Genomic DNA, 57,671 nt, shown 5'->3' with positions numbered 1-57,671 from the left:
CTGCTGGGGGCGGTATGACTCGCGTGCTGTTCGTTTGCCTGGGCAACATCTGTCGTTCGCCGACGGCGCAGGGTGTTTTTGCCAGCCAGTTGCAGGCTAGCGCCTTGCAGCATGAAGTCAGTATCGACTCTGCCGGCACCGGTGGTTATCACACCGGCGAGCCGCCAGACCAGCGCGCCACTGCCGCAGCCTTGAAGCGCGGCTACGATTTGCGCATGCAGCGTGCGCGGGCAGTGGCCGACGAGGACTTCGAAAATTTTGATCTGATTCTCGCCATGGATCAAAGCAACCTGGATAACCTGCTTGCGCGAGCTCCTGCCAACACGCGCGCGCACGTCGGTTTACTGATGGACTATGCCCCGGATTGGCCCCGGGAAGTGCCGGATCCGTATTTTGGTGGCGAAGCCGGTTTTGAGCAGGTGCTCGATATGCTCGAAGCGGCGAGCCGCGGATTGCTGGAAAATCTGGCTCGAAGCTCATGCTGACGATTGCCGAACATGCCGATCTGCGTGCGTTCAATAGCTTCGGCATCAGCGAAAAGGCGCGTCGACTGATCTGCGTGGAAACTGAAACCGACCTGCGCGCGGCGCTGGCATTGGCCAGTACGCACAACTGGCCGGTGACCCTGCTCGGCGGTGGCAGTAACGTAGTGCTGTCTGGCCCCGTGGATGGTCTGGTGATCGCCATGCGCACCCGCGGCCGCCGTGTCATCGCGCGCAACAGCTCTGAGGTCGTTGTCGAAGGTGAGGCAGGGGAGAACTGGCATGCGCTGGTCAACTGGACCCTGGATCAGGGTCTGTCCGGTCTGGAGAATCTGTCGCTGATTCCCGGCACGATGGGCGCCGCGCCGGTGCAGAATATTGGTGCCTATGGCGTCGAGCTCAAGGATAGCTTTGAAAGCCTGGATGCGCTGGATCGTGAAAGTGGTCAGGTGACCCGTTTCACCTTGGCTGACTGCCGCTTCGCCTACCGCGATTCGTTATTCAAACAAGCGGCAGGGCGCTATGTCATTCTGCGGGTACGTTTGCGCCTGTCGCTGCGGCCGCAGTTAAAGATCGAATATGCACCATTGGCAGCTGCCTGGCAGTCCACCGGACTGCAACGCCCTGATGCTCGGGTCGTCAGCGAGCTGGTCTGTCAGATCCGTAGCAGCAAGCTGCCGGATCCCGCGCGCCTGGGTAACGCGGGGAGTTTTTTCAAGAACCCGCTGGTATCGGCTGCCAAGTTGCAGCAATTGCTGGTGGAGCATCCGCAATTGCCGCACTACCCACAGCCTGATGGCCAGTTCAAGGTGGCTGCGGGCTGGCTGATCGAGAAGGCTGGATGGAAAGGCTATCAGCAAGGCAGTGTTGGTGTGCATAGCGAGCAGGCGCTGGTGCTGGTGAATCTGGCCGCAGCCAGGGGCGCTGAAATACTGGCCCTGGCGGACCGGGTACGGCAGGACATACTTGCCCGGTTCGGCCTGGAACTGGAGATGGAACCGCAGCGGATTGGTTGATCTGAGAATAACGCAACGCCATAAAAAAGGGGATGCCGAAGCATCCCCTTTTTTTGTCTTGAACCCCGTTAGCGAGGGTTCTTGTCGTCTTCGTCAGCGTTGTCAGCTTTGCTTTCGCTTTCGCTTTCGTCCTGCGCTGCTTCGGCCGATTTCTCGTCTTCAGTAGACGTGTCCTCAGGCTCGATGGCCAACGCAGCCTGTTCGGACATGGAGTTGGCGCGCGGCGCTGGCTCCTGCACGTCGGCAACGTCAGTCTCGACGGTCGACTGCTGTGGCTCTGCTGCCGCTTCCTGCTCGACAGCCGGTTGCGCAACGGGCTCCGGCGCTGTGACAGCTTCTTGCGCTGGCGCAGATGCTTCTGCCTGTTCGGCAAGTCGCTTGGCTTCCAGCTGGCGGCGGCGAATTTCCCGAGGATCGTTATAGGCACGACCGCTTTCTGTTACCGCAGGAACTGGCTCCGGAGCAGGCTCGGCGACCGGTTCAGGCGTCGCTTCTACCACCGGTTCCGGCGCAGATTCGACGGGTGCTTCCACGGTCGCTTCAGGCTCGGCCTGCACTGACTCAGCGACAGGTGTTTCGACCTTGGTAGGCTCGGTAGTGGTTTCGTTTACGGACTGAATGACCGGCGTCAGAGTCTCAGTCGTCTCTGGCGTATCGGTGGTGTCCGCTGACGCTGTGCTGGGCTCGGATGCAGATTCCGCTATGCTCGCTTCGTCTTGCTGCTCGCTGGGCTGCGAGTGGCTGAAGGCTTCAACGGCATGCTCGATAGACGCTTCCAGCTCAACGGCAGCCTGTGTCAGCCCGGCTTCAACCGGAGCACTGATGTCACTGACGTCAGCGCGGGCCGAGGCTTCAATTGGCTGTTGCTCGGTATCGTGTTCAGGCAATGCTGCGGTCGCAGACACTGCAGCTGCAGCAATCTTGCTCGGCTCAGAGCCTGATTGCGCCGCACCTTCCTGGATACTCGGCTGGGCATCTTGCTCGGCAGCCACGGTGGACTGCTGGTCAGCATTTTGCTGGCTGCTCTGCTCGCCATCGACGCTTTGGGTTTCATCCTGATTCACACGGCTGCGACGATTGTTACGGCGGCGCTGGCTATTACGTGAACGACGCTTCGGACGATCGCCCTCAGTGCCTTCCTCGGCAACGGGCTGATCTACCTGATCCAGATCGACCTCTTCGTTCTCCAGCTTCTCCTCGTTTCGACGAGGGCGGCGTTCAGCAGGTGCGGCGCTGTTGCTTTCCTGATTGACCGGACGCGTGTCAGTGCTGGCGTCGCTAGGAGCGCGGCGACGGCGACGGGTGGTTGGCGCCTCGCTAGATGCGCTGCTATCGATTGCTGCGGCGGCGGCAGCAGGCTGCTGATCACGCTTCTCGGCCTGCGGCTCGTTACGCGGCGCCTGCGGCTTGCGCTCGGGGCGCTCGGCACGTTCAGGCTTTTCAGCCCGCTCGCTGCGCTCGGGCTTTTCAGCGCGTTCTGGGCGATCACTGCGCTCGTTGCGCGGGCGACGGTTGCGGCCATTGCGACGCTCATCGTTGCGTTTGTTGTCACGTGCAGCCGGGCGAGCTTCCGACTTCGCCGGCTTGGTTTCTTCCGCGGGCTGCTCATCGGTGGCAAACAGGCTGACCAGGGACTTGATCAGACCTTTGAAGATGCCCGGCTGGGCTTCCTGGATTGCCTGGGTTGCTGCGGCTACCGGGGAGGGTGCAGGGCGTGAAGGGGCAATGGTCTTGACCGCTGCTTCCTGACGGACAATGGCTTTGGTCTGGCTGACTGGCGTTGGTTCTTCAGCAACGATGTCACTGCTCATGGTGTAGCTGGTTTCGCCGTTCAGGACCGACTCGTGATCATCACGCAGGCGCTGTACGTCAAAGTGAGGCGTTTCCATGTGTTCGCTGGGCAGGATCAGCAGGCGGACCTTGGTACGCTCTTCGGTCTTGGCCAGCGCATCACGCTTCTCGTTGAGCAGGAAGGTAGCCACGGCGATCGGCACGTGTGCGCGCACTTCAGCGGTACGCTCCTTGAGCGCTTCCTCTTCAATCAGGCGCAACACGGAGAGCGACAGGGATTCAACGTCGCGGATGGTGCCGCGACCGTTACAGCGTGGGCAGACGATACCGCTGGTTTCACCCAGGGACGGACGCAGACGCTGACGCGACATTTCCAGCAGGCCAAAACGCGAGATGCGGCCAACCTGAACACGGGCACGGTCGGCTTCGAGGCTTTCCTTGACGCGTTCTTCAACGGCGCGCTGATTCTTCGCCGGGGTCATGTCGATAAAGTCGATGACGATCAGGCCACCGATATCACGCAGGCGCAGCTGGCGGGCGATTTCTTCAGCCGCTTCCAGGTTGGTCTGCAACGCAGTTTCCTCGATATCGCTACCCTTGGTGGCGCGCGAGGAGTTGATGTCGACTGATACCAGAGCTTCCGTGTGATCGATGACGATGGAGCCGCCGGAGGGCAATTTCACTTCGCGCTCGAAGGCGGTTTCGATCTGGCTTTCGATCTGGAAACGGTTGAACAAAGGGACAGTGTCTTCATACAGTTTGACCTTGCTCGCGTACTGCGGCATGACCTGGCTGATGAAGTTCAGTGCTTCTTCCTTGACCGTTTCACTGTCGATCAGCACTTCGCCGATGTCCTGGCGCAGGTAGTCGCGGATCGCACGGATGATCACGTTGCTTTCCTGATAGATCAGGAACGGGGAGGGGCGCTCGGTGGAGGCGCCTTTGATCGCGCCCCAGAGTTGCAGCAGGTAATCCAGATCCCATTGCAGTTCTTCGGCGCTGCGGCCCAGGCCGGCAGTACGCACGATCATGCCCATATCGGCGGGCACGTTCAGGCTGTTGATGGCTTCGCGCAGATCGTTGCGCTCATCGCCTTCGATGCGGCGGGAGATACCACCGGCACGGGGGTTGTTTGGCATCAGCACCAGGTAGCGGCCAGCCAGACTGATGAAGGTGGTCAGGGCGGCGCCCTTGTTGCCACGTTCTTCCTTGTCTACCTGGACAATGACTTCCTGGCCTTCGCGCAGTACTTCCTTGATGTTGACGCGGCCTTCGGGCTGCTTGGAGAAGTATTCGCGGGAGATTTCCTTGAGGGGGAGAAAGCCGTGACGATCAGAACCGAAGTCGACGAAAGCGGCTTCGAGGCTAGGCTCGACCCGGGTGATCCGGCCTTTATAGATGTTGGCTTTCTTCTGTTCACGGGCTCCGGATTCAATATCCAGATCGTACAGGCGCTGGCCATCTACCAGGGCGACGCGCAACTCTTCGGGTTGAGTTGCGTTGATCAGCATTCTTTTCATGAAGTACCGTTGTGTTTCCAGTGCTCCCGGATTACACAATGACGGCACCTGCGACTCTTATGTCAGGTGTCAGGCGTGTTTCTGCTTGGGCCAACCTTGCCCTTGTTCAGAGTGATTATCACAGCCAGGGCGGTGATAACGGCATCTGTCTACGGCGAGTACAGAGAAACTATTTCAGAGAACCTTCAAAGACGGGCTGGCGTGATCCTGTCACAGCGCGACCTGGTGAATAACTCGAACCAGAAATGCCGGCGTCGAATTGTGCTTTACCACCGGCAGAGGATCAGATCACCTGCTGGCGTGTTCAAAGGTTCCTTCGGGAGGAATCAGCCGGACTGGGAACGGGGACACATAAAGCACGTATCGACGCTCGTCACATGATCCTGAAGCTGTGCATCTCCACCTAACACATACCCATCTTAATCGGGTGCCGCTCATCGTCTTGCGGGGAGCGGGTTTATATTCTGGCTGCCACATGGCAACCAGTGTGTCGATCAATAAGGCCGCCTGGCAAAATCTATAATAGCCTGGCGAGGCCTCTATATCGGTGTTTCTGGGGGCTGCGGCATCATCTTGCGCTAGCGGTATCCCCGGCTGCCTGTTACGCAGCTCGTCCGAATATAACAGCATTTTTTAAGTGCTTCAATTGCAAGAAAAAATGTATCATGCGCGGATGAATACAAGCACCTCCGATATGCCTCCCAAAGTCCAGATTGATCTGATTACCGAAGACCAGGCCGGTCAACGTATCGACAACTATCTGCTGACCCGTCTCAAGGGTGCTCCGCGCACCTTCGTCTACCGCATTTTGCGCAAGGGCGAGGTGCGCGTTAATAAAGGCCGGATCAAGCCTGAATACCGGCTTCAGGCCGGCGATAACGTGCGTATCCCGCCGGTCAGACTGCCAGAGCCAAATGAGCCGGTGTTGGTCGGGCAGGGCATTTTGCAGGCGCTGGAAAGCAATATTGTCTATGAAGATAAAGGCCTGATTGTGGTCAACAAGCCAGCCGGCCTGGCTGTGCACGGTGGCAGTGGGCTGAATTTTGGCGTCATCGAAGCCATGCGTCAGCTGCGTCCGGATTGTCCGCAACTTGAGCTGGTACACCGCCTGGATCGGGATACCTCCGGCTGCCTGATGATTGCGAAAAAGCGCAGCATGCTGCGGCATCTGCACGCAGCGTTGCGCGGTGATGGGGTACGCAAGCGGTATCTGGCACTGGTGCGTGGGCACTGGCCCGCTACCACCAAACGCGTGCACGCGCCGCTACAGAAGAACAACCTGCGCTCCGGCGAGCGGATGGTCGAAGTCAATCCGGAGGGTAAGGAGTCCCTGACCGAGTTCAGTGTGGTCAAGCGCTTCGGCGATTTCGCCACGCTGGTCGAAGCTCGGCCTATTACCGGGCGTACGCATCAGATACGGGTGCATGCGCGGCACGCGGGGCATCCGATAGCGGGTGACCCCAAATACGGCGATGATGACTTCTCCCAGCAGATTCGTGAAATGGGCGGCAAGCGCCTGTTCTTGCATGCAGCATCGCTGACGACCGAGTTGCCTGATGGTACGCGTCTGGAAATAGCCGCGGAGCCGGGCCGGATGTGGGACGAAACCTTGAGAAAGCTAGATCATGCGTGAAATCCGAACGGTTATTTTTGATTGGGATGGCACGCTGTCCGATTCCATCTCGCGCATTGTCGAGTGCATGCGTGGCGCCGCCGAACTGATTGGTGTGCCTTTGCCCGCCGAGCAGCAGGTGCGGGACATTATTGGCCTGGGTTTGCCCGAAGCGGTGGCGGTGTTGTTTCCCGATATAGACGACCCGTCTTTAACCCGGCGTCTGACCGAAGCCTATAGCCAGTATTTCGTTGCTCAGGAACAAACACCCTCGCCGCTGTTCGACGGTGTGCTGGATACCCTGGCTGAGCTGCGTCAATCCGGTTACAAGTTGGCAGTGGCTACCGGCAAGAGTCGCCGGGGGCTGGATCGAGTGCTCAAGTCACATGATCTGACGAATTTTTTCGATGCTACTCGTTGCGCCGATGAAAGCCTGAGCAAGCCGCATCCAAGGATGCTGGAAGAAATCCTCAATCGCCTGGAAACCCCGGCCACCAATGCCGTAATGCTGGGTGACAGCGAGTACGACATCCGCATGGCTCACAATGCGCGGGTGCGCGCTATCGCCGTGAGCTATGGCGCGCAGTCGCGGGAGCACCTGTTGCAAAGCCAGCCGGAGCATTGTATTGATGCTTTTAGCGAGTTCCGTAGCTGGATTCTGTCGCCGGTGAACTCGGCACCCGTCAGTAAGACAATCAGTATTCCCGTAAGCAGAGGTTAGAGCATGTCATCGGATAAGTGGACCGAAGGTCCTCAGCTGGATCCTGAGCAAACTCGGGCGGCGGCGTTGAAAAGTCGTGAAGACAGAAAAGCCTGGGAGTTGCTGGAGAAAGGTTTGCTGGCTTCGGTGCAGGAGCAGCGTCGTTCGCGCCGCTGGGGTATTTTCTTCAAAACGCTGACCTTTGTTTATCTGTTTGGCGCGATCATGCTGTTTTCGGATTTTTCTTCGATGGAAGGGGCTGGTTCAGTCGGTGAGCCACACACCGCGGTAATCGAATTGCGCGGGCTGATTGCTGATCAGCAGGAAGCCAGTGCAGACAATCTGGTTACCAGCCTGCGCAGCGCGTTCGAAGACGAAAATACTCGCGGTGTGATTCTGCGCATCAACAGCCCGGGTGGCAGTCCGGTACAGTCAGGTTACGTATATGACGAGATCAAGCGCCTGCGTGGGCTGTATCCAGACAAGAAGCTTTATGCGGTGATTACCGATCTGGGCGCGTCAGGTGCTTACTATATTGCCGCGGCCGCAGATGAAATTTACGCGGACAAAGCCAGTCTGGTGGGTTCGATCGGTGTCACCGCCGCCGGTTTCGGTTTCGTCGAGACCTTGGATAAGCTGGGTATCGAACGCCGTACTTACACTGCCGGCGAGCATAAGGCGTTTCTCGATCCCTTCCAGCCAGAGAAGCCGGAAGAGCGGGCGTTCTGGCAGGACGTTCTGCAGACCACCCACCAGCAATTTATCGAGCAGGTAAAAGCTGGCCGGGGTGATCGTCTCAAGGAGCATCCGGATATGTTCAGTGGCCTGGTATGGTCAGGCGAGCAGGCGGTAGAACTGGGTCTGGTTGATGGTTTGTCCAGCACGTCGGCGGTAGCACGGGACGTCATCGGTGCTGAAGAGGTGGTTGATTTCACCCATCGCGAATCTCCCTTCCAGCGCTTCTCGCGTCAGTTGGGTACCAGCATCGGTAATACCCTGGCAACGCACCTGGGTTTGAGTGCCCCGGTGCTGCGCTGAGGCGCTAGCGCTCAGGGTAAATCGATTCCTTCTTTTATAAGCATGTCACACAGCCTGATCAGCGGAAGCCCGATCAGGCTGTTGGGGTCATCCCCGCGCAGGGCGTGAAACAGCGTGATCCCCAGTCCCTCCATTTTGAAACTGCCAGCACAGTCGTAAGGCTGTTCCTTGCATAGATAACGCTCGATGCGCTCGGCATTCAACGTCCTGAAGACTACCTCGAAGGGCTCGACCACGGATTGGCTCTCACCGCTCAGGCTGTTCAGCAGGCACAGTGAGGTGTGAAATGTCAGGGTCTTGCCGCTACAAGCTGATAGTTGTTCGCGGGCAGCCTCATGAGTGCCGGGTTTGCTCACCGCAACGCCATTGAGCAACAGCACCTGATCCGAGCCGATTATCAGGTGCTGTGGATAGCGCTCGACCAATGCCAGTGCTTTCGCTTGCGCTAAGCGCAGGGTCAGCGCTGCAGCGCTTTCACCGGGCTGCGCTGTTTCGTCCACCTCCGGCGCCGCCCATTTGAAAGGCAGCCCTAGTCGCTCGAGCAGGGCGCGCCTGTAGGGTGAACTTGAGGCAAGTACAATGGGCAGCATGCTATAGGCCTGAAGAGTGTGAAGGGGCATTCTAACCCCGGCGCGCGCTGTTGGGATTAAACTGCAAATAGTTTTGACAGCGGGGCGCATGATGCCTAGAATTGCGCGCTTATGTCTGGACCCATACCTGCACACATAGAGCCACGCAAGCTGGTTGACCGCGAAATCGTTCTGAAAGGAACCGTTGCTGCCGTCAAGATGCCACGCCTGAGTGCCCTGTTGGACGCTCCTGCCGGGGACGTTCAGGTTGAACTCGCTTTTGCGCGGGACGAGCAGGGTATTGCTACCCTGCACGGACATTACGCGGTTGAGGTGGCACTGATTTGTCAGCGTTGCCTTGAGCAAGTAGTGGTACCGCTCGATAGTCAGTGTGACGTGGGTTTTGTAACAAGTGACGAAGCAGCCAAACAACTGCCGCGGCACTACGAACCGGTTATTATGGATGATGAACCCCTGGATCTGCATGCGCTGATCGAGGATGAACTGCTCCTGGCTCTGCCTGCAGTTCCAATGCATCCAATGGAAACATGTCAGCATCCTCCGGGCTACCAACCCGATCCGGAGGAACCTGAAGTGGAAAAGACTGAGAAGCCTAATCCCTTTAGTGTGTTGGCATCGTTAAAACGTGATACCTGAAAAGCTTAGGAGCTTATCGCCATGGCTGTACAGCAGAACAAAAAGTCTCGTTCCGCGCGCGGAATGCGTCGTTCACATGATTCACTGACCTCAGCGGCTCTGTCAGTGGACAGCACCACCGGTGAGACTCACCTTCGTCACCACATGACTCCCGATGGCTTCTACCGTGGCCGTCAGATAGTTAACAAGGACAACGACGAGTAAGTCTTGTCCACGTCAGTCCGTCTTGCGATTGATGTGATGGGCGGGGACTTCGGTCCCCGTTGCATTATCCCTGCGGTTGCCCGCAGTTTGCAGATGTCCCCTGATCTGCATGTCATTCTGGTTGGTGCTACCGACCCCGTTGCTCGGCTTTGCCAGCAGCACCGTTTGCCCCCCGAGCGTTTTCAGCTTATCCCCACTACTGAAGTCATTCTCGCCGATGATCCGCCTGCCAGCGTCTTGCGCGGCAAAAAGGATGCATCCATGCGCGTGGCTATTCAGCAAGTGCGCGACGGGCATGCTGACGGCTGTTTGAGCGCCGGTAATACCGGTGCGCTGATGGTGCTGTCGCGGTCGCTGCTGGGTACCCTGGTGGGGATAGAGCGACCGGCCATCATGGCGGCGCTGCCGGTGGCGGGGAAATCCTGTTTTTTGCTCGACCTGGGCGCCAATGTGGATTGTTCCGCGCGGCAGTTGTTCGAGTTTGCGGTGATGGGCTCTGAAGCGGCCAGCGAGGTTTCGGGCATAGCCAGACCACGGGTGGCGCTGTTGAATATCGGCAGCGAGGTCAACAAGGGCTCACACAATGTTCGCGAAGCGGCAAAGCTGCTGCGTGAGAGCGATCTGGTTAACTACATCGGGCATATCGAGGGCGACGCGCTGTTTCGCGGCGATGCCGACGTAGTGGTGTGCGATGGCTTTGTCGGTAATGTCGTGCTCAAAGCCAGTGAAGGGCTCGCAGGCTATCTGCAGGGTGAGATTCGCAATGCTTTGCGCGCTAGCCTGTTGTTACGTTGCCTGGCGCCGCTGCTGCGGGGTGCGCTGAAGCCGACCATCAGCAGGCATGATCCGGGCTGCTACAATGGAGCCAGTTTATTGGGTCTCAATGGCGTGGTGGTCAAGAGCCATGGCAATGCCAATGAGAAAGCTTTTAGCGCGGCTATTCAACAGGCGGTGCGGGTCAGTCGAGCGGGGTTGCCGCAGCGTATCGCTTCGAGGCTTGATGGCTTGAGCTGGCCGGCAGCTTGAACGCGATTGTGACCTGTCAGTGATCGCGACCATCCAAGCTGCAATTCGTGCAGCGCTTGCGCGCATCACCGCACACCGATTTTGATAATAAAATGAGGAAGATGGTATGAATCAAACCCTCGCGTTCGTGTTTCCGGGACAGGGCTCCCAAGCTTTGGGCATGCTCGCCGGCCAGGCCGAACAGCACGACCTGATTGCCCAGACCTTCGCTGAAGCGTCCGACGCTCTCGGTTATGACCTGTGGAAGATTTGCCAGCAGGGGCCTGAGACCGACCTCAACCGTACTGATATTACCCAACCGGCGATTCTCGCCGCTTCAGTGGCGCTGTGGCGGCTCTGGTGCGCGCAGACCGATGTGCGTCCGGGTTATGTGGCCGGCCACAGTCTGGGAGAATACTCCGCACTGGTGGCTGCGAACGTGATCGGTTTTGCTGATGCCCTGCGTCTGGTCGAGCGCCGTGGGCAGTTGATGCAGCAAGCTGTGCCGCAAGGGCAGGGCGGTATGGCTGCGATACTTGGGTTGGAAGATCAGCAGATCATCGATATATGCGCTGAAGCGGCCCAGGGTGAAGTGGTCAGCGCCGTGAATTTCAATGCGCCGGGGCAGGTGGTGATCGCCGGCCAGGCCGCAGCGGTTGAGCGTGCGATAGTCGGCTGCAAGGCAGCTGGAGCCAAACGTGCAATTGCTTTGCCGGTCAGCGTGCCTTCACATTGTGCGTTGATGCAGTCCGCAGCCGAGCAATTGGGCAAGGATTTTGCCGGTTTGCAGTGGCAGGCGCCGCAGATGATCCTGGTGCAGAATGTATCAGCGCGTCCGGCTGCCGATCTGGATGGCATGCGCCATCTGTTGGTAGAGCAGTTATATAATCCGGTGCGCTGGGTGGAAAGTATCATCTGGATGGCCGACCAGGGTGTGACCGATCTGGTTGAATGTGGTCCGGGTAAAGTGCTTTCGGGTCTTAACAAGCGCTGCGCGAAGGGTGTAAATACCCATAATCTGGAATCAGCAGACGGTTTCGCCGCTGCCCTGAGCCATTTTACACAAGGGGTTTGAATATGAGTCTTGAGGGAAAAGTGGCCCTGGTCACCGGCGCCAGCCGGGGTATCGGGCAGGCAATAGCGCACGCATTGGCAGCCAAGGGTGCCGTCGTGGTCGGCACCGCCACCAGTGATAGTGGCGCTGCGGCGATAGCCGAAAAACTCTCCCAGGCCGGCTTCACTGGTACGGGATTGAAGCTGGATGTACGTGATCCTGCATCCGTTGCCGAGGTGCTTGAACGCATTACCGAGCAATATGGCGCACCCGCTATTTTGGTTAATAATGCCGGTATCACGGGCGATAATCTGCTAATGCGCATGAAAGACGCAGAGTGGGAGGATGTGATCAATACCAACCTGGGCTCGGCTTACCGCCTGTCCAAGGCGGTGCTGCGCGGCATGACCAAAGCCCGCTGGGGGCGTATTATCAACATCAGTTCCGTTGTTGCCGGTATGGGTAACGCGGGCCAATCCAACTACGCTGCTTCCAAGGCGGGGATGGAGGGATTTACCCGCGCCCTGGCTCGGGAAGTCGGCTCGCGTTCGATCACCGTCAACGCAGTAGCCCCCGGCTTTATTGATACTGATATGACCAAAGCCTTGAATGAAGGCCAGCGCTCTGCAATGCTGGAGCAGATTCCGCTTGGTCGCCTCGGACAGGCAGACGAAATCGCCGCAGTGGTCGAATTTCTGGCCGGCGACTCCGCTGGGTACATCACCGGTGCTATCATTCCGGTGAATGGCGGGATGTTTATGAGCTAAGCTGTATCTCTCTGGAATGGGCTTATTGGCTCAAAAGGAGGGAAGAATTTTTACGCGGTGAAGGCCCGGTGGCCTTGACCTCTTTGAGATAGAAACGATTCGTGCTTGAAATGACGCAAATTGTTTCTATAAACTACCCGCAGTCCGGCTTCCCGGAACTGCAACCAGGAGTGAGAACAAGGTATGAGTACCATCGAAGAACGCGTCAAGAAAATCGTTGCCGAGCAGCTCGGCGTCAAAGAAGAAGAAGTGACCAACAGTGCTTCTTTTGTTGAAGACCTTGGCGCTGACTCGCTTGATACCGTTGAGCTGGTCATGGCTCTCGAAGAAGAATTCGAGACCGAGATTCCGGATGAAGATGCCGAGAAAATCACCACCGTTCAGGAAGCTATCGACTACGTGAATTCTCACCAGAAGTAATCACGCGGTTAGTTGACTGTACTGAAAAAGCCGCAGATCTTTCGGGATCTGCGGCTTTTTTGTGTATCGAAAGTGTGCGTGGGCCCGGCAATCTGAACGGCTTATATTGCCGAGTAGCTGCTTTATGCGGACAATACCCGACTGACGCAAGCCGGATGGCTTTAATACCCGGTTTTGTATCGTCCCGAAGAGTTGAATAAGGAGCATCCTGTGTCGCGCAGACGCGTCGTGGTAACTGGCTTGGGTATGTTGACCCCCCTCGGTAATACGGTCGACAGCAGTTGGCAGGCAGCCCTGGCGGGCAAAAGCGGTATCGGCCCGATAGAGCATATGGATGTCAGTGCCTTCGGCACACGCTTCGGCGGCTCCATCCGCAACTTCGACATCGAGCCATACATGGCTGCGAAAGAAGCGCGCAAACTTGATCTGTTCATTCAGTACGGTATTGCCGCTTGTATGCAGGCGCTAACCGATTCGGGTCTGGAGGTTACAGATGCCAATCGTGATCGCATTGGGGTTTCCATGGGCTCCGGTATTGGCGGCCTGACCAATATTGAAAAAAACCACGAGTTATTGCTTAACAGTGGTCCGCGGCGCATTTCCCCATTTTTTGTCCCGGGGTCCATCATCAACATGGTGGCCGGGTATTTCTCGATTCAATATGGTTTGCAAGGCCCCAATTACGCTTTGACCACCGCCTGCACCACCGGTACGCACAGCATCGGCATGGCAGCGCGCAATATTGCCTATGGCGAAGCCGACGTAATGGTCACCGGCGGCTCGGAAATGGCTACCAGCGGTCTTGGTCTGGGCGGCTTCAGCGCGGCACGCGCGCTCTCGACCCGCAATGACGATCCTCAAGCTGCCAGTCGCCCCTGGGACAAGGACCGGGATGGTTTTGTGCTGTCCGACGGCTCCGGCGCCATGGTGCTGGAGGAGTACGAACACGCCAAAGCGCGGGGTGCGACCATCTATGCCGAGCTGATTGGTTTTGGCATGAGTGGGGATGCTTACCACATGACCGCACCGCCGGAAGATGGTCGCGGTGGGGCCAAGTGTATGCAGAACGCACTGAATGACGCGGGGCTGAATGCCGACCAAGTGGGCTACATCAATGCCCATGGCACGTCCACCTCTGCTGGCGACCTGGCCGAGACCCGCGCGGTCAAAAGCGTATTTGGTGAGCATGCCGCCAAGCTGGCGATCAGCTCTACCAAGTCCATGACCGGGCACCTGCTCGGTGCGGCCGGGGCAGTCGAAGCAATTTTCAGCGTGTTGGCTCTGCGCGATCAGGTTGCGCCGCCGACCATCAATCTGGATAACCCCGACACTGACTGCGATCTGGACTATGTTGCGCATGAGGCGCAGGCAAGAAGTCTGGAGTTTACTGTGTCCAACTCCTTTGGCTTCGGTGGTACCAACGGCAGTCTGGTATTCCGTCGTATCTGATGGGTATGACCAGTAACGCTGTGCCCGAGTGCCTGATTGACGGCCAGCCGGCCAATCAGGTCCGGGTGACGGATCGTGGTTTGAATTACGGCGATGGCCTGTTTGAAACCCTGCGGGTCAGCCAAGGCAGCATCGCCCTTATCGATTATCATCTTGCCCGCCTGCAGCGCGGTATTCAGGCGCTGCGACTACAGGCTGACATTGAGCTGATCGCCGAAGAATGGCGGGATCTGGCTGTGCGCATGGGCGCGGGGGTGATCAAGCTGACCCTGACTCGTGGCAGTGGGCAGCGTGGTTATGCCATTCCCGCCGATGCCCGGACAGTACGCATTCAGCAGTGCTTTCCTCCGGCCACTTACCCTGAAGCACATGCCAGAGACGGTATCCGCCTGTTTTCCTGCGCCACCCGGTTGGCCCACCAGCCATTGTTGGCTGGCATCAAACACCTCAACCGACTGGAGCAGGTGTTGGCGCGCAGTGAATGGAATGACCCGCAATATGCCGAGGGCCTGGTATGTGATATTCAGGGCCTGGTGGTTGAATGCACCATGAGCAATCTATTTGCCCGGCAGGACGGTATCTGGCTGACACCCTCTCTCGCTCAGTGTGGAGTAAGCGGAGTGATGCGCGAGTACCTGATGAACGAAATGCGCGCCCAAGGCGAGCAGGTAGAAGAAGTAGAGCTGCAACACTCCGCGTTGTTAAATGCCTCAGAGTTATTCTGTTGCAACAGTCTTTTTGGTGTGTGGCCAATCATTGCGCTAGACCGGCATCAATGGCCGGTTGGCCCCCATTCCAGATACGCCCAAGCATTGGCGGAGCAGGTAATAAAGTGAAGTCGATCCTTAGGTTGTTCCGATTACTCTTTGTTTTAACACTATTTCTTGTTGGTGGTTTAGCCCTGTGGGGATACTTCACCCTGCAGTCGGCGCTGGACCAGCCTCTGCAGGTTGAGCTGGTGCAGAACCTGGATGTGCCCTCCGGCAGCAGCCCGGCGCGGATCTTCTCGCGACTGGAGCAGGACGGGATCCTGCACAGTTCCGAGTGGCTCCGCCGCTACTGGCAATGGCAGAAACCCGACGCAGTTCTGCAGGTCGGCGAGTACGTCATGGAGCCGGGCATGACCGCGGAAGATCTGCTCCAGCGGCTGGCGAATGCCGAGGTGCTGCAGCGCAGCGTAACCCTGGTGGAAGGGTGGACGTTCAAGCAGGTGCGCGATCAGTTATCCCGCGCCGAGCGCCTGCAGCAGACGCTAGATCCGGACTGGTCGATGGAAAAGGTCATGGACGAACTGGGCCTGAAAGGCGTGCATGCCGAGGGTCAGTTCTTTCCCGATACCTACCAGTACACCTTCGGCATGAGTGACCGGGATATTCTGCTCAGGGCCTACGAGCGTATGCAACACGTGCTCGAAGAAGCCTGGGCCTCGCGTGCTGAGAACCTGCCGATCAAAACGCCCTACGAAGCCTTGATCCTGGCATCGATTATCGAGCGGGAGACCGGGGTGCCTCATGAGCGCGATGAAATCGCCGGTGTCTTTACTCGCCGGTTGCAGATCGGCATGCGCTTGCAAACCGATCCAACCGTCATCTACGGCATGGGCGATGACTACGAGGGTCGTATTCGTCTGCGCCATCTGCGCGAACCCACCGCCTACAACACCTATACGATAGATGGTCTGCCGCCGACGCCGATCGCCATGCCCGGACGTGAAGCCTTGATTGCCGCGGTGACGCCAAAGAAAGGCTCGAGCCTTTACTTCGTCGCCAAGGGGGATGGCAGTCACGTGTTTTCAAACAGTCTGCAGGAACACAATCAGGCGGTACGTCGTTTTCAGATTGAACAGCGTGCTGCCGATTACCGATCCAGTCCTGCTCCGGCAGACCAGACCGAGGAAGCCGAGCAGTGAGCGGACTCTTTATCACCTTTGAAGGCCCGGAAGGGGCTGGCAAGTCGACTAATTTGCAGGTCTTCGCCCAGGCCTTGAGCGCTGCCGGTTGCCAGCCGCTGTTGACTCGCGAGCCCGGTGGCACGCCGGTCGCTGAGCGGATTCGTGATGTGTTGCTCAGCCATCATGAAGAACGTATGTGCTCCGATGCCGAACTGTTGTTGATGTTCGCGGCGCGCGCGCAACATCTACATGCTCTGATAAAGCCCGCATTGGACGCGGGGCGGGTGGTTATCAGTGATCGCTTTACCGACGCGACCTATGCCTATCAGGGCGGCGGGCGGGGAATACCGGTAGAACGTATTGCCAGTCTGGAAACCTGGGTGCAGGGTGAACTGCGCCCTGATATCACGGTTATCTTCGATGTGCCGGTTGAGGTTGGCATGGCGCGGGCTCGGGCGCGCAGTGAACTGGATCGGTTCGAGGTTGAAGAGCAGTCCTTTTTTGTAGCGGTACGCAATACCTATCTGTCGCGTGCCGCTGCCGAACCGCAGCGTTACCGGGTAATTGATGCCTCCGGCGATCTGCAACAGGTGGCCGCTGCCATGCAGCCGGTGATCAATGAAGTGCTGGAGCGCTGGCATGCTTGAGGTTGTCTGCCCCTGGCACGCGCCGATCTGGAGCAGCCTGACCAGTCAGACTCAGCATGCGCATGCCTATCTGTTCAGCGGCCTGCCTGGCGTTGGCAAGCGGCGCTTTGCCAATGCGTTTGCGGCTTTTCTGCTTTGCGATACTCCGGAACATGCAATGGCCTGTGGTCATTGCCGTGCCTGCCTGTTGCGCGAGGCGGGAAGCCATCCTGATCTGCTATTGCTGGAACCGGAGGAAGAGGGCAAAGCGATTCGCGTCGATGCCGTGCGGCAACTGGTGGATTTTATCGGCCAGACAGCGCAGCAGGGTGGGCGCAAGGTGATCGTGCTCCACCCGGCCGAAGCGATGAATCAGAACGCCGCTAACGCGCTGCTGAAATCGCTGGAAGAACCTACCCGTGACACGTTCCTGTTGTTGGTCAGTGATCAGCCCAGCCGTTTGCTGGCGACCATCCGCAGCCGCTGCCGAGTACAGACCCTGGCGGCGCCCTCGCAAGCGGATGCGCTGGACTGGCTGGCCACCGCTGTGCCCGAGTTGCAGGCCGAACAACATCAGGCGCTGCTGATCATGTCCGGCGGAGCACCCTTGCGCGCGCTCGAGCTGCATCAGTTGGATGCCATAGCCATGCGTCAGCAGGTGGTGGCTGATATCAAAGCGCTGATCAAGCAGGAACGCTCGCCTAGCCAGGTCTCAGACGCCTGGTCCAAATACCCTCTTGAACTGCTGCTGGACTGGTTTTGCAGTTGGACGCTGGATTTGCTCAAGCTGCACACCGGGGCTCAGCCAGCCGCCAGCAATCAGGATATGGATAAAGTGCTGGGCTACGTGGTGCGCTTTCCCACCGCCGGGCAGTTGATGGATTGGCAGGGCTGGTTGCTGACGCATCGTGCTATGGTGCAGGGCAAGGCCAACCTGAATCGCGGGCTGTTTGTCGAAGCGTTGTTGATTGAGTGGAAAAAACTGCTGGAAAAGCGTTAACCTGCCAGCATCTAGATCAGGATGAGTGAGCTATGAGTAACCCTACGGCGCCAAGCCCGCGTAACGGTATTTTATCCCTGACCATCAAGGATAAGTCGGTTCTGTACGCCGCTTATATGCCCTTCGTCAAACATGGCGGCCTTTTCATCCCGACCAATAAAAACTATGGCCTGGGTGACGAAGTCTTCATGCTGTTGAATCTGATGGATGAGCCGGAAAAAATTCCGGTCGCCGGCAAGGTGATCTGGGTCACCCCCAAGGGCGCTCAAGGCAATCGGGCTGCGGGCATTGGCGTGCAGTTCAGCGATCAGGACAACACGGCCCGCAGTAAAATCGAAACCTATCTGGCCGGTGCGCTGAAGTCAGATCGTCCAACTCACACCATGTAATCTGCCGCTATGCTGATCGACTCCCACTGCCACCTGGATCGCCTGGATCTGACTGCCCATGACGGCTCGCTGGACGCTGCTCTGGATGCAGCGAGACAGCGAGGTGTTGGCAAATTCCTGTGCATTGGCGTCGATGCGGCGAACGCGCCCACGGTCAAACAGATAGCCGAGCAGTATTCGGACGTATTCTGCAGCGTCGGGATTCATCCGCTTGACCTGTCTCGCGAGGCTCCCACGGACCTTGACTGGTTGCTCACCGCACTGGACCATCCCCGGGTAGTCGCCATCGGTGAAACCGGTCTGGATTACCACTACGAACCCGAGATGGCCGCGCAGCAGCAAACTTCCTTTCGCTATCATCTGCAGGCAGCCGAGCAAACCGGCAAACCGGTGATCATCCACACGCGCGAGGCGCGCGCCGACACGCTGGCGCTGTTGCGTGAGGCCGATCTGGCAAACGCCGGCGTGCTGCACTGTTTTACCGAGGACTGGGATATGGCCCGTGCTGCGCTGGATATGGGTTACTACATTTCCCTCTCGGGTATTGTCACCTTCCGCAATGCTGAAGCGCTGCGTGATGTGGCGCGTAAGGTCCCTGCAGATCGTCTATTGGTTGAAACGGACTCTCCCTACCTGGCCCCGGTACCGCACCGCGGCAAGCCTAACGAGCCGCAATATGTCTGCGATGTCGCGGCCTTTCTCGCCGAGGTGCGCGGGGAGGCTCTGGAGCAGTTGTGGCAGAACACCACAGACAATTTCCATCGACTCTTTCCATTGGCGCTCTAGCTTTTTCGTTGCCAATGCGAGCAGATATTCGGGCAAAAAAAACCCGAATTCTGGGGGGAGAATTCGGGTCAAGACCATTAGGAGTGTTGCGAGGACAGGCGGGGCGCCTGTCCTGACAGGCAGCTATGTCTGGGGGGGACTTCGCTGACCTGATGCCTTAAGTATTGTCCAAACTGCTCAACTTGCCAGCACATCCGTTGCCGATTTATAAACTGATTTGGAATACGTCGAAGGCAACTTATCGTGATCGGTTGTTAAGAAGGTATCTTCCGGCAAAATAGCGAGCTGTCACTATACTGTCATGGGTTGGACTTAAGGTTCGACTGATTTGTGTTGTAACTGACACCACAGAGACTGACATCAAAAGGATTGCCGCCATGCGCTTGAAGCAGATTCTCGTTCCCGCCGTTCTGACTCTCACCCTACCGCTGACTGCCATGGCAGAAGAACTGCGCCTGCTGACCTGGGGTGGCTATGCCCCCGAAGAGGTTGTGAACCAGTTTGAGGAAGAAACCGGTATCGAAGTGCAGGTTACTCTGTCCAATAATGAAGACATGATTTCCAAGCTGCGCGCTACCGGTGGCGCAGGCTTTGATCTGGTGCAGCCCAGCCAGGACCGTATTACCAGCGCTCAGCAAGAGTTTCGTATCTACAAGCCGATGGATTTGAGCAAGGTCGACTCTGCGCTTTTTATCGATTCCATGCTGGCGGCGACTCGCCGAAATACCAGCGTTGGTGACGATGTCTATGCCGTTCCCCACGTCTGGGGCACTACCGGCCTGATCGTGCACGATAGTGTTGCTGATCAGGTGAAAGACTTTGACGACCTGTGCAAACCAGAGCTGGCCGGTAAGGTGTCCTATCGGTTGCGCCGTCCGATTCTCATCGGTATGGCCTTTTCCATGGGCGAGGATCCCTTCGCCGCCTATGACGATGAGGATGCCTACGCTGCGATGATGGCCAGGGTCGAAGAGAAGCTGATTGCCTGCAAGCCGAACGTCAAAGCCTACTGGAGTGGCGGCGACGAACTGATCAATCTGGTGGCTTCCGGCGAAGTGGTGGCGGCCAAAGGCTGGGATGCTGGCGGCTGGAAACTGCAAGCAGAGAATCCGCAGATTCGTTTTGTCGCCCCTGCCAGTGGTGCACTGGGCTGGATTGATACCTTCGCCTTGCCGCGCCGGGGTGAAAATGACGAGGCGGCCTACAAGTGGATCAACTTTGTCATGCAGCCGGAAGTGGCAGCCAAGATCACTCAATCCGCGGGCAACTTCACTGCGGCCAAGGGCGCTGAAGAGTTTGTTGATGACAAGCTCAAGGCCAGCTTTGAAAGTAGTTTTGACCAGCAGGCGCTGGATAACATCAAGTGGTATCCGCCGGTCCCAGCCGGGCTTGAGACCCTGGAAGGTCAGATACTGGACCGAGTCAAAGCGGCCAACTGAGATGCCGGCAACCGGGTAATCACCTGGTTATTCGCTACATGACGTCAGCTGGCGCCGCCTCTGGTCGCGCCATGCTCTGGTAACGGACTGTCCATGCCTGCACACCCAGATACTATCCTAGAATCTCGTGACCTGAACTCCCGTGATCTCGAGACCCTTGACCTCGAATGCCGCGGGCTGCACAAGCAGTTTGCTGGCCAGTCGGCTGTCGCGGATGTTTCCTTCGGTATTCCATCGGGTTCTTTCTTTTCCATCCTCGGGCCATCCGGTTGCGGCAAGACAACCTTGCTGCGCATGCTCGCCGGGTTCCTTGAGCCCGACAGCGGTGATATCTGTATCAAAGGTCAGTCGATGTTGGGAATACCGCCGAACAAGCGCCCGTTGAATATGGTCTTTCAGCATCTGGCTTTGTTTCCGATGATGAGCGTTGAGGACAACATAGCTTACGGCCTCAAACGCCGTGGTGCTGACAAGGCCGAGATTCGCCGCCGCGTGGGCGATGTGCTGGAGCGGGTCGGTCTGCCGGATGTGGGCAAGCGCAAGCCCGATGCGCTATCGGGCGGCCAGAAGCAGCGTATTGCTATCGCTCGCTGTCTGGTGCTGGAGCCAGCGGTGCTGTTGCTGGACGAACCCCTCGGCGCACTCGATCTCAAATTGCGCGAGCAGATGAAGGTGGAGCTTAAGCAACTGCAGCAAACCTTCGGCACCACTTTCGTCTATATCACCCATGATCAGTCCGAAGCGCTGGTGATGTCCGACCAGGTAGCGGTGATGAACCAGGGCAGGTTCGAGCAGGTAGGTAGCCCGCAAACGCTGTATTACCAACCAGCGACCCCCTTTGTTGCTGGCTTTGTCGGCGATTCGAATCGCCTGTCAGGTACTTTGCAGCGTGAGGGTCTGGTTCGCATCGCCTCTGGCCAGGAGTTCAGCGCCCGTGCAGCGGGCTCGGAAGTGGCCGCAGTTGGCAAGGCGGTGAACCTGTTTGTCCGGCCGGAGAGCATCACACCTTTTTTGCCAGGTACACCCGCTCAGGCAGACAATCTGCTGGAGGTACAAATAGACACGCTGTTGTTTGACGGCGCCAATAGCCGCATCAGCGTCAGCGGTGTGCATGGCGGGCCGGAACTCACCGTGCGCCTGCCACAAACCCCGCAGTACGCACGGCTGCGCGAGGGCGACCGTTTGCACATTGGCTGGATGGCGGATCAGGCTTTGTACTTTGCTGCGGAGCCGGCATAAGCATGGCCGCGCCTAAGGTGGCTGCACGCAGGTTGGTCGGCATGAGCACGCTATTGTTGATGCTGCCATTACTGCTCTGGCTGTTTCTGCTGATTTTCCTGCCGCATCTGGACATGTTCGCCGTCGCCCTGCGTGAACGGGTCGGGTTTGGCGAATACCGCTTCAGCTGGATGCACTTCGAGCTGTTTTTCTCCGAATCACTGTATTGGCGCACCTTTCTGCGCACCGCGGTGATGTCCATGCTGACCACCTTGTTGACGCTGATAATCGCGCTGCCGATCGCCTGGTATATCGCCAAACTGGTGCGCGGCCGCGTCCGCTCCCTGCTGTTTATGGCGTGCCTGATCCCGTTCTGGGTCAGCGAACTGGTGCGTACTTACGGCTGGATGATTCTGTTGCGGGAAAGTGGGGTCATCAGCGGCGTACTGCAATGGAGCGGGCTGGCCGATGCGCCGGTCGAGATGCTGTATAACGACGTGGCCATCATGGTGGGCCTCATTTATGCCTCGATGCTGTTTATGCTGGTGCCGCTGGTCACCACGCTCGACAGCCTGGATAACAGCCTGGTGGAGGCGGCCTATGATCTGGGCGGCAATCACTTTACCGTCACCCGCGACATTATTATCCCGCACGCGATGCCCGGTATCGTATCGGGCTCTATTGTGGTGTTCATGCTCTCGCTGGGTAACTATCTGACGCCGGTCCTGCTCGGCGGTAAAGACAGCCTCTGGTTTACCGAGCAGATATTCACTCAGTTCATCACCCGCTTCAACTGGGAGCAGGGCGCCGCATTCGGTGTGTTGTTGCTGGTGCTCTCGTCCCTGATTGTCTGGCTCGGTTTGAAGCTCAGCGGGCAGTCCTTCGCCGAGACGATGAAATGATTGCGTCGCTACCGCTCAGCCGCCGCTTTCGGTGGACCTACGCGGCCTATGTGCTGATCTTCTTTGTCTATCTTGCAGCGCCCTTGCTGGTGGTGGGCGTATTTGCCTTCAACGACAGCCGATTCCCGGCCTTGCCCTGGCAAGGGTTTACTCTGGACTGGTTTATCGCGGAGGGTGGCGGGCGCACCGGGCTGTTTCATGACCGGGCGATTCTGCGCAGTGTCGGTACCAGTGCGCTGGTGGCCAGTTGTGTAACTATGCTGTCGGTCAGTCTGGCGACCATGAATGCCTTTCTGTTCGAGCGGCATGTGTTTCCCGGCAAGAATCTGCTGTTTATCCTGATGCTGTTGCCGCTGGTGATTCCCGGGGTGATCCTGGGGATCTCGATTTTGATTTTTGCCAGCCGCATCGCCAACTACTTCGATTTCAATCACGACATCATGCTCGACATGCTTCGCCCTGGCTTGCTGCTGGTGGTGCTCGGCCAGTTCGCGTTTCTGACCACCATCGCCACCTTGGTAATTTCGGCACGACTGCGGACCTTTGATACGCAGTTGGAGGAGGCCGCGTGCAATCTCGGCGCCAGCCCGCTGACGGCAGTGAGAACGGTGACCTTGCCGTTTCTCGCACCGGCAATTATCGGCGCCGCTCTGGTGTGCTTTCTGATGTCCTTCGAGAATTTCAACACCACGCTGATGTTGGTGGGTTCCGATGCGCCGCTGACCATCACGCTGTTCAGTCGTCTGCGCGAGGGTGCCACTCCGGTGCTTAACGCCGTGTCGCTGTTGCTGATGCTGGGCTCCATGCTGCTGGCGCTGATCAGTATTCGGGTTCAAAAAAAGGCCTGACGGTCAGCTTTGAATCAATGCATGGGCAATTGGTCATGAAGTTGGCATAATGCTGTGCTTTGCCGGTATGGAAAACACAGTCAATATGCAGAAAGAATCACGCAAGCTTCGCGAGTTCCGACGCCGCGAGCAGGAAATCCTCGACACCGCGTTGCGCCTGTTCCTGGAACAGGGTGAAGACAGCGTTACCGTGGAAATGATCGCCGACGAAGTAGGCATTGGGAAGGGCACCATCTACAAGCACTTCAAATCCAAGGCGGAGATCTACCTGCGCTTGATGCTCGACTATGAGCGCGACCTTTCGACACTGCTCAACTCCGAAGGCATTGAACGGGACCGGGAGGCTCTGTCGCGGGATTATTTCGAGTTCCGCATGAGCGATCCTGAACGCTATCGGCTGTTTGACCGTTTGGAAGAAAAACTGGTCAAATCCAATCAGTTACCCGAGCTTGTTGAGGAATTGCACAAGATACGTGCATCCAACTTCAACCATCTCACGGGTGTGATTCAGGAACGCATTGATGATGAAAAGCTGGAGAACGTGCCAGCCTATTTCCATTACTGCGCGGCCTGGGCTTTGGTGCATGGCGCGATGGCGATGTATCACTCGCCGTTCTGGCAGGAGGTGATTGAAGACAAGGAAGGTTACATGCAGTTTCTGATGGATATCGGTGTGCGCATGGGCAACAAATCAAAACGCAGAAAAGATACCGAAACGCCTTGAGCCGCGAAACTACTCCGGGCGAAGCGGGTCTGTTGTGCACTGCCGGGTAGCGTGTTTTTACCCGTTATTCCGTTACTGCCGAGAGAGAATTGCCGTGCCATCTATCCATTTAACCCTGGGTGTGTTGTTGAGTTTGCTCGCTATGAATGCTCAAGCGCGTGACTATGCTTTCAGTGATGCCCATTTTCATTATGTGGACTTTTTCCAGGAAAGTGAGGGTATCAAGGCATTGCTGGAAAAAATGGATGAGTCGAACATCGATCACATCATGTTCTCCGGGATTCCCGTCGCCAAAAAATGGCATGAAAATGAGCCTCAGCGGCCGCGCTATTATGCGGGCGACGATGCTGCAGCGTACTGGTACAGCGCGACAGATTTCATCATTCTCAGAGCCCTGGAACATCTGACACCCGACCAGCGCAAGCGCTTCCATCCGTTTCTCTCAGGTTTCAACCCCAACGACAAGAATGCCGACGCGCATATCCGCCGCCTGCTGGAGATGAATCCTGGTGTGTGGAAAGGGTTGGGCGAGGTATTTACCCGTCACGACGACCTGACTGCATTGATCAGCGGTGATGTGCCCCGGGCCAACAATGAAGCCATGTACCGTATCTATGCGCTGGCCGAAGAGTTCGATCTTCCGGTGATGGTGCATAGCAACATCACGTCCAAGCGCGAACGTATGCCGCTGTACCTGGAAGAGATTGAGGACCCGCTGCGTTACTTCCCCAACGTGCGTTTCATCTGGGCGCATGCCGGCACCAGCATGGAGCTGCACCGGCACCAGGAAAAACTCGAATTCCTGTTCGATACGGTCAAACGCATGCTGGAAACCTATCCCAACCTGTATATCGACTTGTCCTGGACGGTTCTGGATCCCTATCTGGTGAACAAGGACGGGGAGGCGAATGCGCAGTGGGTGAAGCTGGTAACCGACTACCCGGACCGATTCATGCTCGGCTCGGATGTGGTTGGCAGCTTCAAGAATATGGATAAATACCTGGACGCATTCATTCCGTTTCTGGACGCGTTGCCGGAAGAGGTGGCGCACAAGGTGGCGCGGGATAACTTCCTTGCGGTGCTGCCCAGTGAGAAGGAGCAGGACTGATGTCAGCTTTTCCGATCGACTATATTGAACCGGTGTTTCGCCCGCCGAGTGAAGCCCATTCGCTGATCTTGCCGGTCACCAACGGCTGTTCGTGGAACAATTGCACCTTCTGTGAAATGTACACTGCGCCGCAGAAAAAATTCCGTGCCCGTGATGAAGACCAGGTGCTGGAAGAGATTCGCAAGAGTGGCGAACAACTGATCGTTCAGCGCGTATTCCTGGCTGATGGCGATGCGATGATTCTACCGACCAAACGCCTGCTGCGCATTCTCGAGGCAATTCGCGAGCATATGCCCAGCGTCGAGCGGGTGACCTCCTACTGCCTGCCGCGCAATCTCAAACGCAAATCGGTGGAGGAGCTTCGGCAGTTGCGCGAAGCGGGTCTGGCGATGCTGTATGTAGGCGCCGAGTCCGGCGATGACCAGGTGCTCGAGCGGGTCAATAAAGGCGAGACCTATGCCAGTACCGAAGAGGCGTTGAGCAAGTCCGGCGAAGCCGGCATGCAGCGCTCGGTGATGATTCTCAATGGCCTGGGCGGCAAAGGCCTGAGTGAGCAACACGCCTTGAATTCGGCACGGTTGATGACTGCCACGCAGCCGGAGTTTCTGTCCACGCTGGTGGTCAGCTTTCCGCAAGGCCTCGCACGTTATCGCGAACGCTTTCCGGATTTCGAGCCGCTTGATCAGCCCAGCCTGTTCCGCGAGCTGGAAAGTCTGATCAGTATGCTTGAACTGGACAATACCGTGTTCCGCAGCGACCATGCCTCCAATGCCCTGGTGTTAAAAGGGGTGCTGGGGGCCGACAAAGAGCGCATGCTGGCTCAGGTGCGGGCTGCTATCAGCCGGCCAGAGCAGGCGCGACTGCGACCGGAATGGATGCGCGGCTTATAGCAAGTTGCATAGGGGAGTCACCATGCGTTGGATTGGATTGCTGGTTGTGCTGGGCTTGTTGGCTGGCTGCATGAAGCCATCGGATATGCAAAAAAGTGCGCGTTATTATCTCGGCGATGCCGGGCTGATGAACCATTACGAGATCAAACGCAACGCCACCTGGCGCTTGCAACCCGATTCGAGTCTCTACATTGCCCAAGGGCATTTTGTTCCTGTGGGCCATCCCTATGCTCGCCCGAACGTGGTGGCCGAAGAAGCCTTCGCCGCAGCTGTTCAGGTATTCCCTCTGACACGCCGGGCCGAGCAGCCCCTGGGGCTGGAAGAATCCCTGGAGCAGGCCTACCTGCACCGGTCCGATTATCTACTCTATACCCGCTTCGCCCGGGCCGATGATGCGGTGGGTGACGCCGAGCACTGGAACGAGTCGCGTGACCTTGGTGATGTCGGGCTGGATCGTGCGGTATTGCAAATGATGCTGATGGAAACCTCAACAAGGCAACTGGTGGACTTTGCTGTTGTCGAAACCCGTGGCGGCTTTATGCAATTTTACCAGGCCGAGCCCGAGGACCTGTTGCGTCCTCCACTGGAAGACTACACCCGTCGCCTGCTCGGTCGCTGAGGAGTTATTCATGTCCAAGCGTCAATTACCCCCGCAATCGTTGATCGACAGTATTCCCGGCGGTGCTGCGGGCGAGGCCCGCGAGCCGGCCCCGGTGCATCTGTGGAATCCGCCGCTGAGTGGCGAAATGGATATGCAGATTGCCCGCGACGGTACCTGGTATCACGAGGGTGACGCTATTGGCCGCAAGGCGCTGGTCCAGCTTTTTGCCGGCATCCTCAAGTACGATGACGATGGCCGTTACTACCTGGTGACGCCAGTCGAGCGCTGGGCGATCAAGGTCGACGACGCGCCTTTTGTCGCCACACAGTTGAAAGTCGAAGGGCAGGGCGAGCAGCAGGAGCTGGTGTTCACCACCAATCTGCAAGACAGCTTTGTTGCAGGAAAGGATCACCCGATTCGCGTCACGGTGGATCCTGAAACTCAGGAGCCGTCGCCCTACGTCCTGGTTCGCACCAACCTCGAAGCCTTGATCAATCGTAATCTGTTTTACGAGCTGGCAGAGCTGGCGGTCGAGCGCGAACATAACGGCAAAACCTGCCTGGGCGTCTGGAGCCAGGAATGTTTCTTTCCGATAGACGGTAGTCCTGCCTGAGCAGTCTGCCGTGCCCATCAAACGGGCAGTTCAAGGGTGCCAGTCGCGGCACCCTTTCTGGCAGCGCCAAGTCAAGCAAAAAAGCATTTTTTTCTACCCTCCAGCATATTGATATTTACCATATCTGGGTCTAGCATTGCCTCCAATGCACAATACGTAGTGTTTTCTTTCCCGCGGTCCTCAGTACGGTTCATTTCGTCTGAATGGCTTATTGCGCGGGGCATAGACGGTGTTTCAGGAGGATAAGAATGAACCAGACAGCCAAGGTGCAGCGCTTGCACAATGTGGTAAACGATATTCCCATGCAGCCAGCATCATTGGACATCTGGGATACCAAATACCGCCTTAAGACCAAGGACGGTGTAGCTCTCGACAAAACCGTTGACGAGAGCTACCAGCGCGTTGCCCGGGCCATAGCCGATGTCGAGGCTCCCGAACTGCGTGAGCACTGGTACGAACAGTTTCTCTGGGCATTGCGCCATGGCGCCATCCCCGCAGGCCGTATTACGTCCAACGCCGGCGCCCTTGAGCATAAACCTGCGACATCGACCATCAACTGCACGGTCAGCGCGACCATCGGCGACTCGATGGACGACATTCTGTCCAAGTTGCACGAAGCCGGTCTGACTTTGAAGGCTGGTTGCGGCATCGGTTACGAATTCTCCACCTTGCGGCCCAAGGGCGCCTACGTCTCCGGCGCGGGTGCGTACACCTCCGGCCCGCTGTCGTTCATGGATATCTACGACAAGATGTGCTTTACCGTGTCTTCTGCCGGTGGCCGTCGTGGTGCGCAGATGGCGACTTTCGATGTCGGCCATCCGGATGTCATGGACTTTATTCGCGCCAAGCGCGAGGGCGGTCGCTTGCGCCAGTTCAACCTGTCGCTGCTGATCACTGAAGACTTTATGGCCGCCGTCGCTGCCGATTCGGATTGGAAGCTATCCTTCCCACTGACCCAGGCTGAAGTGGACGCCGACCAACTTGATCTGGACAACGATGACCAGGTGATCTGGCGCGAACTGCCCGCCACCCAGCGCTACCTGACCCGTAAAGACGGCCGTGTAGCCTGTCGGGTGTCCAAGGTGATCAAGGCCCGTCGAATATGGGACATGATCATGACCTCGACCTACGACTTCGCCGAGCCGGGCTTTATTCTGATCGACCGCGTCAATCAGATGAACAACAACTGGTTCTGTGAAGAAATTCGCGCCACCAACCCTTGTGGTGAGCAGCCATTGCCACCGCACGGCGCCTGCCTGCTGGGCTCGATCAACCTGACACTGTTTGTCCGCGATCCCTTTACCGACAAGGCGCGTTTCGACTGGGATGAATATCGCAAGGTCGTGGATATCTTTACCCGTATGCTCGATAACGTGGTGGAGATCAACGGCCTGCCGCTGGAGCAGCAACGTAACGAGATTTTCCGCAAGCGCCGCCACGGTATGGGCTTTCTGGGTCTGGGCTCGACCATGACCATGCTGTGCATGAAATACGGTGAAGCCAAGTCACTGGATTTCACCGAGCAGGTGTCCAAGGAAATGGCTGTTCAGGGCTGGCGCACGGCGCTGCAGCTGGCAGAAGAGAAGGGCGCCGCGCCGATCATGGATGAAGATTTCACCGTGACCGAAGCGATGCTGGTCAAACGTCCGGAAATGCGCAAGGACGGCATCAAGGCCGGCCAGAAGATCAAGGGCAAGGTGCTGTGGGCCAAATACAGCCGCTACATGCAGCAAGTAGCCGGCGAAGACGCCGAGCTGGTCAATGCGCTGATCGAGAAGGGTGGCCGCTTTACTCACCACAGTTCTATCGCACCCACGGGCACCATCTCCCTGTCGCTGGCCAATAATGCCTCCAACGGCATTGAGCCGAGCTTTGCGCACCATTATTTCCGTAACGTGATCCGTGAAGGCAAGAAGTCCAAGGAAAAGGTCGACGTGTTCAGCTTCGAGCTGCTGGCTTACCGTCACTTTGTCAATCCGGAAGCATTACCGAGCATGGAAGCGGCCAGCCGCAACCTGCCCGATTACTTTATTGCTGCAGACGATGTGAAGCCCACTGAGCATGTGGACGTGCAGGCTGCTGCGCAGAAGTGGATCGATTCCTCTATCTCCAAGACTGCCAACGTGCCGACGGATTATCCCTATGAAGATTTCAAGGATATCTATCGCTATGCGTTCGAGAAGGGCCTGAAGGGTTGCACCACCTTCCGCTTCAACCCTGAAGCGTTCCAGGGTGTATTGGTCAAGGAGCAGGATCTGGCCAACACCACCTACCGCTTCAAGCTGGAAGACGGCAGTTTTGTGGAGGCCAAGGGCGGTGACGAGATTGAGTATGATGGTGAGATGCACAGCGCCGCCAATCTCTACGACGCGTTGAAAGAGGGCTACTACGGTAAGTTCTGAGCCGGCTGGCTATAAGTCGCAACCGCCGCCCAATAACATGAACAGCAAGAAGCCCCGCGCTGCGGGGTGAGGATAAAGCACCATGGCACTGAAAATCAGCAGCAAAATTGTCGACTACTCGGTGGTAAAAGCCGATGAGCCGGCCCAGACGGCCGAGCCTACCGAGGCCGCGATCCAACTGGAAGAGATGCATGAGAAACTCAAGCGCCCCGAGTTTCTCGAGGGCTCTACCTACAAGATCAAGACGCCGACTTCCGAGCACGCGATCTACGTCACGATCAATGACGTGATTCTTAATCACGGTAGTGACCATGAGATCCGCCGGCCATTCGAGATCTTCATCAACTCCAAGAATATGGAGCACTACCAGTGGATTTCAGCGCTTACGCTGATTATCTCCGCCGTGTTCCGTAAAGGCGGTGATTGCACCTTCCTGGTTGAGGAACTGCGTAGCGTATTCGATCCCAAGGGTGGCTACATGAAGCGTGGCGGCCGTTGGATGCCATCCTTGGTCGCTGAAATTGGTGACGTGCTGGAGCAGCATCTCAAGCGCATCGGCATGATGGTGGACGAGATGGACGAGCACCAGCGGGCTTATCTGGAGCAGAAGCGTGCCGAATTTGTGGCGATCAAGCCACAGGGTCAGGCGGCTGCCGATTGCGATGATAGCACCGCGGCTTATCCGCCGGGCGCGCAGATGTGCGGCAAATGCCACACCCAGGCGGCAGTGCAGATGGACGGTTGCATGACCTGTCTCAACTGTGGCGATAGCAAATGCGGTTGATGCTTCTTCGCTGATCACCGCGCAAAATGAAGCCCCTTTCGAGGGGCTTTTTTATGCCTGGCCTATTTATAACGGGGATGAAACATTTTTAGGCGCTAACGGCTGTTTTCGCAGTGCATCCAGTGTCCGTCCGGATTGGGTTGTTAACCGGTGTTTCTTCTTCGCCACAGAATCGTCCTTTGGCAGTATCACGAACTCAAGAGTCAGCGGGGAGCTGGAACTTGTTCATTCTGATCCGGATACCGGTGCTGGTGTATCGGCTGTCGAATTTCTTGCTCTGCGATTCAGGGGTAAGGGCCCTCAACGGGATCAAGCACGGAGGGAAGCGCAGTCGGGACAGACGAAATTTGGGCGCTCTGCCTAGTACTCGCCAACTCCGTAGCTTCTAGACGAAAGCGCGAAGGTGGCATACCAACGTACCGCTGGAAAGTACGTGTGAAGTAGGAAAGGTCGCCAAAGCCTACTGTGAAGCAGACGTCTGTGATGGAGACTTTGGGATTGGCCAGCAGGCGCATTGCCTCGTTAATGCGCCGGTGCAACAGGTATCCTTGGAAGGTAACTCCGGTGACCCGCTTGAAGAAGCGGCTCAACTGGAAGCAGCTCATGGTACATAAGTTGGCGACCTCGGATTGGGCGATTTTGCGGTGCAAGTTCTGATCGGTGAACGAGACAATACGTTGCAGAAGTGCCTGGTCATCGAGAAGCGTTGAGCAGTGCGTACGAGCTTCTGGTGGAATCTGGTTCCTGATCTGTGCGGCGTCATGCCTGGGTGGTCGGCTCTTTTGCGGTAGATGTAAGCGGTAGAGTTTGGCCGCAACTTCCATTAGTCGCGGGATATCGATGGGTTGCACGAAGTAGTCCCAGACCCGGGCACGAAAGGCCCACACTGCCAAACTTTCAGAATGGGCCTGAGTGATCATCAGCAGAGGAACAGAGGGCATGGCTGTTTTGGTCTCACGCAGGCTCGCCAGTCCCTCGAAATCGGGATAGTCGAATTGGAAACAGGCAGCAACGGGCGGGTGGGCCTGCATTAGAGGTACGGGGTCCTGGCCGGAAGGAACTATTTCGACACGATACCCTGCTTGACGTAAGGCGTGATGAAAGTCGTTATCCACACGGTTCTGAATGTTTCTAACGATGATCAGTACGTATTCCTTGGGTTGCATGAGACTCCATCCTTGGGTTACATGAGACTCCTATGATCTTCGGCAGCGCCCAGAATCAGCATCCTGCTGAATCTATGTAAAGCACGCGCTACCGCCCCTGTCAAATTCCCACGTTAATTCCCTCCTGCAAGATAGTCCTAGTTTGTTGCAACATTATTCAAGCGAAGTCGTTATGTAACGGCGATGCTCTGTTGTACCAAATAACGATTCGCTCAACAAAATGCAGAGCCCTATGGGCCTGGGAGGGAACATGGCTGTCAAGCTGAACCAACATGATCTGCAATTCATCCTGGATCAGATCAAGATCGCGGAAGCGCATTCTGCGGGAACGCCCCTTTCGGAGCTTATCGACAGCTCGCTGCTGCCTTCGGGTCTGCGCACGGTCGACGGAAGCTACAACAATTTTGAGGTTGGACGGGAAAACTGGGGGGCTTCAGGCCAGGAGTTTCCGAGGTTGACCGATCCGAATTGGGTCGAGGGAAGCGGCACTATGGGCGGTGCCCCATACCCCACCAACAACGACTACGGCGCCGAGGGCAGTGTGGTCGATGGCGAGCCTAGGCTAATTTCCAACCTCATTGTTGACCAGACATTGGCCAACCCAGCCGCAATCTACGCTGCTCTGCAGTTGGCCGGCTTCGAAGGCGATATCCTGGCGACGGTTAGGGACATCCACACCGGCTACGCGATCACTGACAAGCCGGCAATGGACGCGCTGGAAGAGCAGGGTAACGAGGCTGGGCTCGTCCAGTACAAGGCGGATCTCGCCGCCCATCTTTTCGAGACCTACGGCATCGAGATGGATGACCTGACCATTTTCTTGCCCAACGTCGCGCCCGATGAGGGATTGTCCGCGTCATACAACGCATTCTTCACGTTTTTCGGCCAATTCTTTGACCATGGACTGGATCTGGTGGCGAAAGGCGACAACGGCACCGTATACATGCCGCTCAGCGAGGACGACCCGCTTTACAACCCGAACAGCCCACATACCAATTTCATGGCGATGACCCGCGCGAGCATCACCCCGGACACCGCTGGCAACGTCACTACGCCCTGGGTTGATCAAAATCAGACCTATACTTCAAACGCCTCGCATCAGGTTTTTCTGCGCGAGTACGTATTCTCCGTCGACAGCAATGGCGACGGCACAGCGGATTCCCAGCCACTTGCGACTGGCCATCTACTCGAAGGCGCCCGCGGCCTTGCAACCTGGGCCGACGTCAAGGAGCAGGCAAGGGAGGTGCTCGGGATAGACCTCACTGATGCCGATGTTGGTGCAGTGCCGTATCTTCTGGTTGACCCCTATGGTGAGTTCATTCGCGGCGAGAACGGCCTTCCACAGATACTTGCGGCCTTTGATCCGGAGCAAAACCCTATTTATGTCGAAGGCAATCTGGATCAACCCGTCAATCCTTCGGCGATCCAGCTCCCTGTAGGCACTCAGATCATGGGCAGCTCTGGCATTATCACGATTGAGGAGGGCATGACTGTCTCGGCCGCACGCACAGGGCATGCTTTCCTCGACGATATCGCTCATACGGCGGTTGTGGTCACGGACGAGACCGGCGCGCTGGTGGCTGACGCTGACACCGAGGCGGGCAATACCGTCGCCACGAACATCCGTGGCCAGAACACCGAATACGACAATGAGCTTCTCGACGCGCACTACATTACCGGCGACGGGCGCGGAAACGAGAATATCGGGCTCTCAGCCGTCCACCACATCTTCCACTCTGAGCACAACCGCCAGGTCGACGACATCAAGGCGACCATTGAGGCCAGCGACGACGCAGACTGGATCGCCCAGTGGAAGCTCGATGATGGTTCGTGGGACGGCGAACGGCTGTTCCAGGCGGCGCGTTTTTCCACCGAGATGCAGTATCAGCACCTCGTGTTCGAAGAGTTCGCGCGCAAGATCCAGCCGGACGTGGACGTGTTCATGGTCCAGCCCGACGCAGAGATGAACCCGGCCATCCTCGCCGAGTTCGCGCATGTCATCTACCGCTTTGGACACTCGATGCTGAACGAGACCGTCGATATGATCGACGCCAACGGAGATCGCAGCGGCTCAATGAATTTGTTCGACGCGTTCCTCAATCCGCTCGCCTTCGGCGCCGAGGACGAGAACGGCAACGTCACCGTTAGCCATGACGAAGCCGCTGGCGCTATTATCCGCGGCATGACCAGCCAGGTCGGCAACGAAATCGACGAGTTCGTCACCAACACGCTGCGCAACCAGCTGCTGGGTATTCCGCTCGACTTGCCGGCGATCAATATCGCCCGCGGCCGTGACACCGGCATGCCGACGCTGAACGAGGCGCGCGCCCAGTTCATGGAAATGGCCGGAGGTGACACTCAGCTCAAACCCTACGAGAGCTGGAGTGATTTCGCCCTCAACCTAAAGAACCCGGCCTCGATTATCAACTTTGTCGCGGCTTACGGCACTCACCCGCTGATTGAGGCTGCCGATACCCTGACCGCGAAGCGCGACGCAGCTATGCAACTGGTAGGTCTGTCGGACCCAACCGAAACCACGGCGGCTTCACTCGTGAATGCCAGCTTTGAAGCAAATTCGCTCGCGGCGGGACAGCCGGGAGTCATCACTGATGTTAACGGAAACTACACCACGGCAGCTCCGACTGGCTGGACGCTTACCGGCCAAGGTGGCCTGATTGATCCAGCGGCTGGCGTGGTTGATCAGAACGGTATTGAAGGGACGAATGTCGCATGGCTGCGCGCTGGCGGGATGCTGTCGCAGGACACAGGCCAGATCCTTGAAGAGGGAGCCAGCTATCGCCTTACGCTCGATATTGGTGATCGTACCAACATGGATTGGCCTGGCGGTGAGGCGCGACTCGTAGCAGGTGGGCTGGTGTTGGCGACCGTTGCGCTGACCGCGCCAGCCCAAGATGGCGGCTGGGCGACCATCTCGTTCGAGACTGGCTTGATCGATGCCGCACAGGCGGGGCAGGAGCTGAGTATTGAGATCCAGCAAACCGGCGGCGGGGCGAATCAGATCCTGGTCGACAACATACGTCTCGATGAAACGCAACAGACTGAGATCACCGATCGACTTGACTTCCTCAACGGTACAGGCACCTGGAGCGATGTGGAGACTGGCCTGAACAATATCGACCTCTGGGTCGGTGGCCTAGCCGAGAAGAAGATGCCCTTCGGCGGCATGCTCGGTTCTACCTTCTCCTTCGTCTTCGAGATGCAGATGGAGAGCCTGCAGGACGCCGACCGGTTCTACTACCTTTCGCGCGTCCAGGGCCTGAATTTGCTGACCGAGCTCGAGAACAACTCGCTGGCCAAAATGGCGCTGGCGAATACGGATCTTGGTGAGACGGAATTCGCCATTCCGGCAGATCAGTTCTCGGTACCGGATCATGTCCTCTACATGGACCTCGTCAAGCAGTTGGCGATGACGGGCCTAAACGATCCCGAACATGATGACCCAACGCTTGGAGCCTTCACCAGCTTGGTAGAGCGCCGCGACGCTGACGGCGACGATATCGCCGAGTACATCCGCTACAACGGCGCTGACCACGTGGCAATCCAGGGTACCAACGGCAATGACGTGATTGTGGCCGGTGGCGGCGACGATACTGTCTGGGGCGGCGATGGCGACGATCGCATCGAAGCCGGCTATGGCGTCGACCTGATCAATGGCGGTGCTGGCGACGACATTATTACCAATGCAGGCACCGACATAGGCGAAGTCGATATGCTCAAGGGCGACGAAGGCAACGACGTCATCCACGGCGGCAGCGGCATGGCGCTAATCTTTGGCGGTGACGGCCAGGACTTCCTGATCACCGGGCCGGACGGCTCGGAGATTCGCGCCGGCGAGGGCGATGACTTCCTCCTTGGCGGTGACGGCCAGGACATCCTGTTCGGCAACGAGGGCAACGACTGGATCGAGGGTAAAAGCCGGTTCGACTACATTGCCGGCGACAATGGAGAGCTGTTTTTCGACTCCACGATCATCGGCCACGACGTCCTCAACGGTGGCCAGGGCGATACCGACTACGACGCCGATTCTGGTGATGACATCATGTTTGCCGGCGAGGGCATTCAGAAGAGCATCGGGATGTGGGGTCATGACTGGGTCATCCACAAGGGTCAGAATGTAGGGGCCGACGCGGACATGAACGTAGAGGTGTTTACCACCCTGCCATTGGAGGTACTGCGCGACCGCTTCAGCCAGGTGGAGGCGCTGTCAGGCTGGGTGCATGACGACGTCCTGCGTGGTGACGACAGGAGTGATGAAGAAAATGATGTCACTCCTCTGATCCCTGACCCGACGCCGGAGGGCAATTTCCTTTACAACGAGCTCGACCAGGCAGGCATCGACCGCATTAACGGCCTTGACCAACTGATCACCCAGGACATGATGCGTGATGCACAGTACTGGGCCGATGGCTCAGGGGCTGTGAAGTCGGTGTTCACCGGTGGCAATATTCTGCTTGGAGGTGGCGGCAGCGATACGATAGAGGGGCGTGGTGGCGACGATGTTATCGACGGCGACGCCTGGCTCAATGTGCGCATCTCCATCATCGCTAACCGTGACGGCAGCGGTGAAGAGATAGCATCTGTCGATAGTATGGACGGGCCGGTGACACTCACCATCGCCGGCGTGGAGGTCACTCGTCCGCTTTCGACGTGGATGGTCGAGGGTCAGATCAACCCCGGGCAGCTGCAGATCGTTCGCGAGATACTGAGGGACGATTCCGGTACTGACTCGGCTCTCTATTGGGGAGATCGTGCTGCGTACGAGATCACGGCCGACGATGTGACTGGCCGTCTCACCGTTGCGCATGTCGACGTTGACGACGCAGCGGTTGATCCGGTGACCGGAAAGAATCGGCAGTCGGACGGCACCGATCTGGTCAGCAACATCGAAGTCTTGTCCTTCGGCGATGGCGATATACAGGTCATCACGGGCACGAGCGGGAACGATATTGGTGCTAGCCGCCTCGATGGAACCGACGGGGACGACATTCTGATCGGCCTTGATGGCAACGACAATCTGCTGGCCGCTGGCGGCGATGATCTTGTCCTCGGCGGTGCCGGCGACGATCGCTTGATCGGAGGAGATGGCAACGATCGGCTCGAGGGCGGTTCCGGTAATGACTTCCTCAACGGCCAGGAGGGCGACGATACGTTGCTTGGAGGAGGTGGCGTGGACGACCTTCGCGGCGGCGCTGGGAACGATATCCTTGATGGCGGTGATGGGGACGATCTTCTCTTCGGGCAAGCTGGTGACGATACTCTCGAAGGGGGCGCCGGTAATGATGACCTCAACGGCGGCGCCGGCAACGACGTCCTGAGTGGAGGTGCTGGTAATGACGTTCTGTTCGGTAGTGCCGGTGATGACCTGCTAATCACCGAGGCTGATGGCGGGCGCGACATCCTTGATGGCGGTAACCAATTCGACACCGCGGAAATCCGCGGAAGCGCCGACGTAGCCGAATCCTTCGAGATCCTCGATCGGACCAATGCGCAGGCCCGGGGCGTTACCGGCCTTGCAGCCGGAACCGAGATTGTCATCCTCAGGAACGGCTTAGTGATGGCAGAGCTCGCCAACATTGAGGAAATCGTCATCGATGGCCAGGGAGGCGGCGATATGTTTACGATTGCCGGCGACTTCACCGGAACCAGCCTGGCGATGAGCACCATCCATGTGATGGGTTCAGAGGACGACGATGTCCTGGATATCTCGGCACTGAGTTCCGCACATCGAGTGGTGTTCAAGACCAAGGGCGGCCACGACACGGTCGTGGGCGAGCTCAGGGAGCAGGATGTCGTCGAACTTGCCGATGGCACGACGCTCGCTGAGATATCCGAATGGCTCGAAGGGGATGGCGAGCAGCGGGTTGGCGACGAGGAGCACTCTGTCAGCTTCGAGGTTCCCACCGCAGTCCAGCAACCCGGAGAGGACGACACCGATGATGACGATGATAGCGAGGAAGAGTGCGAAACCGTCGACGAGTCGGAAGGTGAGGAAGACGATGTTGCTCCGGTCCCGGTAGCTGCGATAGCCGGCACCAACGGCGCTGACGCGCTGATAGGTACGGCGGGTGGCGATACCATCATGGGCTTGGATGGTCGAGACGTTATCTTTGGCCATGACGGTGACGACGATATCCTCGGCGGCGACGGCGCGGACATGCTCTACGGCGATGGTGGCGACGACCGCATTCTTGGCGAGGACGGCAACGATTTCATCAATGCCGGTGCTGGCGACGACATAGTCTTCGGCGGCGACGGCGATGACCTGTTCGTGGCCGAAGCCGGTGACGGTGACGACACCTATTATGGCGACGACATGGTAGGAGGTGGCGGCAACGACACGCTGGATATGTCAGCCATTATGGCAGCTATCACAGCGGACCTTGGTACCGGGTTCATGGGACGCGGGAGCGTCTCGAGCGCTGAGACCGGTAATGATGTGCTGTGGGGCGTCGAGAATATCGTGACCGGATCGGGAGACGACACGATCACGGCGAGCAATGCAGTCAACGTGATGGACGGTGGTGCGGGCAACGACACGTTCCGCTTCCTGTCTGCGGCCGATGCTAACGGCGATACCATCATGGGATTTCAGCCGGGCGACCGTATCGATCTCAGTGGCTTGGACGCGAATGGCTGTGCACAGGGGAACCAGAGCTTCACTTTGGTGACGGAGTCCTTCACCGGCGCCGGCCAGCTCTTGTTCAGTCATCAAACGCTCGACGGCGAGGATTACACCGTGGTTCAGGGCAACACGACCGGAGACGATGATGCCGATTTCGCAATCAGCATCAAGGGTCGGCATGAACTGACAGTGAGTGACTTCAACCTTTAACGAACGACAACAATAAAGATCCCTGCGGGCCGGGCGTGCACGTCCCCAGGGATCGTCCGTTTACTTTACGGAACAGGGAGAAGTTCGCATGCGTAAAAGAGACGCCAGCACATCGTCCAAGCGCAAGAGCGCAGAACAGCTGACCAAAGGTTTCCGAGGAATCTTTTTCTTTCTATTTGGTATGTCGGGAATTATCAACATCTTGGCACTGACCGGTGCCTTCTACATGCTGCAGATCTATGACCGAGCGCTGACCAGCGGGAGTCTTTCGACGCTACTCGCAATCTCCATTCTGGCGCTCGGCCTGTATTGCTTTCAGGGAATATTTGACGTTATCCGTTCCCAGATTCTTGTTCGCGTCGGTGCGCGGCTTGATAAAAATATTGCGCCGATAGCCCATCGAGTCGCGATCGACATGCCCCGTTTCGGGTTTTCGACAGCTGAATCATTGGAGCGAGGGCGCGACGTTGATACTGTGCGCGGTTTTCTTGGCAGTCAGGGTCCGGTAGCGCTGCTGGATTTGCCCTGGATGCCCCTGTTTTTGATTTTCGTCTACGTGTTGCATCCCTATCTTGGCGCGCTAGTTTTTCTCGGGGGACTCATTCTGGCTGTGCTCGCGATTGCCACCGAACTGATGACCTCCAAGCTGAGCAACTCCATGCAGGTGGCGGTCATCACCCGCAACACCATCGCCGACTCCAATGCTCGCAATGCCGAAATCCTAAAAGCGATGGGTTTCGCCGGTCGCGCGGTTGCCCGCTTCAACCGTGCCAACGCGGATCATCTGGACTTGCAGACGCGAACGAACGATATCAGCGGCACCCTCGGGGCGGTCGCACGCGTTTTGCGGATGATTCTGCAGTCAGCTGTCCTGGGCCTCGGTGCCGTGCTCACTATTCAGGGCGACCTTAGCGCCGGCGCAATCATAGCCGCCTCTATCGCGTCCGCGCGTGCGCTCGCACCAATCGATCTGGCGATTGGCAACTGGAAGAGCGTCGTCGCTGCACGAACTGCGTTCGCACGGCTGAAGGAAACGGTCGTGGCGCTGGCGGAAGCTGATGAGCCAATGGAACTGCCCAGCCCGAGCTCCTCCCTTAGGGTCGAGAACATTACCGTCGCAGCTCCCGATTCCGGACAAGTCCTGCTTAGCGAGGTGAGCTTTGAACTAAAGGCCGGCCACGCTGTTGGGATCATCGGTCCTAGCGGTGGAGGTAAGACGACACTGTTACGCGCGTTGACAGGAATTTGGCCTGTGCTGCGTGGAAGCGTGCGGCTTGATGATGCGGAACTTTCGCAATGGCACGACGAAGCTCTCGGTCAGCTCATCGGCTATCTGCCGCAAGAGATCGCGCTGCTTAATGGCACGATCGAAGAGAACATTTCGCGGTTTCAGGAAAAACCGGATCCCCGGGCAGTCGTGGCAGCCGCGGTGGCCGCAAGCGTCCACGAGATGATCGTGCGCTTACCAAATGGCTATCAAACGCAGCTCGGTTCGCTCGGCGCCTCCCTGTCAGGCGGCCAACGGCAGCGTATAGGACTCGCGCGCGCACTTTTCGGCAATCCTTTCCTGGTTGTCCTGGACGAGCCCAATTCCAACCTCGACGCAGAAGGTGAAGCAGCGTTGAGGGCGGCAATTGAAGGGGTGAGGCAGCGTGGGGGCATCGCAGTTGTGGCCGCCCATCGACCAAGCGCTCTGGCTGCCGTCGATCTAGTGGGTGTTGTTCAGAACGGTCGGTTGGCCGCCTTTGGACTGAAAGACGAAATCATCGGCAAGTCCCAAGTGCGCGAAGTGCATCCAGCCAAGTCACCTAGTAAGGAGGCATTGGTCAAACCATGATTAACGTTAAAGGCACGAAGAACGCCTCACCGGAAACCGATACCTCGCAGCGCTACGTTCAGAAGAGTGGCGACGAAACCTCTCGGACGCCTCATGCCATCAGCGCCCTGCTGATGGGGGTCACTGCATACCTGACCTCAATCTTTGCTTGGGGCCCGGAGCGCGCACCCCGACCGACCCCTGAGGAGCCGATCGCCGCTGCAGTAGCCCCCCCCAGTCCCGAGGACATGGCTGAAGGAATGGCTTCTTCGCGCAAATCTCATGATTTGACCGATTCCGAACCTCCTAGCTCTGGAACATCTTCAGTCGACGATGCTCCGCGATCAACGTCCCTGAGCTATCCAGGTGACAGCGAAGGCGTACTTTTAGCAGGCAGGCCCACAAGCGGCAATTCCAACGCTGAGATACCAGACCGCGGGGGCCGCCCTGCAGACACATCGTTAGCCAACGACGACCCTGCGCTGGGTGGTGGCGGTTCCTCCGGAGCCGGCTCACCGCCTGTTGACGACTTGCCCGCTGACGGCGCAGATCCCACAGACGGGGGCGATCCTACGGACGACGGAGAATCGTTGGACGGCGACCCTCTCAATCCCGACATAGACGATACCGACTGCGTGGATCGGTCCGACCAAAACCGTGCTCCTCGAGTATCAGGACCAGTCTACCTGCTGGATGTGGCACCTTGTACGGCACTCCTGATTGCTTTGGACGATCTGCTGGGCAAGGCATACGATCCTGATGGCGACGTCCTCTGGGTCGAAAATCTGGTCGTGTCGTCTGGCACGCTTACGGAAGTGGATGGCGGGTGGGTGTTCCAAAGCGACATGGGTCAACTGGGACCCGTAACGCTCACTTATCAGATCTCCGACGGTGAGCTGACGACCGATGCGGTCGCCCGTTTCTCCGTTGTCGAGCAGCCAGTTATCGTAGGAACCGCGGCAAACGACACGCTTCTCGGCAGCCTGTGTGCCGATGAGATCGACGGTGCGGATGGCGATGACAACATTGATGGACGGGCCGGCGACGACGTCCTAGCCGGAGGAGCGGGAGACGACCACATCGTTGCTGGAGATGGTGATGACGTGGTGTTCGGCGGCGACGGAAACGACATTATTTTCGGCGGCGCGGGAAACGACCATCTTTTCGGGGGAGATGGCGACGACCGGTTATTCGGCGATGACGGAGATGATGTGATCTTTGGGAACGCCGGCGAAGATCGCCTGAGCGGCGGAGATGGCAACGATCTGCTATTCGGAGGCGATGGGGCAGATTTCCTTTACGGCGACGCAGGAGACGACACCCTCGCCGGCGGCGAGGGTGATGATAGGTTGTACGGCGGCGCGGGTCAGGACGTGATCGACGGCGGCGATGGTAACGATGTAATTATGGATGGCGCGGGTCGCGATCAGGTTTTCGGCGGTATGGGAAGCGATCGGGTCGTGGCGGCGCTCGACGCAGATGATGACGTGTACGACGGTGGCGCGGACTCGGACACTCTCGACTACAGCAGCGCGTGGGAAGGAATCGTTGTGGATCTGGTGAACGGTGTCGCCAGCGGAGTAGAAATCGGACGCGATGCCATCACGGGCTTCGAAAAGGTGCTTGGAGGCCGAGGAGATGATCTGTTCATTCTCGGAAGTGAACCTGTCGCTCTGACTGGCGGCGCTGGTGATGACGTTTTTGCGTTCGACATTATTGGTGGGGATCGACCGAACGCCGTTTCGCACGTGATTTTGGACTTCGGGGTAGGAGACCGTATCCGGATGTCCGAATACGATATTTTCAGTAAGGCTGACGACGATGCGGACGACCGTTTCGAGCGAATCTACCAGAGTAATGGCGATCACGATTTGCCGATACGCTATCGCCATGATCGGGACGAGGGACTCGATTGGACCGTGATCGAGACGGACTTTGAGGCTGATGAAGCATGGGCGGCGGCAATAACGCTGCAGGGAACACACACGCTGTTGTGGTCTACAGAACGTGACGATGGTCTCGAGTGGCTATCCTAGGAGCACAGAATGAGCACAAATGGTTCTTCCGGCGGTGCAGGCAAGCCCTCGCCGAATCCAGATAACGCTTTTCGGCTCGGTCCGCGGGTTTTTGTGGGCGCTGCGTTAGCGCTGCTTCTGCTAGTGGGAGTCGGCGGCTGGGCCGTGAGTGCTCAACTAAGTGGGGCCGTAATCGCACAAGGGTTCGTGACGGTTGATCAGGACCTGAAGTCGATACAGCATCGTGACGGCGGCATCGTCAGCGAGATAGCCATCAGAGAAGGGGACATCGTCCGAGCTGGAGACGTGCTGCTGAGGCTCCAAGACACACAGACGAAGGCGGAGCTTTCAATTGTGCGCTCAAAGCTCGTGGAGTTGGCTATCAGGAGAGCAAGGCTTCTGGCAGAGCGGGACGGGCTTGCGGCAATCGAATTCCCGTCCGATTTGAACGTAGAGGATTCTCCGGATGTCTTTCTTGGCGAAACACGCATGTTCGACGGCAATCGCACCAGTCGCGAAAGTAAGAAGCAGCAGCTCGAGCTCAGCGTCGAGCAAATAAAAGAGGAGATAAAGGGGCTGGACGCGCAGCGGCGATCAAAAGGCGAGGAATTCCAGTTAGTCGAGGCAGAATATGAGGCGAACAAAGGCCTTGTTAGCAAAGGCATCATCGCACGAACCCTCCTTGTTCCGCTCGCTCGTGACAGAGTAAAACTTTCAGGTGAGCGCGGTGAGATTCACGCGTCCATTGCCAGAGCGAAAACTCGCATGAGTGAAATTCGCGTACAGATTATCGCAATTGACGAGAACGCACGTACTGAGGCTCAGCGGGAATTAAGTTCCGTGGAAGCAGAATTTTCCGAACTGCGTGATCGGCACATCGCCATCGAGGATCGGCTGGCGCGAACGGACATTCGTGCTCCGATTTCTGGGACCGTAAATGAGCTGAACGTCCACACGATTGGAGGAGTGATCACGCCGGCCGAAGAGCTTGTCACAATTGTTCCGGAAGATGCGAAACTGAAGGTCGAGGTGAAACTTGTTCCGATATCCATCGACCAACTTTGGGTCGGACAGGCGGTCAGGCTCCGTTTCACTGCTTTTAACCAGAGAACGACCCCAGAGCTCAAAGGTGAACTCATCTATGTCTCCGCAGCGACGACACGCGACGACACTACAGGCGAATCCTACTACCTTGGGGATGTCAATGTCCCTGCACAGGAGCTTCAGAAGCTCGGCAATGTCACGCTGCTACCTGGTATGCCCGTCGAAGTTTTTATTACCACCGAAGAGCGCACCGCTATGACGTATTTTATTAAGCCTGTAACCGATCAGTTCAGTAGAGCGTTTCGAGAAGAGTAGATCGCCCCTCTTTGGGGGCGAGGAAATACAGGGACGCAAGGGGGACAAGCCAAAAAGCTATTTCTGATTAATGAATGCATTTCAGACTTGTTCTGAACATTATGATCAATGACTGCAATCCACTATGCGCGACTTGGCAGATAATCCGTTTTAGCAGCTCCTGCACGCCTCCGAATCGGTCCGTTCTTACAAGCTCGCAATAAAAAAGCCCCTTTTTAGGGGCTTTTTTTATACCTCAAGGACATATGTAACGCAGGTGAGACAGTTATTGCCTTGAATAGGCGCCGCCAGACGATATGTTTCATTTATGCAACACTCTGTGCTGGTGATAAAGGCTCTAGAAGCACCTTGGTAGTCATCCCTCTCCTCTCATCATGTAACCCCGCTGACACAGTCGTCAGAAGCTATATAGGCCCAAAACAGCCAAGTCCTTGTTAATCAACGTATCGTGTAACGCGGCATGAAATCTGCTTTATCCCAGTATCGCTGCCGTGCAGTCGCAACAGGGACAACGGACATGAAGGACTCAGGACGGGTAGGGAGCTGGTGTGCAGTCTTGCTTGGGACGGCGATTATGATTGCGCCTACCTCGTTACTGGCAGCCGGCGGCGACATTCTTCTCTCTCGCGAGGTTCAACCCCGCGCCGCAACACGCGAACCTCTGGTACCCGACCCTAATCCTCGGGTCGTCAATCCCAAACCAAGCACCTATGTGGGTGAAGACCTGCAAATGGGCAGCGTGCCCGGGGAACTGAACGATGGTGATTTTGCTGCCGTCACCAGCGGTGCGCGCATGACCCAGCAACTCCTGTCACCCACGGCGCAGGGTGTACATTCCGCCACCTCAAGGCTGGGCAATCCCTCAAGCGTCGCAGGAAACAACCCTGTGGGGCATGCCGGTGGGTCGCTCGGCAAGATAGACAGCAATGTCAATCGCAGCATTCAGCAAGGCTTGAGGCCTTTACAGATTCTCCAGAGGCAATGACATGAATTCCGCCAATCTAGTTGTTGCTGTCGCCATCGCTTCGTTACTCGGTTCCGCTGCTGCTTTGGGTGAAATGTCCGCCAACGCTGATATCCAATCCAGTGGTAAAGGCTATAACGGCGTAGTGATGATCAACCAGGCAGCCGGCGACGGCCAGCAGCAGGTCAACGTCCGGGCATTGGCTGCCGGCGATAATGCGCAGGCCCGAATCAAGGTTGAACAGATCCGCGAGACCATTGTTGAAGAGCAGGTTCAGCTTGATGCCAGCGTACGGATAGGCGCAGGTGCGTTCAGCCAGGGAGATGGCGTGTTAGGGATCAACCAGAGTGCCGGAATCGGCACTCAACAAATTAACGCTTTCCGCATCGAAGTAGGGTCGATGCCGCAAAGCCTGGATGACAGTGGTCTGGCACAGAGTGTCGCACCGTCATCAATCAACTCGGGAGCAGTAGCGCCTCAGAGTGGCCAACGCCAGGTCAGCATTGATGATCAGGCTTTTGCCGACAGTCGTGGTGTGGTGCAGCTGAACCAGAGTGCCGGGGTAGGGAACCGCATGGTTAATAACCTCGGCATCCGGATCATGGACTGATCCAAATACTGCCTGCTAAAACGCAAGGATATATTAATCGAAAGGAGATTTACCATGAAGACTCAAAAACTGCTGACACCTCTGGCTCTGGCCATGGTTGCAATGTTGTCTGTTGGTGCTCACGCGTCTGGCTCCGGAGCTTCCGCCGATATCGTCGATGCCCAGAATAATGAAGGTAACAACGCGGTAAACGACACTGTTGAAAATACCGCAGTGGTTGACGGCTCATTGGGTGGCGCATCAGGCAACGTTGGCGTCAACGTTGCAGCTGGCGACAACAACCAGCAAGCCAACGCAGCTGCTATTGCTACCGCGGATACCGCATTTGTATTCGGTATTGGAGTAGGTGCTTCTGCCCAGGCCAGCATCGATGTGGACCAGACTAACCACCACAATGAAGTTGAAAACCACGGTGTGCCTAACAACGCTGCTCTGAACAATTCGGCCAACGGCACATCCGGTAACGTGGGCGTCAACATCGCTGCTGGTAACAGCAACCAGCAGAAAAACGATATGTCTGTCGCTTCGTCAGAAACCGCTTACACCGCAAGCGCTTATGTGAATGTCTATCAGGACTCTCATGACAATCTCGTATCCAATGAGTCCCTTGGTGGAAGCCACGGTGGCTACGGCTATGGTTACGGCGGTGGCGGAAATCAGTCCGGCGTAGCGGTAATCAACAACGCTGTTCTGAGCGGCTCGTTGAACGGTGTCTCTGGCAACGTTGGGGCTAACATCGCTGCAGGTAGCGGTAACCAGCAGAGCAACTCGCTGGCCATCGCCGCCGGGTGTACTGCTTGTCCTAATCTGTAGTAGCCAGCAAAGCCCAGGCACTCAGTGCCTGGGCTTCACCTTTTCAGGTATACCGTTGGGCAACAGGAGGCGAGATGAAAGGGATCAGTCTTGCTATCGTGCTGGCTCTGCTAGCGGCGCCGCTGAATCCGGTTCAGGCGCAAACTGCGTCCAAGCCTTTCGCTGCTCTACCCAATGGTGCACTCATTTATAAGCCCGTCACCAGTATGCGTGAACGGCGCTTCATTAATCTGGTCGAGCAGCAAACTGACTTCAGTTGCGGGGCAGCTGCACTTGCCACCGTATTGAATCAGGCCTATGGCTGGGAGTTTACCGAAGCGGACGTGATTCAGGGCATGCTTGCCGAGGCTGATATGGAGCTGGTGCGCACCCAAGGCTTCTCCATGCTCGACATGAAACGCTTTGCCGAAACAATTGGCCTACGCGCGCGCGGCTATCGCATTCCGCCCGAGCAGCTGGAGCAGGTAAAGGTGCCTGCTATCGTGCTGATCGATGTGCGGGGTTACAAGCATTTTGTCGTTATGCAAACCAGCAGTGACGGCTGGGTGTACATCGGCGATCCGGTCCTGGGTCATAAGAAAATGACCCTCGAGGATTTTACCCAAGGGTGGAACGGCATCATCTTTGCGGTGATTGGCCCGGGTTACGATCGGGACAATGCCTTGCTTTCTCCCCCAGAGCCTCTGACAGCCAAACACAGACTGGACCGGTTCAGACCGGTGCCTGATGCAGAGCTGCTCGACTTCGGTTTTATTCAAAGTGATTTTTTTTAGCGCACAGCGCTGGGAACCATAGGTTCCAGGAGCGACACATGAACAGGAAACACTGGTGGGTGGTAGGCGTGATAAGTCTCAGCCTACCCGTCAATGCGGCCAGTCTTTTTCAGCCGGTAGAGATCAGCGATGCGGAACTGTCGCAGCTGCGTGGTCGTTACGTGCTGCCAGACCGGGTCATTCATTTTGGGGTCACCATGAGTACCTTCTGGCAGAACAACGCCGGGCAATCGATTGGCGCGAATGTCACTCTGCAAGTGAGAGGCCAGGCGCAGCCCAGCTTGCATGTCAGTTATGTTGGGCAAGCTGAAAGCGGAGGTAGTGCAGCAGTGCCTGGCGTCGGTCAGGTCATCGGTGGTAACGGCCTTGCGCAGGTCCAGGGTATCAGCCAGAGCGTACGCAGCGCGGGTGATTACAACGATGCGTTGAATGACCTGAGCATATCTATCAGTAACACAGTGGAAAGCCTGCCAACGCCGGAAGGTCAGGCATGGAGCGGTAGCACCCAGTTCTCCAACGAAGCAGGTAGCGTGCAGATCACCAACCAGGCAGGCGGCCTACGCCTGGCCCTGGACGCGAATGGGCAGGGCCTCGCGCAGCAGCAGATTGGTGGTGGCAACGTGCTGCAGCAAGCAAATATAAACAGCAGTTTGAACAGCGTGCGAAACCTTGCTGCATTGAACATTGCACTGCGTGACCGGCCACTGAATATGGACCTGGCAAATTGCACCTGGGAACAGCTCAGAGCCTTACGACCGGCAGGGTATTGAGGGAGCCATTCAGTTCATAACAATAAGGAAGCGCATCATGCATTATTCTGGACGCGGTTTAGTATGGGGCTTGATCGGCGTCAGTTCAGTCGCCTTCGCACAACCGGAAGAGGTAGATCTGCGCCGACAACTGGAAGAGTTGCAAAAGCGCTATGAAGCGCAGCAAAACGCGCTGATGATTCTTGAACAGCGGATCCGACAAGTAGAAGGTCGAAGGGCTGAAGCCGTCGCCGAAGCCAATCAACGGAATGTACCGGTCTCACCTCCTACCCAGACGGCGCAGTCCACCCAGTCAAGCCAGTCAAGCCAGCCAACTCAGACGGCCAGGGCCGGCTCAGGTTATGGAGAGTCGCTGAAAGATTCGTCAGAACCGGCACCGAGCGTGGAGGCGCTGTATCAGGAGGCTAGTGGCTTTTTCGGTAGCGGCACCTTTAGCCTCGAACCGGGCATCACCTACAGTCACTACGACACCAGGCAATTGTTCCTCAATGGTTTTCTGGCACTGGACGCCATCTTCCTGGGTAACCTGGGTATTGATGAAATCAACGCCGATACCTTTACTTTCGATTTAACTGGCCGCTACAACTGGCGTCAGCGTTGGCAGTTCGATGCGAACATCCCCGTGGTCTATCGACAAACCACCTATCAATCAGCGGGAGCCGGTGGTTCCAGCGCACAGTTCAGCGAAGAAAAGGTCACTGGGGATCCGCGCCTCGGCGATATCAGTGTCGGCCTGGCGTACAAGTTTCTCGACGAGTCACCTGGCATACCCGATGCGGTCGCCAGCCTGCGGGTGAGGATGCCGACCGGTAAGGATCCCTATGGCATCAAGCTTGATACCGTGCCTGGTAACGATAACCTCAGCGTGCCCGAAGACCTGCCCACCGGTAACGGCGTCTGGTCGGTGACGCCGGGTATTTCGCTGGTCAAGACGGTCGATCCTGCGGTGTTGTTCGGCAATCTCTCCTACACCTACCACCTGGAGGGTGACTTCTCCGACATCAGCCCGCAGATTGGCGTCAAAGTGCCAGGCAAGGTCCAGCTGGGCAACTATTTCCAACTGGGTGTGGGGATGGCGTTTGCGCTTAATGAGCGGATGAGCATGTCGATGTCGTTCTCCGAACTGATCAGCCGCTCAAGCCGTATCAGACCGGACGGCGGCGGCTGGCAGACTGTCAACGGCAGCGATGTTAACGCGGCTTACTTCAATCTTGGAGCCACCTTCGCGGCGACCGATCGGCTGACGGTGGTGCCTAGTCTGGCCATAGGTTTAACCCCGGATGCGCCGGATTTCAGCGTTAGTGTGAAATTTCCTTACTACTATTGAGTTGCCATACCGGAAAACCCGCCATCAGATGATCTGATGGCGGTGCAGCATGCGATAGAGGGTTGGCCGCGAGATTCCTAATGTTTCTGCCACGCGGCACATGTTGCCGGGATTCAGCGTAAGCGCATCCTGCAGCGCCTGCTTCTCTGCGCGCAAGATGTAGTTCTCCAGGCGCTCAGCCACCTTGACTCGCTCCTGGACCGCGGTAAGACCCAGGTCTGATGGTTCTATAGTGCGACCCTCTGCGAGAACCATGCCTCGCCGTACCCGGTTGGCCAGTTCGCGAACATTGCCCGGCCAGCCATGTTGCAGCATGGCGTTTATTGTCGCCTCACTGAACGGACGGGGCTTTCGGCCTACTTCTCCTGCGTACAACTGGGCAAAATGCTGAGCCAGAATGGGTATGTCTGCATGGCGGTCACGCAAAGGGGCGGTTCGGATTTCAAGCACGTTCAACCGGTAATACAGATCTTCGCGGAACCTGCCTTCCACAATGGCCGCTTCCAAGTCAATGTGAGTCGCTGCCACCACTCGCACATCCACCTGAATTGGCTGAGTGCTGCCGACTCGCTCAATCTGCATTTCCTGAAGAAAACGCAGCATATTGGCCTGCAGCTCCAGCGGTAGATCGCCAATCTCGTCAAGGAACAGAGTGCCCCCGTTGGCCGCTTCGATGCGACCGATCTTGCGCTGGTGGGCGCCGGTAAAGGCACCTTTTTCATGGCCAAACATTTCCGACTGAATCAGCTGGTCAGGTATCGCGCCACAGTTGACTGCAACAAAGGGCTTGTCTGCGCGACGGGATTTCCAGTGCAATGCGCGCGCGACCAGCTCTTTACCCGTGCCGCTTTCGCCGCGGATCAACACCGGCGAGTCAGTGGTTGCGCAGCGTGTCACCAGTTTGCGTAGTGTCTTGGCCTGGGCGCTGGTGCCGAGAAATTCGTGATCTTCCTTTAACGCGAAATGCCGGGTGAGGTTGCGTAAGCGCGACATGCCGTAGGCACGGCCGAGAGCAGCCTGCATGCGTTGGAAATCGAAGGGGAGAGTGTAAAAGTCGAAAAACCATTCGCTGATGAACGAGCGCATGGCGGTCTTGTCCTTCACATCCTGATCAATGACTGCAATCCATTCTCCACCGCTTTGACGGATAACCCGTTTGAGCATCTCCTGCTGTTGCAGATGGCTGTCGAGCAAATGGATGACGCCGACATCGCACTCTTTGCCGGCAGCATGGTTCAGGCTGGTGTTCACAATGCGCCAGCCTGTTTGAGTCAAATTGTTCAGTAAACAGCTCCATTCGGCGAATGTTTCCACCACCAGAAGCTTCCTAGCACCTGTATCAATCTTATCGAGCATCACAGCTCCTTCACGCTCCTAAATTGGTCCGTTAACTTGGGGCAGAACAAAGCGTGGTGTGCTGAAAGCCTAGCACATGGTCGAAAAAGGGTTGCAGTAACTGGAACAATATTCCGCTGCCGTCCGTCGATCCTCTATCCCCCAAGCGGGGGGTAAAAGAGTCCCCTGGTTAGCCCTAGGATCAAGTAAAGGTCAGATTTTTCACAGAATCTGCAGATCACAAGGACAACAATAATAATGAAACCTTCACTGTTGTGGGCGGGCACTTTCATAGCGGGCCTGTTGAGTTGGCAGGGCGCGCAGGGCGCCGGTGTGGATCAGGCCGTCTTGCTCGCTGCGCCAGCTGAACCAACGCAATGGCTAAGTCATGGGCGTACCTGGTCCGAGCAGCGCTACAGCCCGCTGACGGACATCAATGCCGAATCGGTGAACAAACTGGGGCTGGCCTGGTCGATCGATCTGGATAATAACCGCGGTCTGGAAGCCACCCCCCTGTACAGCGATGGTGTGCTTTACACCTCGTTGTCCTGGAGTCGCGTGCTGGCAGTCGATGCCAGCAGCGGCAAGATTCTTTGGAGCTTCGATCCTCAGGTAAACAAGGCCAAGGGCCGGCACGCTTGCTGTGATGCGGTGAATCGTGGTGTCGCCCTGTGGAATGGCAAGGTTTATGTCGGCACGCTGGACGGCCGCCTGATTGCGCTGGATGCCAAAACCGGCAAGCCGGTGTGGACTGAGCAGACAACGGATAACAGCCAGCCTTACACCATTACGGCGGCGCCGCGTATCGTCAAAGGCATGGTCATGATCGGCAACGGCGGTGCAGAGTTTGGCGTGCGCGGGTACTTCTCGGCGTATGACGCCGAGACCGGTGAAATGAAATGGCGTTTTTATACCGTGCCAGCAGCCCCATCCAAACCGGTCGAACATCCCGAGTTGGCCGAGGCTGCCAAGACCTGGAGCGAGCAAACCGATTGGTCGCTTGGTGGTGGCGGTACGGCCTGGGACAGCATGGCCTACGATCCAGAACTGGATCTACTGTACGTCGGCACCGGCAATGGCTCGCCCTGGAACCGTGAAGTGCGCAGCCCCGGCGGTGGCGACAATCTGTTTCTTTCTTCCATCCTGGCAATCCGTCCGGATACCGGCAAGCTGGTCTGGTACTACCAGGTCAACCCGGGTGATACCTGGGATTTCACCGCCACCCAGCACATGATTCTGGCTGAACTGGAGATAGCCGGAAAAGAGCGCAAGGTATTGATGCAGGCACCAAAAAATGGATTTTTCTATGTGCTGGATAGAGCAACTGGCGAGCTGCTGTCTGCGGAAAAGTTTGGCAAGGTGACCTGGGCCGAGCGCATTGACCTGGCTACAGGGCGGCCGGTGGAAGTGCCCGGTGCCCGTTATGAAAAGGAGCCTGTGGTGTTATGGCCGAGCCCCTTTGGCGCGCACAACTGGCATCCGATGTCGTTCAACCCGCAAACCGGTCTGGTGTACATCCCCTATCAGGAAGTGCCGGGCACCTATAGCAACGAGGGCAAGAGCTTTGTGCGCCGTGAGGCTTTCAATACCGGCTCTGGCTCCTCGGAGATTCTGGAACTGCCGCGTGAGTACACCGCTGGCGCGTTGGTGGCCTGGGATCCGGTGAAACAGGCCGCAGCCTGGCGGGTGGAATACCCGAACCACTGGAACGGCGGCACACTGAGCACAGCCGGGAATCTGGTATTTCAGGGCACAGCGGCAGGGGAGTTCGCCGCTTACAGCGCAGATGCCGGCGCCAAACTCTGGAGCTTTGATGCGCAGACCGGGGTGATCGCTGCGCCCATGACGTATCAGCACCAAGGCGAACAGTACGTCGCGCTGATGGCAGGCTGGGGTGGCTCTGCAGCTCTATTTGGCGGCGATGCAGCTGTGGCAACGGGTGTGCGTAACGTCAGCCGCATGCTGGTATTCAAGTTGGACGCAAGCACCAGCCTGCCGACCCTGAGTGAACCGGTCAAAGCCGATGCCGGCCGGGTTCCCCAACCGGTACTGGCTGCGGAGCAGGACATTGCGCAGGGGTTGCAGCTTTACAGCCAGTACTGCGCGGTCTGCCACGGTACCGGGGTGGTCGGTGGTGGCGTGCTGCCGGACCTGCGCTATTCCTCTTCGGCCATACGCGATTCCTATCAGGCGATTCTGCGCGGTGGGGCACTTGAGCCCCTGGGGATGCCGAATTTCGCCCATAGCCTGGATGAGACGCAGGTAAACAATCTGCTGTTGTATGTCATGAAGCGCGAGTACGACACGCACACGCAGGCAATGCAGCCCGCACAGGAGTAATCCCTAGGTGCGGTCCAGGCCGCGCCCAAGGTTACAAAATTATTAAAGAGCAATTACTCTAATTCCTGGATTCCTATGCTAGGCTCGAAAAGGTCGGATACCTTTTCGAGCCCGTCTGCGCATTTGTCGGCAGGTAGCGGTTTCCGACAAATAACAAGAGGTCAGCAGAAAGCTGGCTCGCGCGAATCAGGATGATTGACGCCATGATCATGAAAGGCCGTGCTCTTACTCCGCCTGTGCCCAATATTGTTTCTTCGTCCGGTAATGATGTTCCTCTGCTACTTGCTACCAAACTCAGCCCTCCGCGCCTGGCGCGCGGCATTCTTCCTCGCCCGAGACTGGAGCGACTTGCCGAGCAGGTAACCGAGCGCAGTATTACTGTGCTCAAGGCCCCGCCCGGGTTCGGCAAGACCACGCTGGCGAGCATCTGGGCAGATAGCCTTGCTGCCCAGGGGGTTGCGGTGGCCTGGCTATCGTTGGATGAACAGGATGAGTCGGTACAACGGCTGCTGTTCTATCTGGCTGCGGCCCTGAATCATGCAGATCCGCGTCTGGGGCTGAGCTGCCTTGGCCTGCACACCGAACTGACGTTTTTCAGCATGGAAACGCTGGCCAGCTTGCTGATCCATGAGCTGATCGGCTTTGATCGTCCTCTGGTACTTTTTGTGGATGATTGCCACCGCATCGGTGATCCGATACTGGTTAATGCGCTGCGGTTTTTTATCGAGCGCGCGCCGCAGCATTTGCACATGGTGCTGATCAGCCGGCGGGAGCTGCCAGTGGCGCTATTGGAAAAACGCTACGTGGATGATCTGCTTGAGCTGGACTCCTGCCAGCTGCGTTTCAGCCTGGAAGAGACCCGAGACCTGCTCAGAAAGGCTGGCCTGGAACTGGAACAGGCTGGAGATCTGAGTGCGGTCCACCAGGATACCGATGGCTGGATCGCCGCATTGAGAGCCTTCCTGCTGGCCCCGCAGTTCGATGCTCGAGGCGAACCACGGGCCACCAGCCGGGGTATCTGCCTGCTGTTTGATGATCTGCTTGATAGCCTGGATGGGCCGAGTCGCGACTATCTGTGCCAACTGGGTTTGCTCGACAAGTTCAGTACCGCTTTAATCTGCGAGCTTATCGGTGCCCAGCCCGCCAGGCAGCTGATGGGAGAGCTGCAGTGCCGGCAACTGTTCATCAGCAGCCTGGGTGAGCACGAGCACTGGTTCAAGCTGCACCCCCTGTTCCGCCGGCACCTGAAGAGAACCTGCCTGGATCAGCAGCCAGATGTTGTCGCAAGCTTCCGTTTTCGCGCCGCCCAGTGGTTTGCCAAGCGCGGCCACTGGCTGGACGCGATCAAGCTCGGTCTGGAGGCAGAGCAGGTGGAGCAGGTGCGCGAGTGGATCAATCGATGCGCAATGGAATTGCTTGAGCGGGGTGACTTCAGCACGCTGGTGATGCTGGAAAAGCGCTGGAAGCTGGAAGCGGGAGACGTGTCACTGCCGTTGCGGATGGCGCGCGCCTGGGCCATGGGGCTGGCGTTGGAGGTGAACGTCGCGGAAACCTTGCTCAACGAGCTTGAGGCGGACCTTGCGGGCCGACAACAGAACGGGCCGGCATCACGCGATTATTGGGAGATGCAGTCGTTGCGTGCGATGTTGCTCGGGCTTGCGGATCACAATGAAACATCCGGGGCTTTGGCGGCCCGTTGTTATCAGGCGATGCAGCACCGCCCGTGGATTACCAACGTGCTGCTCAATCTGATCAGTTGTAGCCATTATCACGCTGGCCGTTGGGATGCCTTCTATACCGTGCCGCCAACCTTTGTCGACGGCAGACAAGGTCCAGGTCTGCTGTTCCATGACTGCTATCGGCAGTCGATCAATGCGCTGGGCGAATGCGCACAGGGGCGTCTGCAGGATGCGCAAAGCGGGCTGGAGCATGTGTTGGAACGGATTGAACTCAGCTTTAACGCGCGCATGGAAAATCCCAATCCGGCGCTGCTGGCATTGCCAAATGCGCTGCTGGCGCAGTTGCATTATTGGCGTGGCGATCATGAGGCGAGTGAAACCCATCTGGCCAAATGCATGGACTTTATCGCCATGGGCGGCTTTCTCGATTGCCTAGCCGCGGGCTATTGCACCCAGGCGCGATTGCAATGGCACCAGGGTGCCGCGACCCGAGCTCGGCGTACGCTGGAACAATTGGATGTGCTGGCGACTCGGCACACCTGGCAACGGCTGCGGGCGCGGGTACTGCTTGAGCGGGTGTGGCTGAATCTGCAGGACAACAAAATCCGTGAAGCCCTGTCCTGCAGCCATGCGCTGGTTGAGCTGGCATCGCAGGCAGATACCGAGGCAACTCTGGATAAGCGAGTGTATGCTCAGTTGAGCCTGCTCTGGCTGGCGCTCTGTGGCATTGAAGAGACCCCCATACTGGTCGAGAATATCGAGGCGTTGTTGGTGTTGTTGCAAGAGCGACAACTGGAACTGATGTATTGCGACATCGCTCTGGCGTTGGGTGCCTATCATTGTTTGCGCGGGCTGCCGGAGCAGGGTCAGCCGTTGTTGGATGAGGTGCTGCTGCGCACACAAGGCAGCGGTGCGATAAGCCTGCTGCAGGACCTGCCGCTCGGCCAATCCTGCGAGCGACTGGCGGACCATGTCACTGCGCAATGGAAGGTGGGCGTCGACGCGCTGTTCTCAGCAGGCCAGCGGCTTGGGCCGTCTGCGCACAGCTGCAATGCCGCGTTGTTGGGGCTTACAGTCAAAGAGCGACAGGTGGTGCAACTGGTGGCAGAGGGCAAGTCGAACAAGCAGATTGCCCGCGACCTGAATGTCACGCCGGAAACCATCAAGTCGCATATGAAGAGCATATTCGCCAAGCTGAAAGTCGAAAGCCGCGCCCAGGCTGCAGTGATGCTGCAGAACGCTCAGCCATCGCAGGTCGCGCGGGCATAAAAAACCACCGCCGGCTTCGGCCGATGCGGTGGTTATGCGGGAGTCCGCCTCGGTCAGAGGCGATGGTGGTTAGCGGATACCCGAGGCGCGCAATGCGTTGGGTGTGTAGTCGGCAGAAGATGCCTGGAAGTCAGTGTCGTAGTTCTCACGCTCTTCGTTGGTCATGCCCAAAGCTACGTAGCGGCCATTCTGGACGTCGTACAAGGTTTCGATCGCATAGCTGGGGATCTTCTCGTCATAACGCTGCAACGCGATGGCCTCGGCTACGCGCCAGAGACCGCCGCGGCCGTCGTAGTGATCCAACACCGCCACCTGCCAGTTGTCTTCGTTAATGAAGAAGTGACGCTTGGCGTAGACGTGGCGCTGACCTTCCATCAGGGTCGCCTCGACCTCCCACACTCGATGCTTCTCGTAGCGCACCAGATCCTGGTTGATGTGGCCGGCCTGGATGATCTCGTCGTACTTGATATCCGGTGAGGCGATCTTGTAGTTGTTGTAAGGAATCAGCATCTCGCGCTTACCCACCAGCTTCCAGTTATAACGGTCGGGAGAGCCGTTATAAAAGTCATAGTTGTCAGAAGTGCGGGTGCCGTCTGAACCGAAAGCTGGCCCGTCATAGGCTACTTGCGGGGCACGGCGTACGCGGCGCTGGCCGGCATTGTAAATCCACGCCAGACGCGGTTCTTTTACCTGGTTGATGAACTCGTGTACCAGCAGCACGTCACCGGCCAGACGCGATGGCGACAGCACACGCTGGGTGAAATAGAACATCAGGTTGTCACTGGTCGCCGGGCCGAAATCGGTCAGCGCAGTAGCGAAGGTGAACTCGTCCTTGAACACAACCATGGTATTGGAGCCGTTTGCCTGGGGTGTGGCCTGGGCGATGGTACGGCTGAAGCTGCCCCCACGGTAACGGGTAATGTGGTTCCACACGGCCTCGACCCCGGATTTCGGAATCGGGAAGGGGTACGCGGTATCAAAGTTCTGCAGACCGTTGCCACCCTCGACGGTAACTGTGTTCACGGCATTGCGGGCGACCGCCGCGAACACCTCATCCGGTACGGTGTTGCTGCGCCGAGAGGGATACACATGCATGCGGTAGGTTTCCGGATAGCGTGCAAACATTGCCTTCTGGCCGGGGCTTATCTGGTCAGCGTACTGCTCCATGTTATCGGCACTTACCGTGAACAGTTTCTGGTCATCGGCAAAGGGATCGGAGAAAAAGCCGTTGTCAGACACCGGCGCTGCATCGGTTGGCAGGCCGCCGGTCCATTCGGGAATGGTGCCCTCGGCATTGCCGGCACGTTCTGCGCCCATCGGCGTCAGTGTGGTCTGCAGGGTTGCTGCTTCCTCAGGTGAAACCGCCGCCGACACCGCCATCGCCAGGCTGCTCAAAGCCAGCACGGCAAAGGTTTGGCGACCCAGGTTTTTGATTGATTTCATATTGTTCTCCATCCAGGTCAGAAGTTCACGCCAACGCTCAGGGCTACAAAGTCACGATCGACCATGGCGTTGTAATCACCGTCGAAGAAGTTCGTGTAATTGATGCTGGCGTTGTATTTGTTGTTGTACAGGGCATTCACGCCGAGGCTGGCGGCCTTGGACCCTTCGTTGAAGTTCGGACCGTAACCTTCCACATCCCAGGCGAAGGCAACGTTGGGCGTCAGCTGTACGCCGGCAAAGCCCCGGTACTCGAGCGACGCCACGGTACGCAAGCCCCAGGAATGCTGGGTATAGAAGCCTTCGTCGTTGCAGTATTCGGGTTGCGACGCGTTAAGTGCGGTCTCGCACAGCCCGGGGATCGGCAGTTCGCCTGAACCGTATAGTGAATCCCGGCCAAAGCGCAGGTCTGTGGGGCTACTCTTGATCCCGCCAATGTGGTTGTAGCCCACCTCGCCAACCAGGGTCAGGCGGTCAGCACCCCAGACGTTATCAACAAAGTTGATCACGGTCAGTTGAGCCTGGGTAACCGGCATGCGCTTGTAGCCAGACAGATCAGTGCCGGGGGCGGCCGGGATACCGAATATCGTTCCGCCCACGCCCTGGGCGTTGACTGGCGAAACGGGGTTGCCGGCCG

The 57,671-nt window shown here is 57.6% G+C and carries 48 protein-coding genes (2 of these 48 running past the window's edge); 42 read left to right on the top strand and 6 right to left on the bottom strand.

Annotated elements, in window-relative coordinates:
* The 3 genes in view from kdsB to murB are tightly spaced (each overlapping or abutting the next) and all read left to right on the top strand, a layout consistent with a single transcriptional unit that may run on beyond the window.
* A protein-coding gene (kdsB, locus tag EAO82_RS13940; RefSeq protein WP_096348087.1) for a 3-deoxy-manno-octulosonate cytidylyltransferase crosses the window boundary here: on the top strand, positions 1-18 show its final stretch. Its footprint begins 741 nt before the window's first position; 18 of the gene's 759 nt are visible here — the last part of the coding sequence; its start codon lies off the left edge, out of view; its stop codon occupies positions 16-18.
* Positions 15-485 (top strand): low molecular weight protein-tyrosine-phosphatase, encoded by a 471-nt coding sequence (locus EAO82_RS13935; protein WP_096348088.1) that lies wholly within the window; start codon positions 15-17, stop codon positions 483-485. Before kdsB ends, EAO82_RS13935 begins: the two co-directional genes overlap by 4 nt.
* Entirely contained in the window at positions 479-1,498 is a 1,020-nt protein-coding gene (murB, locus tag EAO82_RS13930) for a UDP-N-acetylmuramate dehydrogenase (protein WP_096348089.1), read from the top strand. Before EAO82_RS13935 ends, murB begins: the two co-directional genes overlap by 7 nt.
* A gap of 68 nt (positions 1,499-1,566) precedes the next feature.
* Here the strand turns inward: murB and rne are convergent, their stop codons facing one another.
* Entirely contained in the window at positions 1,567-4,809 is a 3,243-nt protein-coding gene (rne, locus tag EAO82_RS13925) for a ribonuclease E (protein WP_096348090.1), read from the bottom strand.
* 694 nt (positions 4,810-5,503) lie between these two features.
* Between rne and rluC the strand changes: the two genes are divergently transcribed.
* The 3 genes from rluC to sppA are packed head-to-tail and all read left to right on the top strand — an operon-like array spanning position 5,504 to position 8,159.
* Entirely contained in the window at positions 5,504-6,442 is a 939-nt protein-coding gene (rluC, locus tag EAO82_RS13920) for a 23S rRNA pseudouridine(955/2504/2580) synthase RluC (RefSeq protein ID WP_231703211.1), read from the top strand.
* Positions 6,435-7,142: an HAD-IA family hydrolase gene (locus tag EAO82_RS13915; protein WP_096348091.1), complete on the top strand. Its 708-nt coding sequence runs from the start codon at positions 6,435-6,437 to the stop codon at positions 7,140-7,142. The genes rluC and EAO82_RS13915 overlap by 8 nt, the downstream gene beginning before the upstream one ends.
* Positions 7,143-7,145: 3 nt before the next feature.
* On the top strand, positions 7,146-8,159 hold the full coding sequence (sppA, locus tag EAO82_RS13910; RefSeq protein WP_096348092.1) for a signal peptide peptidase SppA: 1,014 nt from the start codon (positions 7,146-7,148) through the stop codon (positions 8,157-8,159).
* An 11-nt stretch (positions 8,160-8,170) separates the two neighbouring features.
* On the opposite strand, the gene EAO82_RS13905 is transcribed toward sppA, so the two are convergent.
* Positions 8,171-8,749, bottom strand: coding sequence for a Maf family protein (locus EAO82_RS13905; protein ID WP_096348093.1), 579 nt, complete (start codon positions 8,747-8,749; stop codon positions 8,171-8,173).
* Positions 8,750-8,860: 111 nt separating this feature from the next.
* Here EAO82_RS13905 and EAO82_RS13900 point away from each other — a divergent pair, with 111 nt between their 5' ends.
* From EAO82_RS13900 to EAO82_RS13785, 24 genes are all read left to right on the top strand, one after another.
* Positions 8,861-9,385, top strand: coding sequence for a YceD family protein (locus EAO82_RS13900; RefSeq protein ID WP_096348094.1), 525 nt, complete (start codon positions 8,861-8,863; stop codon positions 9,383-9,385).
* Positions 9,386-9,406: 21 nt separating this feature from the next.
* Positions 9,407-9,589 carry a 50S ribosomal protein L32 gene (gene rpmF / locus EAO82_RS13895; RefSeq protein ID WP_084671990.1) on the top strand — a complete coding sequence of 61 codons (183 nt, stop codon included), beginning with the start codon at positions 9,407-9,409 and terminating at the stop codon, positions 9,587-9,589.
* Positions 9,590-9,592: 3 nt separating this feature from the next.
* Positions 9,593-10,615 carry a phosphate acyltransferase PlsX gene (plsX, locus tag EAO82_RS13890; protein WP_096348095.1) on the top strand — a complete coding sequence of 341 codons (1,023 nt, stop codon included), beginning with the start codon at positions 9,593-9,595 and terminating at the stop codon, positions 10,613-10,615.
* 106 nt (positions 10,616-10,721) lie between these two features.
* On the top strand, positions 10,722-11,669 hold the full coding sequence (gene fabD / locus EAO82_RS13885) for an ACP S-malonyltransferase (protein ID WP_096348096.1): 948 nt from the start codon (positions 10,722-10,724) through the stop codon (positions 11,667-11,669).
* Between the two features lie 2 nt (positions 11,670-11,671).
* Positions 11,672-12,415 (top strand): 3-oxoacyl-ACP reductase FabG, encoded by a 744-nt coding sequence (fabG, locus tag EAO82_RS13880; RefSeq protein ID WP_096348097.1) that lies wholly within the window; start codon positions 11,672-11,674, stop codon positions 12,413-12,415.
* 183 nt (positions 12,416-12,598) lie between these two features.
* A complete protein-coding gene (gene acpP, locus EAO82_RS13875; RefSeq protein WP_096348098.1) occupies positions 12,599-12,835 on the top strand; it encodes an acyl carrier protein in 237 nt (78 codons plus the stop codon).
* Between the two features lie 210 nt (positions 12,836-13,045).
* Positions 13,046-14,284 (top strand): beta-ketoacyl-ACP synthase II, encoded by a 1,239-nt coding sequence (gene fabF / locus EAO82_RS13870; RefSeq protein ID WP_096348099.1) that lies wholly within the window; start codon positions 13,046-13,048, stop codon positions 14,282-14,284.
* Positions 14,285-14,289: 5 nt separating this feature from the next.
* On the top strand, positions 14,290-15,120 hold the full coding sequence (pabC, locus tag EAO82_RS13865; RefSeq protein ID WP_096348142.1) for an aminodeoxychorismate lyase: 831 nt from the start codon (positions 14,290-14,292) through the stop codon (positions 15,118-15,120).
* The gene (gene mltG / locus EAO82_RS13860) at positions 15,117-16,193 is read left to right on the top strand and encodes an endolytic transglycosylase MltG (protein WP_231703210.1); all 1,077 of its coding nucleotides are present in this window, start codon (positions 15,117-15,119) and stop codon (positions 16,191-16,193) included. Before pabC ends, mltG begins: the two co-directional genes overlap by 4 nt.
* A complete protein-coding gene (gene tmk, locus EAO82_RS13855) occupies positions 16,190-16,822 on the top strand; it encodes a dTMP kinase (protein WP_096348101.1) in 633 nt (210 codons plus the stop codon). Before mltG ends, tmk begins: the two co-directional genes overlap by 4 nt.
* Positions 16,815-17,801, top strand: coding sequence for a DNA polymerase III subunit delta' (locus EAO82_RS13850; RefSeq protein WP_096348102.1), 987 nt, complete (start codon positions 16,815-16,817; stop codon positions 17,799-17,801). The genes tmk and EAO82_RS13850 overlap by 8 nt, the downstream gene beginning before the upstream one ends.
* Positions 17,802-17,833: 32 nt before the next feature.
* Positions 17,834-18,190: a PilZ domain-containing protein gene (locus EAO82_RS13845; RefSeq protein ID WP_096348103.1), complete on the top strand. Its 357-nt coding sequence runs from the start codon at positions 17,834-17,836 to the stop codon at positions 18,188-18,190.
* Positions 18,191-18,199: 9 nt separating this feature from the next.
* Entirely contained in the window at positions 18,200-18,976 is a 777-nt protein-coding gene (locus EAO82_RS13840) for a TatD family hydrolase (protein WP_096348104.1), read from the top strand.
* Positions 18,977-19,353: 377 nt separating this feature from the next.
* Complete coding sequence (locus EAO82_RS13835; protein WP_096348105.1) at positions 19,354-20,415, top strand: extracellular solute-binding protein; 1,062 nt, start codon at positions 19,354-19,356, stop codon at positions 20,413-20,415.
* Between the two features lie 93 nt (positions 20,416-20,508).
* The gene (locus EAO82_RS13830; RefSeq protein ID WP_096348106.1) at positions 20,509-21,654 is read left to right on the top strand and encodes an ABC transporter ATP-binding protein; all 1,146 of its coding nucleotides are present in this window, start codon (positions 20,509-20,511) and stop codon (positions 21,652-21,654) included.
* A 2-nt stretch (positions 21,655-21,656) separates the two neighbouring features.
* Positions 21,657-22,535: an ABC transporter permease gene (locus EAO82_RS13825; protein WP_096348107.1), complete on the top strand. Its 879-nt coding sequence runs from the start codon at positions 21,657-21,659 to the stop codon at positions 22,533-22,535.
* On the top strand, positions 22,532-23,383 hold the full coding sequence (locus EAO82_RS13820; protein WP_096348108.1) for an ABC transporter permease: 852 nt from the start codon (positions 22,532-22,534) through the stop codon (positions 23,381-23,383). The genes EAO82_RS13825 and EAO82_RS13820 overlap by 4 nt, the downstream gene beginning before the upstream one ends.
* 85 nt (positions 23,384-23,468) lie before the next feature.
* Positions 23,469-24,107: a TetR/AcrR family transcriptional regulator gene (locus EAO82_RS13815; protein WP_096348143.1), complete on the top strand. Its 639-nt coding sequence runs from the start codon at positions 23,469-23,471 to the stop codon at positions 24,105-24,107.
* A 142-nt stretch (positions 24,108-24,249) separates the two neighbouring features.
* Positions 24,250-25,215: an amidohydrolase family protein gene (locus tag EAO82_RS13810; protein WP_096348109.1), complete on the top strand. Its 966-nt coding sequence runs from the start codon at positions 24,250-24,252 to the stop codon at positions 25,213-25,215.
* Positions 25,215-26,105 carry a radical SAM protein gene (locus tag EAO82_RS13805; protein ID WP_096348110.1) on the top strand — a complete coding sequence of 297 codons (891 nt, stop codon included), beginning with the start codon at positions 25,215-25,217 and terminating at the stop codon, positions 26,103-26,105. Before EAO82_RS13810 ends, EAO82_RS13805 begins: the two co-directional genes overlap by 1 nt.
* Before the next feature lie 22 nt (positions 26,106-26,127).
* Positions 26,128-26,724, top strand: a complete 597-nt coding sequence (locus EAO82_RS13800; protein WP_096348111.1) for a DUF4823 domain-containing protein — start codon at positions 26,128-26,130, stop codon at positions 26,722-26,724.
* 10 nt (positions 26,725-26,734) lie between these two features.
* Complete coding sequence (locus tag EAO82_RS13795; protein ID WP_096348112.1) at positions 26,735-27,319, top strand: DUF1285 domain-containing protein; 585 nt, start codon at positions 26,735-26,737, stop codon at positions 27,317-27,319.
* A 248-nt stretch (positions 27,320-27,567) separates the two neighbouring features.
* Positions 27,568-29,721: an adenosylcobalamin-dependent ribonucleoside-diphosphate reductase gene (locus EAO82_RS13790; RefSeq protein ID WP_096348113.1), complete on the top strand. Its 2,154-nt coding sequence runs from the start codon at positions 27,568-27,570 to the stop codon at positions 29,719-29,721.
* Between the two features lie 82 nt (positions 29,722-29,803).
* Positions 29,804-30,505 carry an NrdJb gene (locus EAO82_RS13785; protein WP_096348114.1) on the top strand — a complete coding sequence of 234 codons (702 nt, stop codon included), beginning with the start codon at positions 29,804-29,806 and terminating at the stop codon, positions 30,503-30,505.
* Positions 30,506-30,789: 284 nt separating this feature from the next.
* Here the strand turns inward: EAO82_RS13785 and EAO82_RS13780 are convergent, their stop codons facing one another.
* A complete protein-coding gene (locus EAO82_RS13780; RefSeq protein ID WP_096348115.1) occupies positions 30,790-31,671 on the bottom strand; it encodes a helix-turn-helix transcriptional regulator in 882 nt (293 codons plus the stop codon).
* Positions 31,672-31,921: 250 nt separating this feature from the next.
* Here EAO82_RS13780 and EAO82_RS13775 point away from each other — a divergent pair, with 250 nt between their 5' ends.
* The 10 genes from EAO82_RS13775 to EAO82_RS13730 all read left to right on the top strand — a co-directional run bounded on the left by EAO82_RS13775 (position 31,922) and on the right by EAO82_RS13730 (position 48,971).
* Entirely contained in the window at positions 31,922-38,524 is a 6,603-nt protein-coding gene (locus EAO82_RS13775) for a peroxidase family protein (protein ID WP_143520385.1), read from the top strand.
* An 88-nt stretch (positions 38,525-38,612) separates the two neighbouring features.
* Complete coding sequence (locus EAO82_RS13770) at positions 38,613-40,361, top strand: type I secretion system permease/ATPase (RefSeq protein WP_096348117.1); 1,749 nt, start codon at positions 38,613-38,615, stop codon at positions 40,359-40,361.
* 569 nt (positions 40,362-40,930) lie between these two features.
* Positions 40,931-42,376: a calcium-binding protein gene (locus EAO82_RS13765; protein ID WP_174958882.1), complete on the top strand. Its 1,446-nt coding sequence runs from the start codon at positions 40,931-40,933 to the stop codon at positions 42,374-42,376.
* Between the two features lie 9 nt (positions 42,377-42,385).
* Positions 42,386-43,714: an HlyD family type I secretion periplasmic adaptor subunit gene (locus EAO82_RS13760; RefSeq protein WP_096348119.1), complete on the top strand. Its 1,329-nt coding sequence runs from the start codon at positions 42,386-42,388 to the stop codon at positions 43,712-43,714.
* 574 nt (positions 43,715-44,288) lie between these two features.
* Positions 44,289-44,699 carry a hypothetical protein gene (locus tag EAO82_RS13755; RefSeq protein ID WP_096348120.1) on the top strand — a complete coding sequence of 137 codons (411 nt, stop codon included), beginning with the start codon at positions 44,289-44,291 and terminating at the stop codon, positions 44,697-44,699.
* A 1-nt stretch (position 44,700) separates the two neighbouring features.
* Positions 44,701-45,288: an adhesin gene (locus tag EAO82_RS13750; RefSeq protein WP_096348121.1), complete on the top strand. Its 588-nt coding sequence runs from the start codon at positions 44,701-44,703 to the stop codon at positions 45,286-45,288.
* 54 nt (positions 45,289-45,342) lie between these two features.
* The gene (locus EAO82_RS13745) at positions 45,343-46,101 is read left to right on the top strand and encodes a hypothetical protein (RefSeq protein WP_096348122.1); all 759 of its coding nucleotides are present in this window, start codon (positions 45,343-45,345) and stop codon (positions 46,099-46,101) included.
* Positions 46,102-46,175: 74 nt separating this feature from the next.
* Positions 46,176-46,874: a C39 family peptidase gene (locus EAO82_RS13740; RefSeq protein ID WP_096348123.1), complete on the top strand. Its 699-nt coding sequence runs from the start codon at positions 46,176-46,178 to the stop codon at positions 46,872-46,874.
* Positions 46,875-46,912: 38 nt separating this feature from the next.
* Positions 46,913-47,644: a hypothetical protein gene (locus tag EAO82_RS13735; RefSeq protein WP_096348124.1), complete on the top strand. Its 732-nt coding sequence runs from the start codon at positions 46,913-46,915 to the stop codon at positions 47,642-47,644.
* A gap of 37 nt (positions 47,645-47,681) precedes the next feature.
* A complete protein-coding gene (locus tag EAO82_RS13730; protein WP_410402954.1) occupies positions 47,682-48,971 on the top strand; it encodes a hypothetical protein in 1,290 nt (429 codons plus the stop codon).
* A 24-nt stretch (positions 48,972-48,995) separates the two neighbouring features.
* Here the strand turns inward: EAO82_RS13730 and EAO82_RS13725 are convergent, their stop codons facing one another.
* Entirely contained in the window at positions 48,996-50,327 is a 1,332-nt protein-coding gene (locus EAO82_RS13725; RefSeq protein ID WP_096348125.1) for a sigma-54 dependent transcriptional regulator, read from the bottom strand.
* Positions 50,328-50,564: 237 nt separating this feature from the next.
* Between EAO82_RS13725 and EAO82_RS13720 the strand changes: the two genes are divergently transcribed.
* The gene (locus EAO82_RS13720; RefSeq protein ID WP_096348126.1) at positions 50,565-52,646 is read left to right on the top strand and encodes a PQQ-dependent dehydrogenase, methanol/ethanol family; all 2,082 of its coding nucleotides are present in this window, start codon (positions 50,565-50,567) and stop codon (positions 52,644-52,646) included.
* Between the two features lie 203 nt (positions 52,647-52,849).
* A complete protein-coding gene (locus EAO82_RS13715; protein ID WP_174958879.1) occupies positions 52,850-55,594 on the top strand; it encodes a LuxR C-terminal-related transcriptional regulator in 2,745 nt (914 codons plus the stop codon).
* Between the two features lie 69 nt (positions 55,595-55,663).
* Here EAO82_RS13715 and EAO82_RS13710 read toward each other — a convergent pair whose 3' ends face one another.
* Positions 55,664-57,037 (bottom strand): DUF1329 domain-containing protein, encoded by a 1,374-nt coding sequence (locus tag EAO82_RS13710; RefSeq protein WP_096348128.1) that lies wholly within the window; start codon positions 57,035-57,037, stop codon positions 55,664-55,666.
* Positions 57,038-57,054: 17 nt separating this feature from the next.
* Positions 57,055-57,671 carry the end of a DUF1302 domain-containing protein gene (locus EAO82_RS13705; RefSeq protein ID WP_096348129.1) on the bottom strand. It continues 1,198 nt past the right edge of the window, so only the last 617 of its 1,815 coding nucleotides appear in the window; its start codon lies off the right edge, out of view; its stop codon occupies positions 57,055-57,057.

This window comes from Halopseudomonas pelagia, from assembly GCF_009497895.1.
Lineage (GTDB): Bacteria > Pseudomonadota > Gammaproteobacteria > Pseudomonadales > Pseudomonadaceae > Halopseudomonas > Halopseudomonas pelagia_A.
The sequence above is the reverse complement of the archived record's forward strand: the minus strand, read 5'-3'. Positions and strand labels throughout refer to the sequence as shown.

Bases quoted from the DNA above. Each gene is read 5' to 3' on its own strand.
- EAO82_RS13745 (WP_096348122.1), top strand. From the start codon at position 45,343: ATGAAGACTCAAAAACTGCTGACACCTCTGGCTCTGGCCATGGTTGCA.
- EAO82_RS13815 (WP_096348143.1), top strand. From the start codon at position 23,469: ATGCAGAAAGAATCACGCAAGCTTCGCGAGTTCCGACGCCGCGAGCAG.
- EAO82_RS13830 (WP_096348106.1), top strand. From the start codon at position 20,509: ATGCCTGCACACCCAGATACTATCCTAGAATCTCGTGACCTGAACTCC.
- EAO82_RS13720 (WP_096348126.1), top strand. From the start codon at position 50,565: ATGAAACCTTCACTGTTGTGGGCGGGCACTTTCATAGCGGGCCTGTTG.
- acpP (WP_096348098.1), top strand. From the start codon at position 12,599: ATGAGTACCATCGAAGAACGCGTCAAGAAAATCGTTGCCGAGCAGCTC.
- EAO82_RS13915 (WP_096348091.1), top strand. From the start codon at position 6,435: ATGCGTGAAATCCGAACGGTTATTTTTGATTGGGATGGCACGCTGTCC.
- EAO82_RS13810 (WP_096348109.1), top strand. From the start codon at position 24,250: ATGAATGCTCAAGCGCGTGACTATGCTTTCAGTGATGCCCATTTTCAT.
- EAO82_RS13775 (WP_143520385.1), top strand. From the start codon at position 31,922: ATGGCTGTCAAGCTGAACCAACATGATCTGCAATTCATCCTGGATCAG.
- EAO82_RS13710 (WP_096348128.1), bottom strand. From the start codon at position 57,037: ATGAAATCAATCAAAAACCTGGGTCGCCAAACCTTTGCCGTGCTGGCT.
- rne (WP_096348090.1), bottom strand. From the start codon at position 4,809: ATGAAAAGAATGCTGATCAACGCAACTCAACCCGAAGAGTTGCGCGTC.
- EAO82_RS13735 (WP_096348124.1), top strand. From the start codon at position 46,913: ATGAACAGGAAACACTGGTGGGTGGTAGGCGTGATAAGTCTCAGCCTA.
- murB (WP_096348089.1), top strand. From the start codon at position 479: ATGCTGACGATTGCCGAACATGCCGATCTGCGTGCGTTCAATAGCTTC.
- EAO82_RS13825 (WP_096348107.1), top strand. From the start codon at position 21,657: ATGGCCGCGCCTAAGGTGGCTGCACGCAGGTTGGTCGGCATGAGCACG.
- EAO82_RS13750 (WP_096348121.1), top strand. From the start codon at position 44,701: ATGAATTCCGCCAATCTAGTTGTTGCTGTCGCCATCGCTTCGTTACTC.
- EAO82_RS13935 (WP_096348088.1), top strand. From the start codon at position 15: ATGACTCGCGTGCTGTTCGTTTGCCTGGGCAACATCTGTCGTTCGCCG.
- rpmF (WP_084671990.1), top strand. From the start codon at position 9,407: ATGGCTGTACAGCAGAACAAAAAGTCTCGTTCCGCGCGCGGAATGCGT.
- EAO82_RS13730 (WP_410402954.1), top strand. From the start codon at position 47,682: ATGCATTATTCTGGACGCGGTTTAGTATGGGGCTTGATCGGCGTCAGT.
- EAO82_RS13900 (WP_096348094.1), top strand. From the start codon at position 8,861: ATGTCTGGACCCATACCTGCACACATAGAGCCACGCAAGCTGGTTGAC.
- EAO82_RS13835 (WP_096348105.1), top strand. From the start codon at position 19,354: ATGCGCTTGAAGCAGATTCTCGTTCCCGCCGTTCTGACTCTCACCCTA.
- EAO82_RS13905 (WP_096348093.1), bottom strand. From the start codon at position 8,749: ATGCTGCCCATTGTACTTGCCTCAAGTTCACCCTACAGGCGCGCCCTG.
- EAO82_RS13800 (WP_096348111.1), top strand. From the start codon at position 26,128: ATGCGTTGGATTGGATTGCTGGTTGTGCTGGGCTTGTTGGCTGGCTGC.
- pabC (WP_096348142.1), top strand. From the start codon at position 14,290: ATGACCAGTAACGCTGTGCCCGAGTGCCTGATTGACGGCCAGCCGGCC.
- EAO82_RS13805 (WP_096348110.1), top strand. From the start codon at position 25,215: ATGTCAGCTTTTCCGATCGACTATATTGAACCGGTGTTTCGCCCGCCG.
- EAO82_RS13780 (WP_096348115.1), bottom strand. From the start codon at position 31,671: ATGCAACCCAAGGAATACGTACTGATCATCGTTAGAAACATTCAGAAC.
- fabD (WP_096348096.1), top strand. From the start codon at position 10,722: ATGAATCAAACCCTCGCGTTCGTGTTTCCGGGACAGGGCTCCCAAGCT.
- sppA (WP_096348092.1), top strand. From the start codon at position 7,146: ATGTCATCGGATAAGTGGACCGAAGGTCCTCAGCTGGATCCTGAGCAA.
- EAO82_RS13840 (WP_096348104.1), top strand. From the start codon at position 18,200: ATGCTGATCGACTCCCACTGCCACCTGGATCGCCTGGATCTGACTGCC.
- EAO82_RS13820 (WP_096348108.1), top strand. From the start codon at position 22,532: ATGATTGCGTCGCTACCGCTCAGCCGCCGCTTTCGGTGGACCTACGCG.
- EAO82_RS13790 (WP_096348113.1), top strand. From the start codon at position 27,568: ATGAACCAGACAGCCAAGGTGCAGCGCTTGCACAATGTGGTAAACGAT.
- EAO82_RS13785 (WP_096348114.1), top strand. From the start codon at position 29,804: ATGGCACTGAAAATCAGCAGCAAAATTGTCGACTACTCGGTGGTAAAA.
- fabG (WP_096348097.1), top strand. From the start codon at position 11,672: ATGAGTCTTGAGGGAAAAGTGGCCCTGGTCACCGGCGCCAGCCGGGGT.
- EAO82_RS13715 (WP_174958879.1), top strand. From the start codon at position 52,850: ATGATCATGAAAGGCCGTGCTCTTACTCCGCCTGTGCCCAATATTGTT.
- EAO82_RS13760 (WP_096348119.1), top strand. From the start codon at position 42,386: ATGAGCACAAATGGTTCTTCCGGCGGTGCAGGCAAGCCCTCGCCGAAT.
- EAO82_RS13740 (WP_096348123.1), top strand. From the start codon at position 46,176: ATGAAAGGGATCAGTCTTGCTATCGTGCTGGCTCTGCTAGCGGCGCCG.
- EAO82_RS13725 (WP_096348125.1), bottom strand. From the start codon at position 50,327: ATGCTCGATAAGATTGATACAGGTGCTAGGAAGCTTCTGGTGGTGGAA.
- EAO82_RS13850 (WP_096348102.1), top strand. From the start codon at position 16,815: ATGCTTGAGGTTGTCTGCCCCTGGCACGCGCCGATCTGGAGCAGCCTG.
- EAO82_RS13755 (WP_096348120.1), top strand. From the start codon at position 44,289: ATGATTGCGCCTACCTCGTTACTGGCAGCCGGCGGCGACATTCTTCTC.
- EAO82_RS13845 (WP_096348103.1), top strand. From the start codon at position 17,834: ATGAGTAACCCTACGGCGCCAAGCCCGCGTAACGGTATTTTATCCCTG.
- rluC (WP_231703211.1), top strand. From the start codon at position 5,504: ATGCCTCCCAAAGTCCAGATTGATCTGATTACCGAAGACCAGGCCGGT.
- EAO82_RS13770 (WP_096348117.1), top strand. From the start codon at position 38,613: ATGCGTAAAAGAGACGCCAGCACATCGTCCAAGCGCAAGAGCGCAGAA.
- EAO82_RS13795 (WP_096348112.1), top strand. From the start codon at position 26,735: ATGTCCAAGCGTCAATTACCCCCGCAATCGTTGATCGACAGTATTCCC.